Origin of the sequence: Streptomyces sp. NPDC050264 (assembly GCF_040655895.1) — a bacterium.
In the GTDB taxonomy this organism is placed as follows: Bacteria; Actinomycetota; Actinomycetes; order Streptomycetales; family Streptomycetaceae; genus Streptomyces.
Map to the genome: position 1 here is coordinate 292,683 of NZ_JBFAKV010000005.1, position 57,671 is coordinate 350,353.

The 57,671-nt window shown below is 71.1% G+C and carries 45 protein-coding genes, 1 tRNA gene, 1 other RNA gene and 1 pseudogene (1 of these 48 only partly in view); 9 read left to right on the forward strand and 39 right to left on the reverse strand.

Annotation, left to right across the window (positions count from 1 at the left end; all coding sequences use genetic code 11):
• Positions 1-325: 325 nt before the first annotated feature.
• Complete coding sequence (locus AB0J02_RS11125) at positions 326-1,765, reverse strand: MFS transporter (RefSeq protein ID WP_363193441.1); 1,440 nt, start codon at positions 1,763-1,765, stop codon at positions 326-328.
• 245 nt (positions 1,766-2,010) lie between these two features.
• Here AB0J02_RS11125 and AB0J02_RS11130 point away from each other — a divergent pair.
• A tRNA-Cys gene (locus AB0J02_RS11130) sits at positions 2,011-2,082 on the forward strand.
• Positions 2,083-2,159: 77 nt separating this feature from the next.
• On the opposite strand, the gene AB0J02_RS11135 is transcribed toward AB0J02_RS11130, so the two are convergent.
• Positions 2,160-2,321: a hypothetical protein gene (locus AB0J02_RS11135; protein WP_363193309.1), complete on the reverse strand. Its 162-nt coding sequence runs from the start codon at positions 2,319-2,321 to the stop codon at positions 2,160-2,162.
• Positions 2,322-2,478: 157 nt separating this feature from the next.
• Here AB0J02_RS11135 and AB0J02_RS11140 point away from each other — a divergent pair, with 157 nt between their 5' ends.
• Positions 2,479-2,970: a DinB family protein gene (locus AB0J02_RS11140; RefSeq protein WP_363193310.1), complete on the forward strand. Its 492-nt coding sequence runs from the start codon at positions 2,479-2,481 to the stop codon at positions 2,968-2,970.
• 14 nt (positions 2,971-2,984) lie between these two features.
• Here AB0J02_RS11140 and AB0J02_RS11145 read toward each other — a convergent pair whose 3' ends face one another.
• A complete protein-coding gene (locus AB0J02_RS11145; protein ID WP_363193311.1) occupies positions 2,985-3,530 on the reverse strand; it encodes an AAA family ATPase in 546 nt (181 codons plus the stop codon).
• A 153-nt stretch (positions 3,531-3,683) separates the two neighbouring features.
• On the opposite strand from AB0J02_RS11145, the pseudogene AB0J02_RS11150 reads away from it, so the two are divergent.
• Positions 3,684-3,928: pseudogene (locus AB0J02_RS11150) on the forward strand (IS5/IS1182 family transposase); the annotation flags it as partial.
• 7 nt (positions 3,929-3,935) lie between these two features.
• Here the strand turns inward: AB0J02_RS11150 and mycP are convergent.
• The 11 genes from mycP to AB0J02_RS11205 form a co-directional block, all read right to left on the reverse strand.
• A complete protein-coding gene (gene mycP, locus AB0J02_RS11155; RefSeq protein ID WP_363193312.1) occupies positions 3,936-5,303 on the reverse strand; it encodes a type VII secretion-associated serine protease mycosin in 1,368 nt (455 codons plus the stop codon).
• A 1,715-nt stretch (positions 5,304-7,018) separates the two neighbouring features.
• Positions 7,019-7,558 carry a hypothetical protein gene (locus AB0J02_RS11160; protein ID WP_363193313.1) on the reverse strand — a complete coding sequence of 180 codons (540 nt, stop codon included), beginning with the start codon at positions 7,556-7,558 and terminating at the stop codon, positions 7,019-7,021.
• A gap of 223 nt (positions 7,559-7,781) precedes the next feature.
• On the reverse strand, positions 7,782-10,118 hold the full coding sequence (locus AB0J02_RS11165; protein WP_363193314.1) for a molybdopterin cofactor-binding domain-containing protein: 2,337 nt from the start codon (positions 10,116-10,118) through the stop codon (positions 7,782-7,784).
• The gene (locus AB0J02_RS11170; RefSeq protein WP_363193315.1) at positions 10,115-11,665 is read right to left on the reverse strand and encodes a 2Fe-2S iron-sulfur cluster-binding protein; all 1,551 of its coding nucleotides are present in this window, start codon (positions 11,663-11,665) and stop codon (positions 10,115-10,117) included. The genes AB0J02_RS11165 and AB0J02_RS11170 overlap by 4 nt, the downstream gene beginning before the upstream one ends.
• Positions 11,662-12,558 (reverse strand): FAD binding domain-containing protein, encoded by an 897-nt coding sequence (locus AB0J02_RS11175; protein ID WP_363193316.1) that lies wholly within the window; start codon positions 12,556-12,558, stop codon positions 11,662-11,664. Before AB0J02_RS11175 ends, AB0J02_RS11170 begins: the two co-directional genes overlap by 4 nt.
• 446 nt (positions 12,559-13,004) lie before the next feature.
• Positions 13,005-14,630, reverse strand: a complete 1,626-nt coding sequence (locus tag AB0J02_RS11180; RefSeq protein ID WP_363193317.1) for a beta-N-acetylhexosaminidase — start codon at positions 14,628-14,630, stop codon at positions 13,005-13,007.
• A 1-nt stretch (position 14,631) separates the two neighbouring features.
• Positions 14,632-15,471 (reverse strand): carbohydrate ABC transporter permease, encoded by an 840-nt coding sequence (locus AB0J02_RS11185; protein WP_363193318.1) that lies wholly within the window; start codon positions 15,469-15,471, stop codon positions 14,632-14,634.
• Positions 15,468-16,361 carry a sugar ABC transporter permease gene (locus tag AB0J02_RS11190; RefSeq protein WP_363193319.1) on the reverse strand — a complete coding sequence of 298 codons (894 nt, stop codon included), beginning with the start codon at positions 16,359-16,361 and terminating at the stop codon, positions 15,468-15,470. Before AB0J02_RS11190 ends, AB0J02_RS11185 begins: the two co-directional genes overlap by 4 nt.
• Entirely contained in the window at positions 16,358-17,656 is a 1,299-nt protein-coding gene (locus tag AB0J02_RS11195; RefSeq protein WP_363193320.1) for an extracellular solute-binding protein, read from the reverse strand. Before AB0J02_RS11195 ends, AB0J02_RS11190 begins: the two co-directional genes overlap by 4 nt.
• Positions 17,657-17,881: 225 nt before the next feature.
• Positions 17,882-18,178 carry a DUF3039 domain-containing protein gene (locus AB0J02_RS11200; RefSeq protein WP_363193321.1) on the reverse strand — a complete coding sequence of 99 codons (297 nt, stop codon included), beginning with the start codon at positions 18,176-18,178 and terminating at the stop codon, positions 17,882-17,884.
• A 52-nt stretch (positions 18,179-18,230) separates the two neighbouring features.
• The gene (locus tag AB0J02_RS11205) at positions 18,231-18,791 is read right to left on the reverse strand and encodes a YqgE/AlgH family protein (protein ID WP_363193322.1); all 561 of its coding nucleotides are present in this window, start codon (positions 18,789-18,791) and stop codon (positions 18,231-18,233) included.
• Positions 18,792-19,043: 252 nt separating this feature from the next.
• Between AB0J02_RS11205 and murA the strand changes: the two genes are divergently transcribed.
• Positions 19,044-20,384: a UDP-N-acetylglucosamine 1-carboxyvinyltransferase gene (gene murA, locus AB0J02_RS11210; protein WP_363193323.1), complete on the forward strand. Its 1,341-nt coding sequence runs from the start codon at positions 19,044-19,046 to the stop codon at positions 20,382-20,384.
• A gap of 287 nt (positions 20,385-20,671) precedes the next feature.
• Here the strand turns inward: murA and AB0J02_RS11215 are convergent, their stop codons facing one another.
• The 14 genes from AB0J02_RS11215 to AB0J02_RS11280 all read right to left on the reverse strand — a co-directional run bounded on the left by AB0J02_RS11215 (position 20,672) and on the right by AB0J02_RS11280 (position 37,813).
• Complete coding sequence (locus AB0J02_RS11215; RefSeq protein WP_016645140.1) at positions 20,672-20,953, reverse strand: HU family DNA-binding protein; 282 nt, start codon at positions 20,951-20,953, stop codon at positions 20,672-20,674.
• Between the two features lie 297 nt (positions 20,954-21,250).
• The gene (locus tag AB0J02_RS11220) at positions 21,251-22,684 is read right to left on the reverse strand and encodes an NAD-dependent malic enzyme (protein WP_363193324.1); all 1,434 of its coding nucleotides are present in this window, start codon (positions 22,682-22,684) and stop codon (positions 21,251-21,253) included.
• A 383-nt stretch (positions 22,685-23,067) separates the two neighbouring features.
• Entirely contained in the window at positions 23,068-25,407 is a 2,340-nt protein-coding gene (locus AB0J02_RS11225; protein WP_363193325.1) for a UvrD-helicase domain-containing protein, read from the reverse strand.
• A gap of 139 nt (positions 25,408-25,546) precedes the next feature.
• On the reverse strand, positions 25,547-26,359 hold the full coding sequence (locus tag AB0J02_RS11230; RefSeq protein WP_363193326.1) for a zf-HC2 domain-containing protein: 813 nt from the start codon (positions 26,357-26,359) through the stop codon (positions 25,547-25,549).
• Positions 26,356-26,931, reverse strand: coding sequence for a sigma-70 family RNA polymerase sigma factor (locus AB0J02_RS11235; protein WP_363193327.1), 576 nt, complete (start codon positions 26,929-26,931; stop codon positions 26,356-26,358). Before AB0J02_RS11235 ends, AB0J02_RS11230 begins: the two co-directional genes overlap by 4 nt.
• A 115-nt stretch (positions 26,932-27,046) precedes the next feature.
• Positions 27,047-27,649: a CGNR zinc finger domain-containing protein gene (locus tag AB0J02_RS11240; RefSeq protein ID WP_363193328.1), complete on the reverse strand. Its 603-nt coding sequence runs from the start codon at positions 27,647-27,649 to the stop codon at positions 27,047-27,049.
• A gap of 53 nt (positions 27,650-27,702) precedes the next feature.
• Positions 27,703-28,245 (reverse strand): GNAT family protein, encoded by a 543-nt coding sequence (locus AB0J02_RS11245; RefSeq protein WP_363193329.1) that lies wholly within the window; start codon positions 28,243-28,245, stop codon positions 27,703-27,705.
• 85 nt (positions 28,246-28,330) lie between these two features.
• On the reverse strand, positions 28,331-29,494 hold the full coding sequence (locus AB0J02_RS11250; protein WP_363193330.1) for a uroporphyrinogen-III synthase: 1,164 nt from the start codon (positions 29,492-29,494) through the stop codon (positions 28,331-28,333).
• Between the two features lie 140 nt (positions 29,495-29,634).
• On the reverse strand, positions 29,635-30,996 hold the full coding sequence (locus AB0J02_RS11255) for a nitrate/nitrite transporter (RefSeq protein WP_363193331.1): 1,362 nt from the start codon (positions 30,994-30,996) through the stop codon (positions 29,635-29,637).
• A 159-nt stretch (positions 30,997-31,155) separates the two neighbouring features.
• Complete coding sequence (locus AB0J02_RS11260) at positions 31,156-32,070, reverse strand: hypothetical protein (RefSeq protein WP_363193332.1); 915 nt, start codon at positions 32,068-32,070, stop codon at positions 31,156-31,158.
• A 130-nt stretch (positions 32,071-32,200) separates the two neighbouring features.
• Positions 32,201-33,649: an acyltransferase family protein gene (locus AB0J02_RS11265; RefSeq protein ID WP_363193333.1), complete on the reverse strand. Its 1,449-nt coding sequence runs from the start codon at positions 33,647-33,649 to the stop codon at positions 32,201-32,203.
• The gene (locus AB0J02_RS11270) at positions 33,646-35,832 is read right to left on the reverse strand and encodes a glycosyltransferase (RefSeq protein ID WP_363193334.1); all 2,187 of its coding nucleotides are present in this window, start codon (positions 35,830-35,832) and stop codon (positions 33,646-33,648) included. Before AB0J02_RS11270 ends, AB0J02_RS11265 begins: the two co-directional genes overlap by 4 nt.
• Positions 35,833-36,627 carry a hypothetical protein gene (locus tag AB0J02_RS11275; protein WP_363193335.1) on the reverse strand — a complete coding sequence of 265 codons (795 nt, stop codon included), beginning with the start codon at positions 36,625-36,627 and terminating at the stop codon, positions 35,833-35,835.
• A gap of 184 nt (positions 36,628-36,811) precedes the next feature.
• Positions 36,812-37,813, reverse strand: a complete 1,002-nt coding sequence (locus AB0J02_RS11280; protein WP_363193336.1) for a LysR family transcriptional regulator — start codon at positions 37,811-37,813, stop codon at positions 36,812-36,814.
• 83 nt (positions 37,814-37,896) lie between these two features.
• Here AB0J02_RS11280 and AB0J02_RS11285 point away from each other — a divergent pair, with 83 nt between their 5' ends.
• Positions 37,897-39,153, forward strand: a complete 1,257-nt coding sequence (locus AB0J02_RS11285; RefSeq protein WP_363193337.1) for an MFS transporter — start codon at positions 37,897-37,899, stop codon at positions 39,151-39,153.
• Positions 39,154-39,157: 4 nt separating this feature from the next.
• Here the strand turns inward: AB0J02_RS11285 and dacB are convergent, their stop codons facing one another.
• From dacB to ftsE, 7 genes are all read right to left on the reverse strand, one after another.
• A complete protein-coding gene (dacB, locus tag AB0J02_RS11290; protein WP_363193338.1) occupies positions 39,158-40,777 on the reverse strand; it encodes a D-alanyl-D-alanine carboxypeptidase/D-alanyl-D-alanine-endopeptidase in 1,620 nt (539 codons plus the stop codon).
• Positions 40,778-40,806: 29 nt separating this feature from the next.
• Entirely contained in the window at positions 40,807-41,784 is a 978-nt protein-coding gene (locus tag AB0J02_RS11295) for a PHB depolymerase family esterase (RefSeq protein ID WP_363193339.1), read from the reverse strand.
• 104 nt (positions 41,785-41,888) lie between these two features.
• Positions 41,889-42,277, reverse strand: a transfer-messenger RNA (tmRNA) gene (gene ssrA / locus AB0J02_RS11300).
• A gap of 121 nt (positions 42,278-42,398) precedes the next feature.
• Positions 42,399-42,938 carry an SsrA-binding protein SmpB gene (smpB, locus tag AB0J02_RS11305; RefSeq protein WP_363193442.1) on the reverse strand — a complete coding sequence of 180 codons (540 nt, stop codon included), beginning with the start codon at positions 42,936-42,938 and terminating at the stop codon, positions 42,399-42,401.
• Between the two features lie 31 nt (positions 42,939-42,969).
• Positions 42,970-44,133: a S41 family peptidase gene (locus AB0J02_RS11310; protein ID WP_363193340.1), complete on the reverse strand. Its 1,164-nt coding sequence runs from the start codon at positions 44,131-44,133 to the stop codon at positions 42,970-42,972.
• 78 nt (positions 44,134-44,211) lie between these two features.
• Positions 44,212-45,129 carry a permease-like cell division protein FtsX gene (gene ftsX / locus AB0J02_RS11315; protein ID WP_363193341.1) on the reverse strand — a complete coding sequence of 306 codons (918 nt, stop codon included), beginning with the start codon at positions 45,127-45,129 and terminating at the stop codon, positions 44,212-44,214.
• Positions 45,130-45,208: 79 nt separating this feature from the next.
• Positions 45,209-45,898 carry a cell division ATP-binding protein FtsE gene (gene ftsE / locus AB0J02_RS11320; protein WP_363193342.1) on the reverse strand — a complete coding sequence of 230 codons (690 nt, stop codon included), beginning with the start codon at positions 45,896-45,898 and terminating at the stop codon, positions 45,209-45,211.
• Between the two features lie 325 nt (positions 45,899-46,223).
• Between ftsE and AB0J02_RS11325 the strand changes: the two genes are divergently transcribed.
• On the forward strand, positions 46,224-46,415 hold the full coding sequence (locus tag AB0J02_RS11325) for a hypothetical protein (RefSeq protein ID WP_363193343.1): 192 nt from the start codon (positions 46,224-46,226) through the stop codon (positions 46,413-46,415).
• Positions 46,416-46,489: 74 nt separating this feature from the next.
• Here AB0J02_RS11325 and AB0J02_RS11330 read toward each other — a convergent pair whose 3' ends face one another.
• From AB0J02_RS11330 to AB0J02_RS11345, 4 genes are all read right to left on the reverse strand, one after another.
• On the reverse strand, positions 46,490-47,314 hold the full coding sequence (locus AB0J02_RS11330; protein ID WP_363193344.1) for a hypothetical protein: 825 nt from the start codon (positions 47,312-47,314) through the stop codon (positions 46,490-46,492).
• Positions 47,315-47,638: 324 nt separating this feature from the next.
• Positions 47,639-48,745: a peptide chain release factor 2 gene (prfB, locus tag AB0J02_RS11335; protein WP_363193345.1), complete on the reverse strand. Its 1,107-nt coding sequence runs from the start codon at positions 48,743-48,745 to the stop codon at positions 47,639-47,641.
• Between the two features lie 68 nt (positions 48,746-48,813).
• Positions 48,814-50,052, reverse strand: coding sequence for a serine/threonine-protein kinase (locus tag AB0J02_RS11340; protein WP_363193346.1), 1,239 nt, complete (start codon positions 50,050-50,052; stop codon positions 48,814-48,816).
• 121 nt (positions 50,053-50,173) lie between these two features.
• Entirely contained in the window at positions 50,174-51,823 is a 1,650-nt protein-coding gene (locus AB0J02_RS11345) for a protein kinase (protein WP_363193347.1), read from the reverse strand.
• Positions 51,824-52,247: 424 nt separating this feature from the next.
• On the opposite strand from AB0J02_RS11345, the gene AB0J02_RS11350 reads away from it, so the two are divergent.
• The 3 genes from AB0J02_RS11350 to AB0J02_RS11360 form a co-directional block, all read left to right on the forward strand.
• Complete coding sequence (locus tag AB0J02_RS11350; protein ID WP_363193348.1) at positions 52,248-55,355, forward strand: FHA domain-containing protein; 3,108 nt, start codon at positions 52,248-52,250, stop codon at positions 55,353-55,355.
• Positions 55,356-55,561: 206 nt separating this feature from the next.
• On the forward strand, positions 55,562-56,932 hold the full coding sequence (locus tag AB0J02_RS11355; protein ID WP_363193349.1) for an extracellular solute-binding protein: 1,371 nt from the start codon (positions 55,562-55,564) through the stop codon (positions 56,930-56,932).
• Positions 56,933-57,083: 151 nt separating this feature from the next.
• On the forward strand, positions 57,084-57,671 hold the 5' portion of the coding sequence (locus AB0J02_RS11360) for a sugar ABC transporter permease (protein WP_363193443.1). It continues 741 nt past the right edge of the window; the window shows 588 of its 1,329 coding nt (coding positions 1-588); its start codon is at positions 57,084-57,086; its stop codon lies off the right edge, out of view.

The following is a 57,671-nucleotide window of genomic DNA, read 5'->3' on the forward strand; positions in this document are numbered from 1 at the left end:
GCCACAGGACATGCGGGCGCCGGGCACCGGACCCTCACCGGGCCACAGGACATGCGGGCGCCGGGCGCCGGACCCTCACCGGGCCACAGGGCGCGAGATCACTGGCCGCGAGCACGCACCAGTCCCCAGGGCATGCGGGCGCGGGACACCTCACCGGCTCGCGGGGCGCAAGCCCACCGGCCACGACTACCGCACCAGCCCCCAGGGCCCGCTTACAGGTCATCCCCGCGGCACGACCCCGCGGCCCCGAGGCGCAAGGCCACCGGCCGCAGGCACCGCACCAGAGGGCCCGGGCCCGCGCCCCGGCCCCTCTCACCGCTCCCGCTCACCGCTCGCGCAACCGCGTCCCCACCCACGCCCCGGCCAGCGCGACGCACGCCATCGGCAGGAACACGGCGACGAAGGCAGCGGGGTGCGAACCACCCGTGCCGTCCGTCACCCCGTGCCCGGCCGCCCCCACCGCTCCCCCGCCGAGCGCGGCGAAGGCGGCCCCGCCGGCGGCGAGCAGGACCACGTTGGAGAGGCCGTCGGAGATCTGGAGGGCGGCGGAGTTCGCCCCGGCCTCCCGCGGCGCGGACAGCTGGAGCAGCAGCACGCTGGTGGAGGAGATGACGAGCCCCATCCCCAGGCACCCGAAGCCCCAGGCCACCGCCACCACCCATACCGGCACGGCCGCGATCAGCACGCTCGGCGCGGCGGCGATGGCGGCGGCGACGAGCACCATCCCGCCGACGACGAGCCGCTCCCGGTACGGCTCGAACCGGGACCGGGACTGCATCCAGGACCCGAGGGCCCAGGTCGCCCCGCCCGCGGCCAGCGAGAACCCGGCGAGCGTGGGCGAGAGCCCCCGCTGAGTGACGAGCATCAGCGGCACGAACGACTCGGCCGCGATGAACGCCCCCGCCGCGACCCCGCGCAGCAGCACCACCGACGGCAGCCCGCGCACGGCCCGGTACGTGCCGCGCGGCAGCAGCCCGAGCACGGACGGCACGAGGAGCACGGCGCCGACGACACCGGGCAGCAGAGCAAGCGGCCGCAGGTCCTGGGCGGCGTACTGCAGCAGCCCGGCGCCGACCGAGATCCCGAACGCCAGCTTGATCCGGCGCCGGTCGAAGGCCGCGGGGACGGTTCCTTCGGGGGCCCCACCGGCCCGCCGCCGTATCTGCGGCAAGGCAAGGCCGAGCGGCAGCAGCACGAGCACCGGAATCCCGAGGAACACCCAGCGCCACCCGAGCTGCTCGGTCACGGCGCCGGCCGCCAGCGGCCCCACGATGGACGGCACGACCCACCCCGCCGCGAACGCCGCCATGATCGCGGGCCGCAACCGCTCCGGATAGGCCCGGCTGACGACGACGTACAGCGCCACGATGACGAGCCCGCCCCCGAGCCCCTGCACGGCCCGCCCGGCCACGAACAACCACATGCTCCCCGCGGTCCCGGCGATCAGCAGCCCCGCGGCGAACGCGCCGATCCCGACGGCCAGCGGCCCGAGCGGCCCGCGCCGGTCGGCCCACTGCCCGGCGGCCACCATCCCGAAGAGGCTGGTGGTGAAGTACCCGGAAAACGCGAAGGCGTACAGCCCGACCCCGTCCAACTCCCGCGCGGCGACAGGCATAGCGGTCCCGACAGCCGTCGCCTCGAACGCGATGAGCAGCACAACGGTGACGATGCCGATGCTCAGCGCGCGGTAGGTACGCCCGAGAACGCCTCCGATCTCCCCGAGCGCGGCGAGGTCCTGGGCGGCGACGTCCGTATCGGTTTCCATGTCGTCTTCGAGGGCGGCCATGCGGATCACAGTAAGGGCCGTACCGCTGGCTGACCCCTGTCGGGAGGCGGGGTTCAACTGGTCCCTTGGTCGTACATCCACAGGCCGCCCGCACCGCATCATGAACGGCGCATGGCAGTCGCGTTGCGGTGGCGCCGAAACCCTTGAGCGACGGCCGCCCGCCCCCCTACGGTCGTAACAACAAGCCAAGAACAAAAGCACAACCAAGAACAAGAAATAACCTTGGCCGTGTGCCCGAGTGGTTTAGGGATTCGCCTGCAAAGCGAAGCACACCGGTTCGATTCCGGTCACGGCCTCTCACGCAGCTCAACGGCGCTGAGCTGCGCGTACATGAAGGGGCGCCCCGTTTCGACGGGGCGCCCCTTCTGCGTGGTCACCCGCCGGCGGCAAGAATGACACCGCCGCCGACGACGATCACGGCAAAGACGACGAACGCGAGCACAAAGAGCAGCAGCTTCCCGCCCGAGGGCGCGGGTTCGTACTCGCGAGACGGTGCCACGGACTCCGACGCCTCCGCGGACTCAGATGAAGTCACTCCCGGGTTCCTCTCCACGCCGACGAATGCCTCATCACCGTACGACTCACACCGAACGCCGATCCGGCCACCCCTCGACCGATGACTCCGCCCCACTCGGGAAGTCCCCACTGCGCAGCGACGAGCCCTGGCCGACCGACCGCCCCGAAAGGCCCCCATGTCCGACGAATCATCAGCCCTACGCCACTTCCTCGAAGCCCAGCGAGCCGGTGTACCGGCGATCCTCCAGGGCCTGACGGAGGACCAACTGCGCACACCGGTCCTGCCGTCGGGCTGGACGCCGCTGGGCCTGGTCGAGCACCTCGGCCACGCCGAACGCCACTGGTTCCAGGAGGTGGCCCAGGGCACGGCGAAGCCCCTCCCCTGGACCGACGAACCAACCACCGCCGAAACGGCGTTCACGTCGAATCACCCGACCCCGGAGGTCATGGCCTTCTACCGGACGCAGTGCGAACTCTCCGACGCCGTTCTCGCCTCCACCCCCCTGGACGCACGCCCCCTGGGCCGCCACGACGAGGACATCGAAGACGAGATCACAGACCTCCGCTGGATCGTCCTGCACATGATCGAGGAAACAGCCCGCCACCTCGGCCACCTCGACACAGCCCGAGAACTCCTGGACGGCCGCACAGGCCTGTCCCCTCGCTGATCCGCCCACGCCGCTCAGCCGACCCGCGCCTCCGGCAGCCGGGACAGCAGGGCCCCGACGCTCTCCTCCACCGACAACTCGGACGTGTCGAGCCACAACCCGATCCGCGGAGTCCCCTCCCGCAACACCCGATCAAGTCCACCGACCCCCCACTCCCCATACCCACGCTTCCCCCTCCCCGCCTCCCGCTCGGCGACGACCTCGGCACGCGGCGCGAGCACCACGACGTACAGCGGCCGTACGCCGATCAGCCCGACATACCCCGCAAGCTCCTCGCCGATCACGACGTCCTGCACCACAGCGGTGAACCCCGCCCGCGCATACGCCTCGGCCACCGCGGCCGACTGCCGATACCGAAGCCGCAACTGCTCCTCAGCCTCCACCCCGGCCCCCGGCGCATACTCCACCCGCCCCGACACGATCATCCGCCGGAACACGTCCCCCCGAACGTGCGCGGCCCGCGGCAACCGCTCGGCGAGCGCCTGAGCGACGGCGGACTTCCCGGAAGCCATGACGCCGGTGACAAGAACAACGGCGGAATCGAGCGACGGATCTGTCATCCCCACATCCTGAACGACAAGTCACGACGTGATGCGCCTGTCTCCGCTGACCCAGGTGGCGTCATCATCGGCGATGCGACAGGGGCCGCCGCTGATGAAATAGTCGGGAAGATCACTGAAGGCGCCATGAAGAATAGTTCCGGCGCGGTCATTGGATACCAAGGAGCCAAAGGGACCGCCCCCGTGCCCTGCCTCGGTCGCTGGGAAAGCTCTCCGCAGGTCAGCAGATGGTCAACCGCGCCCATGCCGAAATCCGGGCACTGGGTGAGCAGGCCATGGCCACGCTCTAGACCTGAAGACTACTGGGCAAGCTGCCGTGCAGCGCCACCCGCATCACCAGCCTTGTCCAAGCTGTCCTCACCCTCACCCTCAACCTGACCTGCTCAAACCAAGGTTGAAAACGGCTCACTGCGTCGGAGGCTGCCGCGGGCCCCCGTACGGTGCGTTGTAGTCATGACTGCCGTACTGGCCCTGGGGAGCGTCGGACACTTGGTATGGCTGCTGGGCCGGCGCAGTGGCGTATGCGGGAGGTTGTACGGCGCTGCGCCGCTTTCGGTTGCGGGTCACCGCGATCGCGACAGCTGCGACGGCCACCAATGCCGCGCCTACGCCAGAGCCGATCCAAAGCGGCGTATTGCTGCCATCGTCATTCGTGGCAGCAGCCGCGGCCGAACTCTCGTCGTCCCGAACTCCGCCGCCTGTGGCCTTCGAAGCTTCGGAGGAAGGCGATTTGGCCGCCACCGGGAAGTCCGACATCGGGAACTTGTCGGCCGGGCCGGGGTTGCCGGGGTTCTGCAGGGCGATACGCGGCCGGACAATCCCGTAACCGATGGAGTCGTTGCGCTTCGCGCCATCGGTAGGTGCGCCGATCGTGTTGAGCATGACCCGGAGGACCTGGTTGTTGGTCCAGCTCGGGTGCTGGGACCAGAGCAGGGCGGCGCTGGCGGAAGCGAGGGCTGCCGCGTCACTGGTGCCTTCTGTCTTGCAGAGTCCTGTCTTGCCTCCGCAGGCATGCACCATGTCAACCCCTGGTGCGGCCAGATCCACTTGAGGTCCGTGCGTCGAGAACGAGGCCCGGTGAAGGTCCTTGCCGACGGCGCCGACGGCGGCAACTCCCGGAGTGGCGCCAGGGAATCCGATCTTGTTTCCCTTGTCGCCATCGTTTCCTGCGGCAGCAAAGATCAACGCCCCATGCTGCAAGGCGTATTCGACAGCTTTCGTGAACTTCGGGAAGTCGCCTGCTTCTCCTGTAATGCCCTGGGACACGTTGATGATCTGCGCATCGTGGTCCGCTGCGTAGCGAATGGCCGACGAGACTGCGTCCTCGAACTTCGCGTCCGCCTCGAACCTGCTCCCCGACTTCTGTGTGTCAGGCAACCGGATCGGCATCACCTTCGCCTCCGGAGCGAGGCCGTAGGCGCCGTTCCCTCCGCCGTACGCGCCCGTACCGACGATCAAGCCGGCCATTCCCGTGCCGTGTCCGTCCCAGTCGGTCGTCTCATCGCCCGACTCGTCGGGAGCCAGGTCTTCCCCTGGGAGGATCCGACCCTTCAAGTCAGGGTTCGAAGCGTCGACACCAGTGTCGATGAGGGCAACCGTGATGCCCTTACCAGAACTGGTCTTCCACATGGTCTCGGCCTTCATGGCATCAAGGAACCACTGCTGGGATCGGGTCGTATCGGCATGAGCCGGGCCGACGGCCGTGCCCGTCAACAGCACACCGAGAATTGCCGTGGCTGCCGCGCCGCGGCGTCGTGCGCTGGTGGTGAGCATCGTCTACCTCTCGTTGTTCTTCGGCGCGTCGTCGACGACCGACGGTACGTTGCGGCCGGTGTCGGGTTGCCACGTCGCTTCGTCCTCGGTCAGGTAGTCAGGACGGTCTTCCCCCTGTTCGTCGCGACGCGACCCCGGACGCTTTCCACTCGGAGCGCCACCGGCACCGGTCGTGCGGCCCCCTGTTCCGTCCGAGGACGCCGCGGCGCTCTGGCCGCGTACCAGTCCGGACCCGCCGGAACTGAAGGAGCGGGCGTCGGGACGGCCCTGCTGCCCACGCCCTCCCACGATCCCGCCGTTCTCAGCGGAGGTTCCGGAGACGCGACGTCCCGAGCCTGCGTTCCGTGCTCCCGGCCCTGTGCCTCGCGCCCCGGCCCCTGGCCCGGTCGCGGGCCGACCACCAACCGCTCCCTGCCCTGTCCCTGCTCGACCGCCGGTCCCGGACTCGCTGCCCATCACCGACCCACGTGGGATGCTCGAAGCCGGCCTGCCCTTTGTGGGTTGCGGACGACCACCCGCGACTCCATTGGTCGTCGGCAGGCGCCCCGCCGCCCCCTTGCCGCCGGCTCGCGCCGTAGCCGAAGTGTTCTGTCCCGGCGCCATCTGACCGCCACGCACACCGGGCGCGGGCGAGCGTCCTGTGGCTCCCGATGCGGGCGGAGTTGCGGTCCGCCCGGTCCCGCCAGTAACCGGCGAAGAACCTCCGCGCCCTGCGGGCCCCGTTCCCCCTGGCGCACGACCCACAACGGGCTGTGTGGTGCCGCTCCTTCCGAATGCCGGAGGGATCGCCCCAGGGGACGTCACTGTGTTCGGGAAAGCACCTGCGTGCGGGGCGTCCGGCGACATGCCCTGCACCGGCGCAGGCGTCGGCCGCGACGTCTCAGGAAGCGTGCCGACAGAGTCGATACCCATCTGCGCAGGAGCTTCCGGAACCTCCGGCCGCAGTGGGACATCGGAGGATGAGGATGTTCTGCCTGTCGGTTCGGCGACCGCGTGCGAAGCTGCTGGAATCGACCCGGTCGTCACCGACCCTGATCCGCTTGCCCCTGCCGAGGGACCGGAACTTCCCCCGTGCGAGGTTCCCGGGCGGGCCAGGTCCGTGGATGACTCATCCCACTCACGATCCTGGATCGCATTGGGCGGCGGCGGGAACTTGGGCCTGTCCAACGCATCCATCTGTGAAGCGGAAACCGAATACGCCTGCCCCAGCTTCGTCATCTCCGCAGCCGCCTCGAGGCGGACCTTTTCCTGGTCGGCCTTGAGGGCAGCGAGTTCGCCCGAGGACTTCGAGGCGATCGCTTGGGCGTCCGGGTCGTTGTGCGCGCCCCGCGCCGCGTCCAGATTCGCCTCGGCACTCGGCTTGTCCCGGGGGATCGAGGCCTGGGCCGTGCCGATGGCCGTAGCGGCCTGCCCCATCCACTTTGCCGAGTCCTGGCTGAAGTCGCCGAGGCGGACCGTGGCGTTGGCCAGATCTGCTGCCCAGCCTCGAAAGGCGTCCGCGCCCTGGCCCTTCCAAGTGACCCACTGTGGACGGACCTTGAGGTCGTCAGCGATCTTGTGAATTTCCTTCGCGGCAGCCACGAGCCGGTCCGCTGCCGCCTGGACCTCACCGCTGTTGGCCTGGTCGAGCCACGCCAGCATCTGCTCGTGGGTCAAGCCCGTGAACTGGGTGCCTCCACGACCACTGCTGCCACCGTCAATCGGTGCTTCCGCCATCAGATCGCTCCGCCCGAATCGCCGCCTGAAGATCCACCCGAGGCCGTGTCCGTACCGCCCTCGTCGGACCCGTCATCGCTCTTCTTGTGGGTCGGCGGCTCGTACTCCCCGCCGTAGTGCTTCGTCGTCTCGGTACTGATCGCTTGCATCCGGCGCCGGACATCGTCGTCGATGTTTGCGTAGCCCTTGTGCGAGGCCATCACCGCGATGCCCATGCCCTCTATGGAGTCGGAGAGCAGTTTCGAGAGGCTCTCCAGCTCGGTGATCACCGTCGCGTACGACGAGTAGAGGCCGGATGCCTCCTTGAATCCGCCGTCGCCCCCACCGAACTGGTGCCGCGCCAGAACCTCTTCGCCCACCTTCTTGGAATCGGCCGGCGACCCCTTGAGGTCCTTGATCAGCTGATCCACCCGCTGCTGGAACTTCGTGAAGGATTCCAGCTCCGTGACGACATCCCCGACCGCGTCCTTCGCGGCCTCCACCACGTTGAACGCCCAGCCACCGAAGCCCCCCGAACCGCCACCTTTGTCGTCCGCCATCGCGTACGCCCCTCCCCGTTCCCCCGTGAACATGCCGTTACAACACGTAGGTCTGGTGACAACTTTAGCCACCCGCTCTGACAGTTCACAGGCGCCTCAGTGCAGAGGCTACTCACATCACGTCACAGAACGACACGACCGGTAACAGTTCGCAAGTCCGCGGGGGCGGGCAGGTGCTGAGCAGTGGAGTCAATGGGCTGTTCGCCTGAACTGGCCATCAGGATCAGGCAGTTGAGTCCGAGGTCACGGGACCGGAGACCATCGACGGCTCCGTCACCACCGCCGCCTGCGGCCGGATCGGCAACCTGTTCACCGGGCGGCCCGTCGCCGCCCGTACCGCCGAGGCGACCGCCGCCGGGGACGCGACCACCGGGACCGCGCTGGCCGCCTTGGCTCCGAAGGGGGCCACCACGTCGCGTTCCTCGACCAGCTTCACGATGCGGATGTCCGGGGCGTCCAGGGCCGTGGGCAGGGCGTAGCCGGTGAGGTCGGGGCGGCGGACGACGCCCTTCGGGGTGCGGAGGTTCTCCGTGAGGGCGGCGCCGACGCCCTGGGTGACGCCTGCCTCGATGCGGGCGGCGAGTTGGCCGGGGTTGAGGATCCGGCCGACGTCCTGTGCCACCGCGAGTTCCACCACGCGGACCGAGCCGATCTCGATGTCCACGTCCACGACCGCGCGGATCGCGCAGAAGGCCAGGCCTACGAAGGCGTCGCCCTGGCCCGCGGCGTCGAGGGGCTCTGTGGGGTGCGGGCGGCATTGCGCCGTGGCCCACAACTCCTTGCCGTCCATGGCCTCTTCGACTGTCGTGGAGAGGACGCCGTCGTACGAGGTGATCTTGCCGTCGGCGATCTGGAGGAGCTCCGTGGACATGCCGAACTTGTGGGCGAGGGGCTGGAGAAGCTGTGTGCGGACCATCTTCGCCGCTCGTTCGACCGCTCCGCCGGAGACCCAGGTGTGGCGGCCCCGGCAGCCCGGCCCGGCCGGTGGCTGGTCCGTGTCGACCGGGGCGACGTGGACCTCGTCGATGCCCAGCGTGTCCTGGACGATCTGGCGGGCGAGGGTGGTGAAGCCCTGGCCGGTCTCCACCGCGGCGCAGATGACCGTGGCCACGCCGTTCTGGACCTTGACCGTGGCCGTCGAGACCTCGTCGGCGCCCTCGGCGCCCAGCATGTGCACCATGCCGATGCCGTAGCCGACGCCGCGGCGGACCGCCCCGGGCTCGCCCGCGCCCTCGGGGCCGCCGGGCAGCAGCCAGTCCTCTTCCGGGGTGTCCTTGGGAAGGGCGGGGAGCGGGAAGTCCCGTACGGCTTCGAGGAGTTCGGCGAGCGGTGCCGGGCAGGTGACTGTCTGGCCGGTGGGGAGTACGTCGCCGGTCGCGAGGACGTTGCGCATCCGCAGGTCCGCCGGGTCGACGCCCAACTTCTTTGCCAGCTTGTCCATTTGGGCTTCGTAGGCCGCGCAGACCTGCAGCGCGCCCTCGCCTCGTACGTGGCCGGAGGGCGGGTTGTTCGTGCGCACCGCCCAGCCTTCGATCGAGGCGTGGGGGACGACGTAGGGGCCGCAGGCGAAGGCGACGGCTGCCGCGAGCGCGTCCGACGACGTGTCGGCGTAGGCGCCCGAGTCGAGGAGGATCTGGGCCTCCACCTTCACCAACTTGCCGTCCGCGTCCGCGTGGTGGCGGTAACGCAGGAGGGTGGGGTGGCGGTGCGGGTGGCCGAGGAAGGACTCCTCGCGGGTCGCCGTCAGCTTGACCGGGCAGCCGGTGTGCAGCGCCAGCAGGCCCAGGGGGAGGTGGAAGCTCTGGTCCTCGCGGTCCGCCGTCGCGCCCGGGACGCCGGTGACCACGACCTTCACCCGGTCCGGGTCCAGGCCGTAACGGGCCGCCGCCGCGTCGCGGTCGCCGTGCGGGTCCGTCGACGCGATGTACAGTTCCACGCCGCCGTCGGGGCGGGGCACCGCCAGGCCCGCTTCGGCGCCGATGGGGGCCGGGTCCTGGCGGCCGATGCGGTAGAGGCCCTCGACCACCACCTCGCCCGTCGCCTCGGGGTCGCCGTGCCGGAGCGGGATGTGACGGATCAAGTTGCCGTCGGGGTGCAGGGGTTCGGCCGCGAAGGCCTTCTCCGGGTCCGTGACCGGGTCGAGGATCTCGTACTCGACGATGATCGCCGCGGCCGCCATGCGCGCCGTGTCCGGGTGGTCGGCGGCGACCGCGGCGAGGGGCTCGCCGTGGTGGCGTACGACCTCGGAGGCGAACACCGGGCGGTCGGACGCGCGGTGGCCGGAGAGCGGGCCGCCGGGGACGTCCTCGTGCGTGACGACGGCGCGGACGCCGGGCATCTCGCGCGCGTGGGTGGTGTCGATGGAGACCACGCGTGCGTGCGCGTGCGGTGAGCGCAGGATCGCTGCCCACAGGAGACCTTCGGCCCACAGGTCGGAGGCGTAGGGGAAGGTGCCCTCGGCCTTGGCGCGCGCCTCCACGGCGGGGAGGGTCGTGCCGAGCCCGTGCGGGATCTCTTCCGTCTCGGGGGCCGCGGGAGCCTCCGTCGTCTCGTTGGTCACGCCCGGCCTCCGTCCCGAGTGTCCCGGATGTCGCGGATGTCGCGGATATCGTGGATGTCCTGCATGGCCTCGTTGGTGGCCGGGCCGCCCTGGTGCGGGATGCGGGGCCCGTCCCCGGCGGTCGCCTCCGCCGCCTCCACCGATGTCCGCCGTTCGTCGGCGACCTGGCGTACCGCGTCCAGTACGCCGCGATAACCGGAGCAGCGGCACAGGTTGCCGCACAGCGCCTGGCGGGCCTCGAGGTCGGTGGGGCTGGGGTTGCCTTCGAGGAGGTCGTGGACGGTCATCGCCATGCCGGGGACGCAGAAGCCGCACTGGACCGCGCCGCAGGCGGCCAGGGCCCGCTGCACGTCGGAGGCGCCGCCCTCGTCGGCGAGGCCCTCGACCGTACGGACCTCGCTGCCCGCGGTGGTCGCCGCGGGCACCAGGCAGGAGGCGACGAGGCGGCCGTCCACCTGGACGTTGCACGCGCCGCACTCGCCCTGCGAGCAGCCGTCCTTGGCGCCGGCGAGGCCGAGGCGCTCGCGCAGCACGTACAGGAGCGACTCGCCGATCCAGGCGTCCGTGACGGGGCGGTCCGTGCCGTTGACCCGTAGGACGTAGCTGACCACGGGGTGGTCGTCGTGGAGCGCGGACGTGGCGGGAGGGGCGGCTTCCGCTTCCTCGTCCGCGTCCTCCGGTGCCGGATCCGGCACCGGTTCCGGCACGGGTTCCCGCTCCGGCGGCGCCTCGGTTTCCGCGGCTCCCTCGGCCTCGGCCTCGGCCTCGGCCACCGCTTCAGCCACCGCGTCGGCTTCCGGCTCCGGCGAAAGCTCCGGCTCCGGCGAAGGTGAAGGCGAAAACTCAGGCTCAGCCGACTCCTCGGCCTCCTCCAAGAGGGGCTCGACCCCGGACTCCACCCCGGGCTCCGCCTCGGCCTGCGGCGGCGCCTCGTCCGGCTGCGCCCAAGGCTCCGACGCCCAGGGTGCCGCCGCGCCGCCCGGGAGCGTCGCGGGAGGCAACCGGTCGCCCCACTGCGCGGCCAGCGAAGAAGTGGTGAACTCCCCTGATTCGTCCGGGATTTCGCCGTTGGCGACGGGGATGGACCACTGCCCTGTCTCCCCCTGCGCGAGACCGTACGATTCCGGCGCCGGCGCGGCCTGCGCCTGCGGCCCGAGCTCCGAATACGGCTCCGGGTACGGCTCCGAATGCCGCTGCGGCTCCGCGACAGGCCCGGGATCCGCCGCGGGCCAGCTCACCTGGTGCTCCGGAGGCCGGCCGGAAGGCTGCTCCCCTCCGCCGTCGCCCGCCCCCGTCAGCTCCTGCGGCAGCACCCATACGCCGGTCGCGCCGGGGTCGGTCGCGGCGGCACCCGTGGCCGGGCTCACCGTTATCTGCGGCGGTACGTAACCGTGGCCGGGCGCGGCGAGCGGCGCGTCCGGGAAGCCGTCGGGGGGCAGTTGTACGAAGGCCGTGGCGTCGGAGTCGTACTCGCCCTGGGGCAGCGGCTGCCAGCCGTCCACATGCGGTGCGGCGCCCGAATCGGGTCCGTTGTACTCGTTCGTCACGACAGCGCCCTCCCAAGTGCACGTCGGGCCAGCGCGGCGACGGTGCGCCGCAGATGCAGTACGGCGGCCGGCAGCGTCTCCTGCGTGCCGTCCGGGGCCGGGGCCGGGTCGGGGATGCAGGCCGCGGCGACGTACTCGCCGAAGGCCTGCACGGCCTCGGGCACGAGCGCGCCGCGGTCGCCGTCCCAGTCGATGAGCGAGGCCACCCACTGCTCGGCCTCCAGGGGGCGCAGCGGCATCGGCGCGATGGCTCCGACGGCGCAGCGCACGGCGCGCCGGGCGGGTTCGAGGACGAGCGCGACGGAGGCCGTGGCCCGGCCGGGTCCGGTGCGGCCGGTCGCCTTCAGGAAGACCTGCGGCGCGTGCAGCAGCGGTACTCGTACGAAGCCGATGAGTTCGCCCGGGCGCAGCATCTCCATGCCGGCCAGCAGGTGCGAGACGGGGACCTCGCGGCGTGCTCCGTGCGGCCCCGCGATGATCAACGTGGCTTCCAGTGCGGCCAGTACGGGCAGCGTGTCGTTGGTCGGGGCGGCCGAGGCGATGTTGCCGCCGAGCGTGCCGGCGTTGCGGATCTGGGGCGGGCCCGCGGCGCGCGCGGCGGCGGCCATGGCGGGCATGAGCGCGGCGAAGTCGGGGCGGCCCATGCGGGCGTGGGTGAGGCCGGCGCCGAGCAGGGCGTGGCCGTCCTGGTACTGCCAGCCGCGGATCTCGCTGATCCGGCCGAGGCCGACGAGGGCCGCGGGGCGGAGTTGACCCGCGTTGACCTGGGCCATGAGGTCGGTGCCGCCGGCCACGGGCACGGCGGCGGGCATGGCCGCGAGCGCCGCGACGGCCTCGTCCAGCGAACTCGGAAGTACCGCGGCCTGTGTCGCCTGCGGTGCGTGAGTGGTCAAACCGGCTGCCCCTTCCCGATGTCCGGCCGTGCGCCCGGCGGCTTCGGTGGTCCCCGCGCGAAGTGGTGCGTGACCGCCGTACCCGCCGTTACGCCTGTTCCGCCGTACGGTACGTGCTGACAGGCCGGACGTGGCAACTCTGGCACATCTTCCCGGGCACCCGGAGAGGGGGTCCGGTAGGAGGCATTCGCCCCTTCCACCTGGGAGATGACCGATATGGCGGCTGATCACCGACGAGGGTGAATTGACACTCTTCGGTGACGTATGGGGCGACTCGATCGACTGAGGCCGCGTGAGGTCACTGTGGCGGCTGATGTGGATGTGGTGGCTGAAAGTCACGGACGCCCACCGGGCGCCACGCGCGGGCCGAACCGGCCGGATCCGTCCGGTGGGAGCGCGGCCGCGCGGACCGCGCCCCCTGAACACACAGCGCGTGCGGGCGAGCCTCACACGTTCGGAGGCGCCCCTTCGATCGGGCGTCCGAGCACGCCGGGGCGACGCTGCCACGGCAACGGGCCGCCCGGCCGCCGGTAGTCGACGCCCAGCGCGTCAAGTCGCCGGTAGTGAGCGGTCATTCGGCGCTCGAAGCCGGCGTAGTCGCGGTCGGCGGGCTCGGGCAGCTCGCTCCATGCCACTTCGCTGAACGCGGACAGGCGCGGGAACGCCTGGTAGTCGACGCGCTGCTGGTTCTCCATCACCTCGGTCCACAGGTTGGCCTGGGTGCCGAGCACGTGCCGCGCCTCGTCCTCGGTCAGCTGCGCCGGAACCGGTTCGAAGCGGTAGACGTCCTCCAGGGTGCGTACGAAGCCGATCGGGACCGGCTCGTCCTCACCGGGTGCCTGCCGGTGGTCCAGGTAGACCTGCTGCTCCGGGCACATGACGACGTCGTGGCCCGCCTTGGCGGCGGTGATGCCGCCGCGGTAGCCGCGCCAGGACGAGACCGCGGCGCCGGGCGCGAGGCCGCCTTCGAGGATCTCGTCCCAGCCGATGAGCCGCCGGCCGCGCTCGCTGAGCCAGGTGTCGAAGTGCCGGATGAACCAGGACTGCAGCTCGTCCTCGTCCTCGAGGCCCAGTTCCTTGATGCGGGCCTGCGCCGTCGCCGACTGCCTCCACTGGTCCTTGGGGCATTCGTCGCCGCCTACGTGGATGAACGTCGACGGGAAGAGGTCGAGCAGTTCCTCGAAGACGCCCTCGAAGAAGCGGACGGTGGTGTCGGTGGGGGCGAGTACGTTCGGGTTGACGCCCCAGGTGTCCCAGACGGGGAGGGAGGACGTGTCGACGACGTCGCTGTTGCCGAGTTCCGGATACGCGTGGATGGCGGCCTGCGAGTGGCCCGGCAGGTCTATCTCGGGGACGACCGCGATGTGCCGGGCGTCGGCGTAGGCGACGATCTCGCGGATGTCGTCCTGGGTGTAGAAGCCGCCGTGGGGCTTGTCCTCCCAGAGTTCGGAGGCGCGGTGGCCGTATTTCGTCCGCGTGCGCCAGGAACCGGCTTCCGTGAGCTTGGGGTAGCGCTTGATCTCTACGCGCCAGCCCTGGTCGTCGGTGAGGTGGAAGTGGAAGACGTTGAGTTTGTGGGCGGCCAGCAGGTCGAGGTGGCGCAGGACGCCGTCCTTCGGCATGAAGTGCCGGGCGACGTCGAGCATGTTGCCGCGCCAGGCGAAGCGGGGGCTGTCCTCGACGGTGACGTGCGGCACGGTCCACTGCCGGTCGCGGGCGATCGGGGCCCTGCGGAAGGCGTCGGGGCCGAGGAGTTGGCGCAGCGTCTGGGCGCCCCAGAAGACGCCGGCCGGGGCGCCGCCCTCGATGCCGACGCCCGTGTCCGTGACGCGCAGCCGGTAGCTCTCCGCTTCCAGGGTCGGGTCGACCGACAGGCGTATGGCGCCGCCCTCGTCCGCCGGGGGCAGGGCGAGTCCGGTGACCGCGCCGAGTGTGGCCCGCAGCCAGCGCGCGGTGTCCTCGGTGCCCTCTCCCGCCGCGATATCCGTACCGCTGTCGAACACGTAGGTGCCGTCGCCGTCCCGCGTCTGTCGGCGGGGCGCCGGAATGAGATCCAGGGAATCGTCAGACACTTCAGTCCTTAACCGCGCCGCCGAGCCCGGACACCAGGCGCCGCTGTACGAGTACGAAGAAAACCAGTACCGGAATGGTCATCACTGTCGAGGCTGCCATGATTCCGCCCCAGTCGTTCTCGTCGGGTTTGAAGAAGACGAGCAGGGCCATCGGCAGCGTCGACTGGGACGTGTCGCTGATGATGAACGACTTCGCGAACAGGAAGTCGTTCCAGGTGGAGATGAAGGAGAAGACGCTCGTCGCCACCAGGCCGGGGAAGACGAGAGGAAAGAGGATCTGCCACAGGAAGCGGGCGCGGCTCGCGCCGTCGAGGTACGCCGCTTCCTCCAGTGCTTCCGGAACGGCTTTGACGAAGCCGCGCAGCATCCAGATCGCGAACGGCAGCGAGAAGGCGAGGTGCGGCAGGATCAGCGAGCCGAGCGTGTTGAGCTGCCCGAAGTCCCGCATCAGGAAGAACAGCGGGATGGTGAGCGCCTCGACGGGCACCATCTGCGCGACGAGAAACATGATGAGCAGCGTCGTACGGAACCGGAAACGGAAGCGGGTCACGGCCGTCGCCGCGAGAAACGCGACCAGCGCCGAGACGATCACGACCGTACCCGCCACGATGACGCTGTTGATGAAGTACCGGCCGAATTCCTCTTGTTGGAACACGCGCCGGAAGGAGTCGAGCGACGGCGAAAGGGTCCACGGCCGCGGTTCGGTCGATTCGATCTCGCCCGCCGGTTTGAAGGCGCTGAGCACCATCCAATAGAGGGGAAAGGCGACCGCCAGGGCGATCAGCAGCGCGGACGCCTCGGCGGCGAGCCGCCAGGGCCGTCGGATGCGTATCGGGCTCACAACTCCCTCCCCTCTCTGCGCATCAGTCGCAGATAGACGAGCGTGACGGCGAGCAGGATGACGAGCATCACGACGCCGATCGCCGAGCCGAGGCTGTATTCACTGCCGGCGAAGGCTTTTTGATACGCGTACACGTTCAGTACGAGGTTCTGTCCGGCGATGCCGCCGCCGTTCGTCATGACGTAGATCTGCGTGAAGACCTTGAAGTCCCAGATGATCGACTGGATGGTGACGACGACGAGGATCGGCCGCAGCATCGGCGCCATGACCGAGCGCCAGGTCCGCCACTGCGAGGCCCCGTCGAGGGACGCCGCTTCGAGCACCTCGGCCGGGATCGCGCGGATGCCCGCGTACACGGTGACCATCACGAACGGGAAGGAGCACCACACCACTTCGAGCAGGACCAGCGCGAAGGCGCTGTACCTCCCGTACGTCCAGGAGAAGTCGCCGAGTCCGAGCGCCTTGTTCACCGGGCCGAAGTCCGGGTCGAAGAGGAACATCCAGACGGTGGACCCGGTGATCGCCGGGGTGGCCCAGGCGCCGAGCGCGGCCAGCATCAGCGCGAGACGGGGCACGGCCCGTACGCGCGTGAGCAGCACGGCGAGCGCGCAGCCCAGCAGCAGGGTGCTGAGGACGCAGGCGCCCGCGAACAGCACGGTGGCGAGCAGTACCTGCCAGAACTGGCTGTCGGCGAAGAGGTGCTGGTAGTTGCCGAATCCCTGGAAGGTGGCGGGTTCGCCGCCGCTTACCTGGGCCTGGGTGTACTCCAGGAAGGAGATCAGGCCGAGTTGGTAGATCGGGTAGACGAGCAGGCCGCCGAGGAGGACGAGGGCGGGGGCGAGGTAGAGCCAGGGTGCCCACCCCCCGCCCCGCGCCCGTACGGAGCTCACCCGGCGGCCCCGAACGCGTCGTTCATCTTCTTCACCGCGTCACCGGAGGCCGCCGCCACGTCCTTACGGCCGCTGACGACCTCCTGGAACATGGTCGGCAGGACGAGCGAGGCGTCGATCTTCGCCCAGGCGGGGGACGCGGGCACGAACTTGGCGCCGGCGCCGAGCGTCTTCACGAAGGGGGCGACGAACGGCTCCTCGCGGGCGACGTCCGCGCGCACGTCGGTGTAGGTCGGCAGGAAGCCCATCCCGGAGAAGAGGGCGCGCTGCGCGTCCTTTCCGGCGAGCTGCTCCATCAGGTCCACGGCGAGCGTCCGGTGCGAAGTGCTCTTGAGGACGCCGATGTTGTTGCCCCCGGCGAACGCGGGCGCGATCTCGCCTGCCTTGACGCCGGGCAGCGGTACGACGGCGTACTTCCCCTTCACCGTGCCGTCCTCCATGGCCTGGTGGCTGAAGTCGCCGCCGATCGCCATGGCGGCCTTGCCGGAGGCGAAGGCGGTGACGGTGTCGTTGCCGCCCATCCCGGCGCACTTGGCGGCGGGACAGTTGGCGGAGCCGAAGAGCGAGGTGTAGGCCTTGATGCCCTTCTGGGCGGCGGGGCTGTCGAGGGCGGAGACGTACGAATCGCCCTTCTTCTCGGCGAGTTCACCGCCGTTGGCCCAGAGGAACGGCATGGCGCCGTAGGTGTACGCGCCGCCGACGGCGAGGCCGTACAGCTCGGGACGTGCCTTGTGGATCTTCTTGGCGGTGGCGGCGAGTTCGTCCTGCGTCTTGGGTACGCCGAGCCCCAGGTCCTTGAACACGTCGGTCCGGTAGTAGAGGGCGCGTACGCCGACGAAGTACGGGGCGCCGTAGATCTTCCCGTCGACCGTCACGGACTCCTTGGCGGTCGGGTCGGTGTCCTTGGCGTCGGCCCACTTGCCGAACTCCCCGGTCACGTCGGCGAGTCCGCCGTCCTTCACGTATCCGGCGGTGTCGGTGTTGCCGTACTCGATGACGTCGGGCGCGCTCTTCGGGTCGTTGAACGCGGCCTTGATCTTCTCGGCGCGGGTCTCGACGGGGATGTACTCGACCTGCACCTTCGCGCCCTTGTGCGCCTTCTCGAAGGTGTCGACCGTGGCGTCGACGACCTTCTTCTTGGGCGCGTTGTTGACCTCTTGGAAGAGCCATACGCGCAGCGTGCCGCTCTTCTCGTCCTTGCCGGAGCCGCTGGTGTCGGAGGTGCCGGGGGCGCAGGCGGTGGCCGCGAGGACAAGTGCCGTGAGGGGGACGGCAGTTCGAACTGAGAGCTTCACAGGGAGCTTCATCGGAAACGCCTCCGAAGTGTCGTTGCAACATACGCAATGGTTGTTTCGCTGTGCACAACACGACGGAGGTTAAAAGGACTGGACCAGTGAGCGCAATGGTTTACGTGAGGCCAAAGACACGAACGCACAGAGGCCCCCGGTGCGCGTCACCGCACACCAGGGGCCTCACGGAAGTGAAAGAGGGCGCTACCGCCCGGGAAAGAGGAGGCGCGCCTACTTGCCGCCCTTACCGCCGTCCTTGCCCTTGTCGTTGTCGCCACCAGCGCCCATCGACTCGTAGATCTCCTTGCACATGGGACAGACGGGGTACTTCTTCGGGTCGCGGCCCGGCACCCAGACCTTGCCGCAGAGCGCGACGACCGGAGTGCCGTCGAGAGCGCTCGCCATGATCTTGTCCTTCTGGACATAGTGGGCGAAGCGCTCGTGATCGCCGTCGCCGTGCGACGTCTGCGGCGTCGGCTCTACGAGGGTCCCCGTACCTGTCCCGCGCTCGGGCTCAAGAGTGCTCATAAGGGCCAAGGGTACTGAAGGCCGCCCGCAGGGCGAAGGGCCGCCGGCGCCGTCAGTTGAGCGAGGGATCATCGGGATAGGTCGCCACCATCGCCAGCTCGCCGCGCTGCCGGCGCAGCACCGCGCGCCACAGCCCCTCGGGCCGCGTGGCGGACACGTCCCCGGGCTCCGACTCGACGACGTACCAGGCGCCGTCGCCCAGCTCGGTCTCCAGCTGGCCCGGGCCCCAGCCCGAGTATCCGGCGAAGATCCGCAGCGAGCCGAGCGCGGCGGCGAGCAGCTCCGGCGGCGCCTCCAGGTCGACGAGCCCGATCGCGCCGTGCACCCGGCGCCAGCCGAGCGGGCCGTCCTCGCCGGGGATGACGGCGACGCCGAGCGCCGAGTCGAGCGAGACCGGGCCGCCCTGGAAGACGACGCCCGGTTCACCGGCCAGGTCGCCCCAGCCCTCCAGGATGTCGCCGACGTCCACCGGGGTCGGCCGGTTGAGGACAACGCCGAGCGAGCCCCCCTTGTCGTGGTCGAGGAGCAGCACGACCGCCCGGTCGAAATTCGGGTCCGCGAGGGCGGGTGTGGCCACGAGCAGCCGCCCTGTGAGCGAGGACACCTCGGTCATGCCAGACATGATCCCGCACATTCCCCGCGCGGGGGGAGGCAAGCGCGGAACCGCATGCGCGCAGCTCAGCGCGGATCGAAGCGCGAGGGGCGCACGCAACACGCCCAGTGACCCCTTGTGTCCGGTTCGACACGGTTCGTGTTGTAGCGAAGTCATGACGGTCCGGGCCGTCCTCGGGCTTACAACTAAGGGGCTCCGCGCCCTTACCCTGGTCCCTTGGTCCCCTGCCCATCTCATCGGAACGCGAGATTCATGACCGTCACCGACGATGTACTGCTTGTCCACGGCGGAACCCCGCTGGAGGGCGAAATCCGTGTCCGCGGCGCGAAGAACCTGGTGCCCAAGGCCATGGTCGCCGCGCTGCTCGGCAGTGCTCCGAGCCGGCTGCGCAATGTCCCGGACATCCGCGACGTCCGGGTCGTACGCGGCCTGCTGCAGCTGCACGGCGTGACGGTCCGCCCCGGTGAGGAGCCGGGCGAGCTGGTGATGGATCCCTCGCACGTGGAGTCGGCGAATGTCGCGGACATCGACGCGCACGCGGGCTCCTCCCGTATCCCGATCCTGCTCTGCGGACCGCTCCTGCACCGCCTCGGCCACGCCTTCATCCCGGGTCTGGGCGGCTGCGACATCGGCGGCCGGCCGATCGACTTCCACTTCGAGGTGCTCCGCCAGTTCGGCGCGACGATCGAGAAGCGCGCGGACGGCCAGTACCTGGAGGCCCCGCAGCGACTGCGCGGCACCAAGATCCAGCTGCCCTACCCCTCGGTCGGCGCCACCGAGCAGGTGCTGCTGACCGCGGTGCTCGCCGAGGGCGTCACGGAGCTCTCGAACGCGGCCGTGGAGCCGGAGATCGAGGACCTGATCTGCGTCCTGCAGAAAATGGGCGCGATCATCGCGATGGACACCGACCGCACCATCCGCGTCACCGGTGTCGACAAGCTCGGCGGATACACCCACCGCGCCCTCTCCGACCGCCTGGAGGCGGCGTCCTGGGCGTCGGCCGCGCTGGCCACCGAGGGCGACATCTACGTGCGCGGCGCCCAGCAGCGCTCGATGATGACGTTCCTGAACACGTACCGGAAGGTCGGCGGCGCCTTCGAGATCGACGACGAAGGCATCCGTTTCTGGCACCCGGGCGGGCAGTTGAAGTCCATCGCCCTGGAGACGGACGTCCACCCCGGCTTCCAGACCGACTGGCAGCAGCCGCTGGTCGTCGCCCTGACGCAGGCCACCGGGCTGTCGATCGTGCACGAGACGGTGTACGAGTCGCGCCTCGGCTTCACGTCCGCGCTGAACCAGATGGGCGCGCACATCCAGCTCTACCGCGAGTGCCTGGGCAGTTCCGACTGCCGCTTCGGCCAGCGCAACTTCCTGCACTCGGCGGTCGTTTCGGGCCCGACCAAGCTGGAGGGCGCCGACCTGGTCATCCCCGACCTGCGCGGCGGCTTCTCGTACCTGATCGCGGCGCTCGCCGCGCAGGGCACGTCCCGGGTGCACGGCATCGACCTGATCAACCGGGGCTACGAGAACTTCATGGAGAAGCTCGTCGAACTCGGCGCGAAGGTCGAGCTGCCGGGCAAGGCACTGGGCTAGCGGCCGCACTCACCGCATCCGCCGATGGGGGCCGTCCGGGGATCCGGGCGGCCCCCATCGGCGTACCCGCAGCTCGGGGCCGTGGACGACGGCCGCTCAGACGCTCGGTACGGGCCTCGTGGCGCACCCGGCGATGCACGAGCCCCGGCGGGCGTCGCGGCGGCTCTCACGGCGAGCTGTCGCCTTTGCGCGGCGCTGTCGCCGGTCGGCGCACCGGACACGCCGAAGGGCGGTCACCCGGAACCCGGGTGACCGCCCTTCCGCTGCCTTGAAGCAGGGCTGAATGCTTACTTGCCCTTGGCGGCTTCCTTGAGCTTGGAGCCCGCGGAGACCTTCACGCTGTAACCGGCCGGGATGTTGATCGGCTCGCCGGTCTGCGGGTTACGAGCGGTGCGAGCGGCACGGTGGGTGCGCTCGAAGGTCAGGAAGCCGGGGATCGTGACCTTCTCGTCGCCCTTGGCAACGATCTCGCCGACCGTCTCGGCGAACGCGGCCAGCACGGCGTCGGCGTCCTTGCGGGTCACCTCGGCGCGGTCGGCCAGCGCGGCCACCAGCTCACTGCGGTTCATGTTTGTACTCCCGTGTTCTTCTTGCCGTTGAGGCGTGCCATACGGACCAGCCGCATGTTGGGCAACAGCGAAGCCGATGCTGCCAGGGTCTCGGTCAGGCCCAGGACCCGGGTCCGTTGTCCGGACCCTCGCGCCCGAAGACGCATCCTGCCCCCACCAGCGGCGGTAAAGCCAATCCGGCACCCCTGGGGGTCACACGAAAAGCCTCACCGCCCTGGGACTGGGCGGGTCGGGGGGCCTGCTTCCCGGCCACCCTAGAGGGCCCGACCAGCCCCGCATTCCACGACGCGCCGGGCCTCAAACGGTCGTGGTTCCCGTCACAACGACTCCGGCAGCCTTCGCGGCGGTGCGCACGGCGCCTGCGACGGCACCCGCGACCTTGTCGTTGAAGACGCTCGGAATGATGTAGTTCGGGTTGAGTTCGTCCTCGGTCACGACGTCGGCCAGGGCCGTCGCGGCCGCCAGCATCATCTCCGTGTTGACCGTGCGCGACTGGGCGTCGAGCAGGCCGCGGAAGACGCCGGGGAAGACCAGCACGTTGTTGATCTGGTTGGGGAAGTCGGAGCGGCCCGTGGCCACGACCGCGGCCGTCTCGCGGGCGATCGCCGGGTCGACCTCGGGGTCCGGGTTCGCGAGCGCGAACACGATGGCGCCGTCCGCCATGGCCGAGACGTCGTCGCCGTCGAGCACGTTCGGCGCGGAGACGCCGATGAAGACGTCGGCGCCGACGACCGCTTCCTTCAGCGTGCCGGTCAGGCTCTCGGGGTTGGTGTTGTCGGCGATCCAGCGCAGCGGCGAGTCGGCCTTGGCGTCCACCAGGTCCTCGCGGTCCGCGTGCACGACGCCGTGGATGTCGGCCACGACCGCGTTCTTGACGCCCGCCGCGAGGAGGAGCTTGAGGATGGCGGTGCCGGCCGCGCCCGCACCGGACATCACGACGCGGATGTCGCCGATCGCCTTGTTCGCCACGCGCAGCGCGTTGGTCAGGGCGGCGAGGACCACGATCGCGGTGCCGTGCTGGTCGTCGTGGAAGACGGGGATGTCGAGGGCCTCGCGCAGCCGGGCCTCGATCTCGAAGCAGCGGGGCGCGGAGATGTCCTCCAGGTTGATGCCCGCGAAGCCCGGGGCGATCGCCTTGACGATCTCGACGATGGCGTCGGTGTCCTGGGTGTCCAGGCAGATCGGCCAGGCGTCGATGTCGGCGAAGCGCTTGAAGAGGGCCGCCTTGCCCTCCATGACCGGCATGGCGGCCATCGGGCCGATGTTGCCGAGGCCGAGCACCGCGGAGCCGTCCGTCACGACCGCAACGGTGTTGCGCTTGATCGTGAGGCGGCGGGCGTCCTCGGGGTTCTCGGCGATCGCCATGCAGACGCGGGCCACACCCGGCGTGTAGATCATCGAGAGATCGTCACGGTTGCGGATGGGGTGCTTGGACTGCATCTCGATCTTGCCGCCGAGGTGCATGAGGAACGTACGGTCGGAGACCTTCCCGAGCGTCACGCCCTCGATGCGCCGCAGCTCCGTGACGATCTCGTCCGCGTGGGACGTCGAGCTGGCCGCGATCGTGACGTCGATCCGGAGCTTCTCGTGGCCGGAGGCGGTGACGTCGAGGCCGGTCACCGAGCCGCCGGAGGACTCCACGGCGGTGGTGAGCTGCGAGACAGCCGTACCGCTCGCGGGCACCTCCAACCGGACCGTCATCGAGTAGGAGACGCTGGGCGCCGTTGCCATGGCCGACTTCCTCTGCTTTCACCGTGTACTTGTTGCTGTCCGATGGTCGCACCTACCGCCGAGTACGTGGTAGTCGCATCGGATTGTGAACCTTACGTTCACCGCTCTTTCGGATGCGGTCCACGGGTCACATGGAGCGCATGTTTCGGAAAGTGGTTTCCACCATACGAGAAGTACCGGAAAACGAGAAGAGGCTCACGTCACTGGGTGACGTGAGCCTCTCTACGTTCATGACACCGGCCCGCCATGCTCGCCTCGCGGCAAGTGGTCCCTCTGAGGGACGAAGGTTGGGCCCGGGGGCTTGGATCGAACCGGTGCCGTCATCAACGGTACTGCATTCTCTGGGAACACCCCAGACCCCGAGGCGCCTGCGGGCACAAGGGTCAGTCCCGCAGCAGGTCCGGCACCCCGTTCCCGTCGGGTTCGTCGCGCTCGCCGGAGACCACCGTCAGCTGCTGGGTGGCGCGGGTCAGGGCCACGTACAGGACCCGCAGCCCCGCCGGTGACTCGTCGGCGATCTCGGCCGGGGAGACCACGACCGTGGCGTCGTACTCCAGCCCCTTCGCCTCCAGCGAGCCGAGCGCCACCACGCGCTCGCCGAGCCCGGCGAGCCAACGCGCCGCCTCCGCGCGACGGTTCATCGCCACGACGACGCCGACCGTGCCGTCGACCTGGTCGAGCAGGCGCGCGGCCTCCTCCCGCACGGTGCCGCTCAGCCGGTCCCGTACGGCACTGAACCGCGGCCGGACGCCGGTGGAGCGGACCGCGGACGGGGACTCGGAGCCGGGCATCGCGAGCGCCAGGACCTTGGCGGCCAGCTCCGCGATCTCGGACGGGTTGCGGTAGTTGACGGTGAGCGTGAAGCGGCGGCGCGGGCGCGAGCCCAGCGCCTCGTCACGGGCGGCCGCCGCCTCGTCCGGGTCGGACCAGGACGACTGGGCCGGGTCGCCGACCACCGTCCACGTGGCGTGCCGGCCGCGGCGGCCGACCATGCGCCACTGCATCGGCGTGAGGTCCTGCGCCTCGTCGACGATGACGTGCGCGTACTCGGTGCGCTCCTGCGCGAGCCGCTCCGCGCGCTCGCGCTGGGTCTCCTCGCGCTGCGGCATCAGCTCCTCAAGGCCGGTGAGCTGGTCGAGCGGGTCGTACTCGCGCCTCTTCCGCGGGCGCGCCGGGGTGCCGAGGACGGCGGTCAGCTCGTCGAGGAGCGCGACGTCGTGCACCGAGAGGGCCTCGCGCCGCAGGGACCGGGCGACCTTGCGGATCTCGCCCGGGTTCAGGATGCGGCGCGCCCAGCGGCCCAGGCGCCGCTCCTCGGACATCGCGGACAGGACGGCGCGGGGCGTCAGCTCCGGCCACCAGGCGTCCAGGAAGCGCAGGAAGTCGTCCTCGCCCGTGATGTCCTCGTCGAAGGAGGAGCGCAGCTCGGCCGCGAGCTCCGGGTCGCTGTGCCGGCTCCCCGCGCCGGACCGCTCCCACAGGGCGTCGAGCAGCAGCTTGCGGGCGCGCGGGCGCAGATGGTTGACGGGCGCCGTGCCGCCGAGGGCGGCCTGGCGGATCCGGTTCAGCTGGTCGGCCTCCAGCTCCAGGCGGCGGCCGAAGGCGACGACCCGCAGGCGCGTGGGCGTACCGGTGGCAGCCGGGGCCGCTTCCTCCTCGTCCTCACCGAAGGCGAGCTGCCCGCCCGGGGTCGGGGCGGGGCGGCCCGACTCCAGGGCTCCGCGCGCCGCCTTGCGCAGCACCCTCAGCATCCGCGAGGAACCCTTGACGCGGGCCACCGCCGGGCTGTCGTACTCGGTGGCCTCCGCGCCGTCGACCAGGGAGCCGACCGCACGGATCGCGACCTGGCCCTCCTCGCCGAGCGAGGGCAGCACGCCCTCGGTGTACGCCACCAGCAGGGGCGTGGGCGAGACGATCAGGATGCCGCCCGCGTACCGGCGGCGGTCCTGGTAGAGGAGGTAGGCGGCGCGGTGCAGGGCCACCGCCGTCTTGCCCGTTCCCGGACCGCCCTCGACGTAGGTGACAGAGGCGGCGGGCGCCCGGATCACCAGGTCCTGTTCGGCCTGGATGGAGGCCACGATGTCGCGCATCGAGTGGCTGCGGGCCTGGCCGAGCGCGGCCATCAGGGCGCCGTCGCCGACGGCCGGGAGCCGCTCGCCGTCCAGGTACGCGGTCAGCTCCGGGCGCATCAGGTCGTCCTCGACCCCGAGCACCCTGCGGCCCTTGGAGCGGATGACCCGGCGGCGCACGACGCGGCCCGGGTCGACCGGCGTGGAACGGTAGAACGGCGCCGCGGCCGGCGCGCGCCAGTCGATGACCAGCGGCGAGTAGTCCGCGTCCAGGACGCCGATGCGGCCGATGTGCAGGGTCTCGGCGATGTCGGCCGTGTTGTCGGCGCGGACCGCGCCCTCGGCCGGTTCGACGGCCGTGTAGGCCCCGTCCGGGCCCTTCTTGCCGTCCCTGCCCTGGAGCAGGTCGATACGGCCGAAGAGGAAGTCCTCGAACTCGTTGTTGAGGCGGCTGAGGTGCACGCCCGCGCGGAAGACCTGCGCGTCGCGCTCCGCGAGCGCGCCGGGCGTGCCGACCTGCCCGCGCTTGGCGGCGTCGTCCATCAGGAACTCCGCCTCGTGGATCTTCTCTTCCAGACGGTGGTAGACGGCGTCGAGATGTTCCTGTTCGACACCGATCTCGCGGTCACGAACGGAGTCCGTATCCGAGTCCACCGCCGGATCCTGGTCCACCGCTGGATCCTGCTGAGCCTGAGCGGCCACCGGGCCCCCTTCTGACGTGCTGGGCAGCCGTCAAAGGTACGCGAAAGGGGGCCCGGGAGGCTACGTCCGCGGCGGTCGGCTCACCGGGCGGTCACGCGTTCACCTCCACGAGCCGCTTCCCGTCGAGCGTCTCGACCTCGAACCGGGCGATCTGATTCCGGTCGAAGGCCGCGCCTCCGTGCACGTACAGCGGGTATTTCGCGCTCTCGTGCGGGCTGGAGGCGATCCCGTAGCCCCACTTCGGGACGGCCCAGGTGGTGACCGTCTCGCGCTCGCCGTTCTTGGCGACGGCGACGAGTGAGCACTTCAGCGGGCCCTTGACGTTCTTCAGCTGCAGGACGGTGTGGGTCCCCCAGGCCTTCTTCTCCATGCCGATCGTCGCGCTGACCTTCGTCGTCGCGTCGGTGGCCTGCACCTTCTCGTCCATGTGGTGGAAGAAGGCGTCCTCGGCGGGGCTCGTGGGATGCGGCTCCGCGACGCTCCCTGTGGTGCCGCCGCCGTCGGTGACCGCCATGACCGTCAGCGGGCCGCCGATGATCAGCGCCGCGGCGGCCGCCACCAGATAGAGGCCCCGGCGCCGCTTCTTCGCGCGCCTGCGGGCGACCTCGCCGAGCAGGGAGTCCGCGAGGCGGGAGCTGGGCGCGGCCGCCAGGGACTCCCCCACCTGCCGCACGGCGGGCGCGTCCCGGCGGGCCGGCAGATCGGCGAGGGCCGCGAGCATCGGCTCCATCCCGGCGAACTCCTCCAGCTGTGCCGCGCACCGCTCGCACGTCGCCAAGTGGGCCTCGAACGCGCTCGATTCGGCGTCGTCGAGGATGCCGAGCGCGTAGGCGCCGACCGCCTCGTGCACGTCGCCCGCCGGCTCGTGACCGGACGGACCGTACGATCCGTACGCCGATGTCATGCCGTCACCCCCCGCTCCTCCAGCGCCAGCTTCATGGAACGCAGGGCGTAGAACACGCGGGAGCGCACCGTGCCGCTGGGGATGCCGAGCGTCTCGGCCGCCTCATTGACGGTACGCCCCTTGAAGTACGTCTCCACGAGCACTTCCCGGTGGGCGGGGGTCAGGTCCTCCAGGGCATCGGAGAGGGTCATCAGCCAGAGCGCCTTGTCGATCTCGTCCTCCGCGGGGATGACCTCCAGCGGCGACGCGTCGACCTCCTGTGGCCGGGCCTGCCGGCTGCGGTGGCCGTCGATGACGATCCGTCGGGCGACCGTCACCAGCCAGGGGCGTACCGAGCCGGTCGCACGGTTGAGCTGACCGGCGTTCTTCCAGGCGCGGATGAGCGTCTCCTGCACGACATCCTCAGCGCGCTGCCGGTCCCCCGCCACGAGGCGGAGCACGTAGGCGAGCAGCGGCCGCGCGTGCTCGGCGTAGAGCGCGCGCATGAGCTCCTCGTCCGGCTCGGGGGGCCGGGACGCGCGATGTCGAGCCCGGGAAGGGCGTTCATCGGCCACGGCGGAATCCTTGCGCACGCCTACCTCCGGTGTCCCCGGTTCGACGATCCGGCCGTCTCGTTTCGGCTGGGCTCACGGGTGGGATACGTACGCGAACACACGGATGTTCAAAGGGAGTTCGGGCAATCGCGGGTCAGGCGCGAGCCAGGGCCGCCGCCCGGCGCCGGTGCCGGGCCACTCGTTCGCGGTTGCCGCACACCTCGCTGGAGCACCAGCGGCGTCTGCGGCCCCGGGACGTGTCGAGGTAGATGATCGGGCAGTTGTCGCCCTCGCACTGGCGCAGACAGCCCCGTACGGCGGGATCGGTGAGCAGGTCGACGACGTCCCTGGCGACGGCCGCGAGCAGGGCCGGGCAGCCCGGCTCGGCGTGCAGGGACCGGACGAGGGAGCCGTCGGCGGCGCGGACGGCGCGCGGGGCGGGCGGGGCGGCGCGTGCGAGCAGGTTGACGCGCTCAAGGGCGGCGGGCGCCGGGCGCCCGGCCAGTTCGCCGCGCACCAACTGGCCGATATGGCCCCGCAGTTCGAGGAAGGACGCGAGCCAGGCCGAGGTGCACGCGGGCCGCGCCGCGGGATCGGGGACGAGTCCGGCGCCGACGAGCCAGGCGCGCAGCCGGTCGGTGGAGGTGAGGCGTTCCTCGGGGTGTGCGGTGGCGACCAGATCCAGGCAGAGGCGTCCGGAGTCGAACCGCAACTCACAGGGAGGGGGGAGGGAGGGCTCTGTGGGTACTGCTGCCATGTCCTCTACAGTGCCCGCCGCGACGCCCCGCCGGAACCCCCGGTAACGCGGGGCTACTTGGGGATGTGCGCGGGCGGCCCGTCGTGCAGCAGCCGCTGGAAGAGGACGTGCTCGCGCCATTGCCCGTCGATGTGCAGGTAGTCGGGGGCCGTCCCGTACTCGACGAAGCCGCACTTGATGAGCACCCGCTGCGACGCCTTGTTGTCCGTGCGGGTGCCCGCCTCGACGCGGTGCAGGCCCAATTCGTCGCGGGCGGCACGGCAGAGCTCCTCGACGGCGGCGGAGATCAGGCCGCGGCCGCCGTACTCGGCCTCTATCCAGTAGCCGAGGCCGGCGCTGCACAGCGGGCCGAGCACGATGCCCTGGAGCGCGGCGCGGCCGACGACGCGGCCCCCGGCCGCCCTGTCGAACAGCAGCCACATCGCGCCGCCCGGCTCGGCGATCCGGGCGGCCTGGGCCCGCGCCGTGTAGTAGTCCTCGCTGCGGTACGGCTCCCAGGGGCGCAGGTACTCCCGGTTGCGCACCGTGGCGTCGGCGAGAGCCTGGGCGTCGGCCGGGACGGCGGGGCGCAGTTCGATGTCGTCGGCGATCAGCATGCCCGCACGGTACGCGCGGGCGTGCACGCCTGCGTATGGGGGGATGAGCGCCTCTACCGCGAGGGACGTACCTCCCCCAGGTCCCTCACTCGTCCGCGTATTTGGCGTCCGACATCGGGTCGAGCGCCAGCCGGTACCCCCGCTTGACCACCGTCTGGATCAGTTTCGGCGCGCCGAGCGCCGATCTGAGCCGCGTCATCGCCGTCTCCACCGCGTGCTCGTCGCGGCCCGCGCCGGGCAGCGCGCGCAGCAGTTCCGCGCGGGCCACCACCCAGCCGGGCCGACGTGACAGCGAGCGCAGCAGCGACATCCCGGCCGGTGGCACCGGCCGCAGCTCGCCGTCGACCACGACGGCGTGGCCGCGGATCTCCATGCGGTGTCCCGCCACCGGCAACGTCCGTGCGCGCGCCGGGAGTTCGCGGCAGAGCAGCTGGACCAGCGGGCCGAGCCGGAAGCGCTCCGGCTGCACCGTGTCCACGCCGTGCGCCTGCAGCGGCAGCGCCGTCACCGGGCCCACGCACGCGGGGACCACGTCGTGGTGCAGCGCGGCGATGAGGTCGGGCAGCAGTCCGCGCGCCTCGGCCCGGTTCAGCAGTGACGCCGCCGCCGGCGCCGAGGTGAACGTCAGCGCGTCCACGCCCCGCGCCACGGTCGCGTCGAGCAGCCGGTCCACGGGTCCGATGTCCTCCGGCGGCATCCAGCGGTACACCGGCACGCCCACCACCTCGCCGCCCGCCTCGCGCAGCGCCTCGACGAAACCGGGCAGGGGTTCGCCGTGCAGCTGGACCGCCACCCGCCGGCCCTGGACGCCCTCGGCGAGGAGCCGCTCCAGCACCTCCGCCATCGACTCCGACGACGGCGACCACTCCTCGGTCAGCCCCGCCGCGCGGATCGCGCCCTTCACCTTGGGACCGCGGGCGAGGAGTTCCACCCCGCGCAGCCGGGTGATCAGCGCCTCCCCCAGGCCCCAGCCGTCGGCGGCCTCGACCCAGCCGCGGAAGCCGATGGCGGTCGTCGCCACCACCACGTCGGGGCCGTGGTCGATCAGTTCCTTGGTCGCGGAGAGGAGTTCGCTGTCGTCGGCGAGCGGCACGATGCGCAGCGCGGGCGCGTGCAGCACCGTGGCACCGCGGCGCTGGAGCAGCGCGCCCAGTTCGTCGGCCCGGCGCGCCGCGGTCACCCCCACGGTGAAGCCCGCGAGCGGGCCGTGCGGCTGCGCGGTCCCGGAAGCCTGCTGTTCGTCGTACATGCTGGTTCTCGTCCCGCTCGACGGTCGTCCCGTGCACTGCTGTGCTGTCGCGTCCGCTGTCCTGCCGTGGTCCGAGCCTGTCAACCCACCGTGACGGGCCCGGATCGGCATGATTGCGTGCGTGTTACGCCCCCTGATCCTTACACCTCGGCGTAGCTGAGCTGCGGCTCGGCCCCGGCGGTAGGGGCGGGGGCGGACCGCGCGGCCGAGCGGCGAAGGTATACGGCCCAGGTCACGGCGAAGCACACCGCGTAGAAGACGAGGAAGGAGACGAAGGCCCCGGTGCCGGTGCCCGCCGTCTGGAAGGACTGGCGGAACGCGAGGTTGATGCCGAGCCCGCCGAGCGCCCCGACCGCGCCGATCAGCCCCATGGAGGCGCCCGAGAGGCGTCGCCCGTACGCGGCCGCCTCCTCGCCCGTGAGGCCCATGCCCAGCGCCTTGGCCTGGAAGATGCCCGGGATCATCTTGTACGTGGACCCGTTGCCGAGGCCGCTCAGTACGAACACGACGATGAACGCGGTCGTGAACAGGGCCAGGGACTTCTCGACGGACGCCAGCGTCACCACGGCCGTCGCCGCGGCCATCGCCACGAAGTTCCACAGCGTGATGCGGGCCCCGCCGAACCGGTCCGCGAGCCGGCCGCCGACCGGCCTGATGAGCGAGCCGAGCAGCGGTCCGATGAAGGTGACGCCGGCCGCCTGCAGCGGCGTACGGCCGAACTGGGTCTGCAGGACGAGCCCGAACGCGAACGAGTAGCCGATGAACGAGCCGAACGTGCCGACGTAGAGGAACGCCATGATCCACGTGTGGGCGTCCCTGACCGCTTCGCGCGCGGCGCCGGTGTCGTTCTTCACCGTCGCCAGGTTGTCCATGAAGAGGGCCGCGCAGAGCGCCGAGACGAAGACCAGCGGGATGTAGATGCCCAGCAGGACGCGCGGGCCGCCGCTCAGGCCGATGACGGCGAGTGCGACGAGCTGGATGACGGGGACGCCGATGTTGCCGCCGCCCGCGTTCAGGCCGAGCGCCCAGCCCTTCTTGCGCATCGGGAAGAAGGAGTTGATGTTCGTCATGGAGGAGGCGAAGTTGCCGCCGCCGACACCGGTGAGCGCCGCGCACACCATGAAGGTGCTGTACGAGGTTCCCGGTTCCATCACGGCGAACGCGGCGATCGTCGGCACCAGCAGCATGCCCGCCGCGACGATCGTCCAGTTCCGGCCGCCGAAGAGGGCGACCGCGAACGTGTAGGGCACGCGCGCGAAGGCGCCGACGAGGGTGGCCATCGAGACGAGGAAGAACTTCCCCGCCGGGTCGATGCCGTACTCGGGCCCCATGAACAGGACCATGACCGACCACAGGGTCCAGACGGAGAACCCGATGTGTTCGGAGAGGATGGAGAAGGCGAGGTTGCGCCGGGCGACCTTCGCGCCCGTCTCCTCCCAGAACGTCGCGTCCTCGGGGTCCCACCGCTCGACCCACTTGTGGGTCCGGCTCCGGCCTGTCATCTGAACGCCTCCAGGGTCGCGGTTCCTGCCTGCCGCGACCGACGGTAGGGAGGCCGGATTTCCGGGCTGTGGCGTGCGATGACCGGTGGGGAACGTTGCTCTCACCCGGGGCGGCGGCGAGCGGTGAGGCCCGGCGCCCGGGTTGCCGGTCCCGTCGGATCAGGTGGAGCCCTCGCCGGACCAGGGCAGCTTCACCGAACCGCCCTTGTCCCAGGTGAGGGTGACGACGTCGGAGGCCTGTGTGAGGTTCGCGGCGAACACCTCGTCGCCGGTGTCCTGGCCCACGCAGGACACGGCGATCCGGAAGCCCGTTCCGTTCCGCGTCTGGCCGATGCCGCTGCAGATGCCCTTACCGGCCGAGTCGATGTAGGAGACGCTGTACTTGCCCTTGGCGCTGCCCGAGGCGATCTTGGCGCCGACGGTGAGGGTCTGCGCCTTCTCGTTCTGCCACTGCCCCTGGTAGCCGGTGGAACCCGCCGGGCGCTCGGCCGGCTCGTCGTCGGCGTACGGGTCGTCGGTCGGCTCGTCGCTGTACGGGTCGTCGGACGCGGACGCGTCCACGCTCGGCTCGGCCGTCTCGCTCGGGGGCTGGCTCACGCTGCCCGTCGCGACGATGCTGCTCTGCTCGGCGACCGGCTTGTCGTTGCCGTTGTCCCCGCTGGTGGCCAGCAGGATGCCGCCGCCGGCGAGCGCGGCGACGACCACGACCGCGACGGCGATCAGCACGGCCCGCTTCTTGCCGCCCCCGCCGGGACCCTGCCCCGGCTGGGGCGGGAACGGGCCATGCGGCGGCGGGAATTGGCCGTACGGCGACTGCTGCTGCGGCTGCCCGTAGCCGGGTTGCGGCGACTGGCCGTAGCCGGGTTGCGGCGACTGGCCGTACCCCGGCTGCTGTCCGTAGCCCGGCTGTGGTGCGGTGGGCTCGCTCGCGTACGGGTTGTCGGCGCCGTACGGGCCCGGGGACCGCGGCGGAGCGCCATAGGGGCCCGGCGCCCCGTAGGGACCGGCGGGCGGCTGCTGCGGAGGCGGGCCGCCGTAGCCGTACCCCTGACCGTCCTGCGGCGGCTGCGTCATGGTCGTCCCCGTCCCCGTGGTCCCCGTGGTTCCTCGTACGCACCATGCGGCCCACGCCGCACAGTTCGCACAAGTCAACCCGGAGGGGGCCTCCGGGCACAACCCCCACCGGCGCCCGGGGCCCCGCGCCTCAGTGGCGCTTGCGCTTCTTCTTTCCGCCGTCCGGCCACAGCCGGGGCGAGCGCTTGGCGGCGAGGTCCTCGATCCAGCCCACACCCACGATCGCGACCGCTATCAACGGCCACACGAGGACGAACGTCCAGAACATGTACGTCGTGTCGAGGGCGGAGCTCAGCCGGTCGTTCATGAACGGGAGCGAATAGAGCAGGTCGATCAGCGGGAACGTCGCCATGATCAGGAAGTTGTGCCAGAGGTAGATCGTGACGGCCCGGTTGTTGGCCAGCGTGATCGGCTTGTCCCAGCGGGCGAGGCGCCCCGGCAGCTGCTGCCAGGAAGGCGAGTACTGGAGCAGGATGACGACGAACCCGAGGGACCACGCGGCCTGGGCCAGCGGGATCTCGTTCAGGTCCCAGCCCTCCTCGGTCAGGTGCCCCGAGGCCCACCACAGGCCGAAGGCCATGACGAGCGCGGCACCGGAGACCGCCAGATACCGCGGCACCTTCGCGAGGACGCCGTCGTGGTGGGCGAAGCCCAGCACCCAGCAACTGCCGTAGACGGCGAAGTCGGTGACCGTGTCACCGGTCCGGCCGGGGATGGTGACCAGGCCCGTGCCCACGACGGCGGTGAGGGCCAGCGGCGCAAGCAGCGTCGCCCACGGCACCTTGCGGAACGCCCACAGGAGCAGCGGCGAGGCGATGACGAACCAGAGGTAGGCGCGCAGGTACCAGAGGGGGCCGATGCCCTGCTCGGCCCAGCTGCTCTCCAGGAAGCCCGGCGGGTGCGCCACCTCGAAGGGGTAGGCCGGCCCGCTGATCGGGATGATGTAGTCGACGATGCCGAGCCAGCCCCACAGGCCCCCGCTGTCCGGGTCCTTGCCGGGGTTCCAGCCGCCGATGTACAGCAGGGACAGGGCGACCGCGCTGAACGCCCACAGGGGCGGCAGCAGCCGCCGGATGCGCCCGCGGATCACGCCGAGCGCGGGGCGGCCCAGCGAGCGCGCCATCAGCGAACCGGCGAGCGCGAACATCACGCCCATGGACGGGAACAGCACGCTCAGCCACGCCCACCCGAAGAGGTGGTAGACGACGACGCGGACGAGCGCGATGGAACGCAGCAGGTCGAGATAGCGGTCCCGGCCCGGCTTCTTGGGCGTGGCCGGGGCCGGGTCCGGGACCGGAGCCTTTTCCGTCGTCACCTTCGTCGGCGCGTACGGAAGAGGGTGTGCGGGATGGGCCTGCGGGGGCACCTCGGCGAGCCGGGCGGCCGGCGCGGGTTGCTGCCAGGCCGGTGCCGGCTCGGGCTGTGGCCAGGACGACGTGCGGGGCCCGCCCGCCGCCGCCGACGGCCAGTCCGACCCGGCGTCGGCGGTGCCCGCCGGATCACCGGGTCCGTCGAACCAACCGCCGTGGTCCGCCTGCCCCTTGGCTTCGGAGCCGTCCTCGTGGAAGGGATGCGTCATGCCACCGGCCTCCTGTCGTCACTGGAGACCGAGGCGGAGCGCTGACTCGGCATGCCGCTCAGCCCGGCGCCCAGCGCGCCCGTGCGGCGCAGCTTCTGCCAGCGCAGCCGGCCGCCGGTGAGGGCGGTGATCCAGGACTGGAGCAGCACGACGTACATCAGCTGCCGGTAGAGAAGTTGCTGGAGCGGGAGCGAGATGAGGTGCGTCATGCGTTCCTTGTCCAGCCGGAAGGCGTACGCCGCGCAGACCGCCTGGACGGCGAGCACGCCGAGCCAGGCAACGACCGTCTTCTCGGTGGGGCCGAACACCACCCCGTACAGCAGGAAGACGTCGATCAGCGGGGCCAGGAGCGGTGCCAGCACCATGAACAGGGAGACCAGGGGCAGACCGACACGGCCGAAGCGGCCGGACGGGCCGCGCTCGATCAGGGCGCGGCGGTGCTTCCAGATGGCCTGCATGGTGCCGTACGACCAGCGGTAGCGCTGCGACCACAGCTGCTGCACGGACTCGGGGGCCTCGGTCCAGGCGCGCGCCTTCTCGGCGTAGACCACGTGCCAGCCGTCGCGGTGCAGCGCCATGGTGACGTCGGTGTCCTCGGCGAGCGTGTCGTCGCTCATGCCGCCGATGGGCTCCAGTGCCGACCGGCGGAAAGCACCTACGGCCCCCGGGATCGTCGGCATGCAGCGCAGCAGGTCGTACATGCGGCGGTCGAGGTTGAAGCCCATCACGTACTCGATGTGCTGCCAGGCGCCGATCAGCGAGTCCCGGTTGCCCACCTTCGCGTTGCCCGCGACGGCGCCCACGCGCGGGTCGCCGAACGGCTGGACCAGTTCGCGCACGGTGGCCGGTTCGAAGATGGTGTCGCCGTCCATCATCACGACGAGGTCGTACCGGGCGTTCGCCAGGCCTCTGTTGAGGGCGGCGGGCTTGCCCGCGTTGTGCTGGCGCACGACCCGGACGCCCGGCAGCCGCAGGTCCTCCACCATGCGGGCGGTGCCGTCGGTGGAGCCGTCGTCGATGACGATGACCTCGACGGGGTGCTCGCTCGCCATCAGGGAACGGACGGTGTTCTCGATGCACTTGGCCTCGTTGTACGCCGGTACGAGCACCGAGACCGGTTCCGTGACGGGCGGGCCCCAGGCGAAGCCGCGTTTGCGTACGCGCCGGGCGTGCAGCGCGGACAGCAGCAGCATGAGGCCGAAGCGGCCCATGACGAGGACGCCGATGACGGCGAGCCCGACGACCAGGACCCCCGTGATGTTCTCCGAGGCCTGGACGGCGTAGATCCACGCCCGGCCCTTCCACAGCTCGACGCCGGTCACGGGCGTGTGCGCGCTGGCGATGTCGAGGGCTTCGGAGAGGTTCTGGAACTTGTACCCCTCGTCCTGCAGTTGCGGCAGGAAACGGTCGAGCGCGGCGACGGTCTGCGCGCGGTTGCCACCGGAGTCGTGCATCAGGACGATGGCGCCCTTGCCGCCGTGCGGCGTGGCACGGCGGATGATCTCGGAGACGCCGGGGCGCTTCCAGTCCTCGCTGTCGGTGTTGTTGACGACGGTGATGTAGCCGCGCGAGCCGATGTACTTGGTCACCGGCCACGACTTGTCGTCCATCGCGTCCGCGAACGAGGAGTACGGCGGACGGAACAGGGAGGTGCGCACGCCCGCCGCGCCTTCGAGCGCCAGCTGGCTCTGCGACAGCTCCCAGTCGATGCGGTCCTTCGACTGGTACGAGAGGTCGGGGTGGTTGAAGGTGTGCAGGCCCACCTCGTGGCCCTCCGCGACCATGCGGTCCACCAGCCCCGGGTAGCGCGAGGCCATGGTGCCGGTGACGAAGAAGACGGCGTGCGCGTGGTGCTTCTTCAGGACGTCGAGGACCTTGGGAGTCCACTCCGGGTCGGGTCCGTCGTCGAAGGTGAGGACCAGCTTGTGCCGGTCGATGGAGCGGCTGTTCTCCTGGCCGCCGCGGGTGTCGATGACGGGTCCGCCGTCGAGGATCTTCTCGGGGACGCGGTCGGTGGCCGCCTCGGGCTGGATGCGGTGGTCGGCGAGGATCTCGCTGTGCACGTAGCCGCGCAGCATGAGCATCGCGATCATCGCCACGAGGAGCAGCGACGGCAGGAGGTAGCGCAGCGGAAGCCTGCGCTTACGGGCACGGGCCCGCCGGGGACGTGAGCGGTCTGACATCTACAGGACGCTGCTTTCCGGGGAAGCGACGGACGATGCCGACGGGGAGCCGCCGGGCAGTTGCTCGACGGGCGCGCTCGACGTGGCGCCGCCGGCGACGTTGCCGGTGCCGTCGCCGTTGCCGGTCTCGCCCGCGGGCTCGGAGGCCGGACCGGACGGGTCGGCCGGCGGCGTGGACGGATCCGCCGGTGGCGTGGACGGGGCCGCGGGCGGTGTCGTGTTCTCCCCCGGTTTGGTCGGGACGGCGGGCGGTGTCGTCCTGCCGTCGGCGGGCTTGCCGGACGCGGTGCCGCCGGTGCCCTTGCCCGGCTTGGCGTCGCCGGTGCTGGTGCCCGGGGCCGGGGCACCGCTCGCGCCCGGGGTGGCGCCGGTGCCGGGCACGGTGCCAGAGGCGCTCGGGCCGGGGACGACACCCGGTGACGTGGACGGTGTCGCGGAGTCGGCGGGGACGACCGGCTTGGTGTCGACCTTCTCCGTGGGCCCCTCCGGCATGGGCAGCCAGGGCGCGCTCGAGTTCCCCGACAGCAGGGTGATCACGATGACGACGGCGTACACCGCGCAGGCGATGCCCACGAGCACGCCGACCCGTCGGAACGTACGGCTGCGCCGTCCCGAGTCGTCGACGAAGACGGGTACTTCCTTGCCGTCGCCCGGCGGCCTGGCGGGCTCTCCCGGTATCCCCGCTTGCCTCGGGTTCCCCGGCTTTCTTCCCGCGTCGAGAAGACCGCCCAACTGACGGCCTGCGCCGTCGAGTTGGACCGTCACTTCGTTCGGGTCATGAGTCTGTCCAGGCAAGGCGTTTTCTCGCCAGTTTTCCACCGTACGCACATCCCCCCAAGGAATGTTCACATGGGTGCGCGCACGACTCGCCGGGCATTCGTCGGCCGGACCGGGCCCCCACCCGATCCGAGCGCCCCCCTTATCACACTGCACCCGGACCACGAATGTAGCGCACCGGAGTGACGGTCGTGTCCGCCCATCAAACGTGACTCATCATAATGAGTGCATCTGTGGCCGGTATCCACCCATTCTCGGGGCGGCGGAGCCACCCGTTCTCCTCGGCGAGACCTGAGGCGGCAGCCCTCAATGCCTGAATTCCTGGATGTTTGCGCCCCTTTCGCCACACCAACGACACCGGTGACAGCGGGACGGGGTCGACGATCGGCCGGAGCACCGAACCCGGCATGGCCGGAAAGTCGACGCCCGTGAGGACCGGATTCCGATACTTTGCCATGATCCGCCGGAACTCCTCCTCGCCGACGGCGAGCGGCGCCGGCGGCGCGATCCCGATGCCGCGCCCGGCGAACAACCGCCGGGCCAGATCGGTCCATTCGGGCGTCCGGGGGTTGCCTGCACCGGCGTAGATCGTCTCCCCCGCGAGCCGGTCGAGGGGCACGGCGTCGAGGCCGGCCAGCGGATGGTCCACGGGGAGTACGACCGCCATCGGCTCGTAGCGCATGGGCTGTTGGGCGAGGCGCTCGCGCACGGCCGGGTCGAGTCCGGCGAACCGGCCGAAGGAGACGTCGATCCGTCCGGCGAGGAGTTCGGCGGCGGCGCCGGTCAGGCCGCTCTCGTAGCGGGCCATCAGCTCGCAGTCGGGGGCGAGTTCGCGGGCCCGCGCGAGGACGCGTTCGTTCACGAGGCCGGGGCTGTTGACGTCGACGAGCAGCGGCCGGGCCTCGGGCGCGGGCCGGGTGAAGGCGGCGAGCAGCTCGTCCTGCGCCTCGATCGCGCGCCGCGCGTACGGCAGCAGCCGCGCGCCGTCCGCGGTCAGCGTGACCTGCCGGGTGGTCCGGCCGAACAGTTCGGCGCCCAGCTCGCGTTCCAGGCGGCGGATGTCCCGGCTGAGCGCCTGCTGCGCGACGTAGAGACGGGCGGCCGCGCGCGTGAAGTGCAGTTCGTCGGCGACGGCGAGGAAGGCGCGCAGCAGACGCGGCTCGACGCTGCGGAGGCCGCGAGGGCCGGATGAGGAGGTCGCCATCGGGGGAACTTACAACACCGGTGCGTGAATCGGCACCGAGTAGGTGTTGGACCGCGTACGCGACCCGCGGCGACGCTCTTCGCATGCCTGACGCGACCCCGAGCACCACCACGAGCACGATCATCGCCGCACCTTCGCCCCCCGCCCCGAAGACGACGTACGCCCGGCTGTTCACCCTCCCCGGCGCCCGCGCCTTCACCCTCGGCAACCTGATAGCCCGCTTCCCGCAGGGCATGTTCAGCATCAGCGCGGTCATCATGATCTCCGGGACGCGGGGGTCGTACGCGCTCGCCGGTGCCGTCACCGCGACGGGCCTGGTGGCCAACGCGGTCGTCGGCCCGTGGACGGCCCGGCTCGTCGACCGGTACGGGCAGGCGCGCATCGCCGTCCCGGCCACGGCGGTCTCCGCGTGCGGCTCTCTCGCCCTTCTCCTGTGCGTGCGCTTCGAGGCGCCGGACTGGACCCTGTTCGCCGCGTACCTGGCGTCGGCGGCCACCCCCAACACGGGCGGCATGTCCCGGGCCCGCTGGGCGCATCTCCTGAAGGGCGACGCGGACGCGCTGCACACCGCGAACTCCTTCGAGCAGGCGGCGGACGAGCTCTGCTACATGCTCGGCCCGGTGGTGGCCGCCTTCTTGTGCGGATCCCTGCTCCCGGAGGCGGGCACGCTGGTCAGCGCCGTGCTCATGGTGACGGGCGTGCTGATCTTCGCCGCGCAGCGCGCCACGGAGCCCCCGCCGCACGCGCGTACAGAGGCGACGAAAACGCCGCTACGCGCGCGTGGCATGCCACCGCTGCTGATCGCGTTCCTCGCCATGGGCGCGATCTTCGGCTCGCTGGAGGTCGTCACGGTCGCTTTCGCGGACGCGCAGGGACACAAGGTGTGGGCGGGCGGCATCCTGGCACTGCAGGCGGCGGGCTCGTGCGCGGCGGGTCTTGTCTTCGGGGCGACGAAGCCGACGGGCCCGGCCGGCCGGCGCCACCCGATGTGCGTCGCGGCGATGTCGGTCCTGATGACGCTGCCGCTGCTCGCGGCCGCGCTCACCGGTTCGCTCCTCGCGCTCGGCGGGGCGCTCCTGATCGCCGGGATGGCGACGGCGCCGACCATGGTGACGGGCATGACCCTGGTCCAGCAGCGCACGCCCGCGAGCCAGTTGAACGAGGGCATGACGCTCGCGGTCACCGGTCTGCTCGGCGGCATCGCGTGCGGCTCGGCGGCCGGTGGCGCCGCGGTGGAGCACTGGGGCCCCACCGCGGCGTACACCGTGCCGGTCGCGGCGGCGGTGACGGCACTGCTCCTTTCGCTCTACGGATATGTACGGCGCCCGGACCGGCAGTGAGCGTTCAGCACGTGGCGGGCTTGCGCCACGAACACTCCAGGTCCCCGTTCCGCACCGTGGCGGGCAGGGACCTGGCGGACTTCGGCGTCACGGCGGTCGCCTTCTTCGACGTCGACTCGGCGAGGGTCACGACGATCGCGTCCTCCAGCGGCTTCACGGAGTCGACCAGGTAGTTGTTCTGGACGACGCTGTAGACCAGCTCGCGCCCGTCGGCGTCCTTCACATAGCCGGACAGCGCGCTGGCGCCCGTCAACGACCCCGTCTTGCCGCGGGCGTTGAGTTCCGCCGGGGTGCCGCACATCCGCGACCGCAGCGTCCCGCCGACGAACCGGTCCTGGGCGCAGGCCACCGGCAGCGACGCGTACCAGTCGGCGTACCAGGGCTCGTGCCGTACGGAGAGCAGCAGGTCGGCGAGTTGCCGGGCGGCGAAGTTGTCCTTGCGCGAGAGCCCCGAGCCGTCGACCTGCCGCACCTTCCCGGCGTCCACCCCGGCGCTCTTCAGATAGGAGGCGATGGCGGCGGTCCCGTCGCCCCAACTCCCCTGCCGTCCGGTCGACTTGTACCCCATGGCTTTGGTGAGGGCCTCGGCGTGCATGTTGTTGGACAGCTTCATGAACGGGACGAGCAGGTCCTTCAGCGCCATGGAGTCGTGCGAGGCGAGCGGCTTCGCGCCGGACGGGGTGGCGCGCCCGAGCCTGGTGGCGCCGCTCACCCGTACCCCGTGCGCGGCGAGCGCGTCACGGAAGACGGCGGCCGCGTACCCGGTGGGCTCCCACACGGTGACCCATTCCTTGGTGGTGTCGCCGCCCACCGGCACGGTCCCGCTGACGGTGATCGTGTTGGTGCCGTGCCGCCGCTCGACGGCGACGCTGTCCGTACCCCCGGCGGCCACGGTGCTCGCCCGCACGTCGAAGCGCACGTAGTCCGTCTTCGGCGTGACGTGCACGACGGGCTTGTCCCCCGCCTTCTTGCCGGGTGCGACCTCGACGATGACGGTCCCGGCGTCGTAGTCGGTGTCGGGGGCGACGCTCAGCGCGGAGATCTGGGCGGCGTAGTAGGAGGACTCGTCGTCGGCGCCCCAGGTGTCGCCCTGCCGGTGGTCGTCGAACCGCGTGTCGTCGGCGACCAGCCGCCCGCTCACCTTCTTCACGCCGGCGGCCGCGACCTGCGCGGCGAGCTTGTCGTAGTCGGCGGCGAGCGTGGTCGGGTCGCCGGTGCCGCGCAGATACAGATCCCCGTCGAGCACCCCGCCGCGCACCCGGCCGCCGGCCAGCACGTCGGTGGTGAACGTGTATCCGGGGCCGAGGAGTTCCATCGCCGCGCTCGACGTGGCGAGCTTGGTGTTGGAAGCGGGCATGAGCCGCCCGGTCGGGTTGTGCTGGTACAGGGTCTCGCCGGTGGTGGCATCAGCGACGACGACACTCGCCGCGCCGCCCTCCGTCCTCGGATCGCCGAGGATGGTGTCGATGGCCTCGGGCAGCCCGCTGGGGCTGGAGTCGGCCCCGGCGGGCGCGCCCCACGAGAAAGTGGCGGCGGCCACGCCGAGGACGGCGGGCCAGACCCATTTTCTGAACCCCGTACGGGAGTTGACGCGTCGTGCGGCGGATCCGTCAGGTCTACTCATGCGACAGGAGCATCCCGGACGCCCGTCGTTCAGCCAAGACCCCACGAGTGGCCGAGGACCTGGGCGGCGCACAGATTCACATCGAGGACGTACGCCCCCGCGGTCCCGCACTGCGCGGCTCCGCTCCCCGGATCGACGGGCTGTCCGTGTCCCATCCCCGTGATGCTGTACGTCTCCACGGCCGCGGCCCCGGACGCGTCGCGGAAGACCTGGTGCGGGTAGCCGGCGACGGTGTCACTCGTATCGGCGACCTGGTCGGCGCCCCGCACGTCGGTCCACTGCTTCATCAGGTCGCTCATGTTGACGGGCTTCACGGTGTAGTCGGCGCTGCCCTGGAACACGGTCAGCCGCGGCCAGGGCCCCGCGTATCCGGGCCGCGCGGCCCGCACCCGGTCGCCCCACTGTTTAGGGGTCTGGGTGGCTCCCACATACATGCACACGTACGGCGACGCGGCGGCCTGTGCGCATCCGTAGGGCAGCCCCGCGACGACGCCGCCGGCGGCGAACTTCTCCGGGTACGCGGCCATCATCACGGACGTCATACCGCCCCCGGCGCTGAGCCCGGTCACGTACACCCGGGACGCGTCCCCGCCCGCGTCGGCGAGCTGCTTGTCGACCATCTGCGCGATCGACGCGGCCTCGCCCTGCCCGCGCTCGATGTCACCGCTCTGGAACCAGTCGAAGCAGGCGTTCAGGTTGTTGCCCGCGGACTGCTGCGGCAGGACGACCGAGAACCCCCACCGGTCGGCCAGCTCGGTCCAGCCGCTGCCGGTGCCATACCCGGCGGCGTTCTGCGTACAGCCGTGCAGGGCGACGACGACCGGCCGCCCGCTCGGCAGCCCGGCGGGGACGTACCGGAACATCTTCAGGGCGCCGGGGTTGGCCCCGAACCCGGTGACTTCCTGCACGCTCGCGGCGGCGGAGGCGTGGGTCACCGCGGGCAGGAAGAAGGCCAGCAGGGCCAGGAGGACGGTGGCGGCTCTGGTTCTGATGTGGGAGGAGGTCATGAGCAGGGACCGTAGAACCGTCCCGCGACCGCAGACATGTAGCGGGCCCACACAACGACAAAGGCCCGACTGTGGTGAACAGCCGGGCCCAGGTCTACATGGGGTGGTGGAGATGGCGGGAATCGAACCCGCGTCCAACGGTGCAGCAGCAGGGCTTCTCCGTGTGCAGTTCGCTGCGATTTTCTCGGCCCCGGTGATCACGCGAACAAGTCGCCGACGGGCCCAGTCACTGTTTGATTTCCCATCGAACCCCGTGACCGGGCTCGATGGTTTAGTTCCCTAGATTATGCCAGGATCCGGGTCGGGAACACTCCCGGGCTGACACCCTTTTAGGGTCCCTCACTCACTGCTTATTAGGCAGCGAGGGCGAAGGACTGGGAATCGCTCTTGGAATTGGCGATTATTGGTTGCGACATATGGTTAACGAGATCATTGCCGCTTCCTCGACACGCTTCACCTGCTTCAACATCCGCTGTCGAAACCGATCATCCCCATGTTGTTTTTTCAAAGTGGGTCCGACGACCCGGTGTCCCTGCGGTGAGGAACAGTCCCATCGTACGTGACCAACGCACGTCGGTGCCAGCGTATTCCCCGGCGCCCGCCGCGACGGCCGGTCAGCGCTCCTGCGCGCGCTGCCGCCGCTTGGCCGCCGCGATGGCGCGGTCCGAGTCCCGCCGGTCCTGCTGCTCGCGCAGCGTCTGCCGCTTGTCGTACTCCTTCTTGCCCTTGGCGAGCGCGATCTCGGCCTTGGCGCGGCCGTCCTTGAAGTAGATCGCGAGGGTCACGATGGTGTGCCCCGCCTCCTGCGACTTCGACTCCAGCTTGTCGATCTCGTCGCGGTGCAGGAGCAGCTTGCGCTTGCGGCGCACGGCGTGGTTGGTCCACGTGCCCTGGCTGTACTCCGGGATGTGGGCATTGTGCAGCCATGCCTCGTTCCCGTCGATCTGGACGAAGGCGTCGGCCAGGGAGGTGCGGCCCTGGCGCAGCGACTTGACCTCCGTGCCGCTCAGCACGATGCCGGCCTCGTAGGTGTCGATGATCGCGTAGTCGTGCCGCGCCTTCTTGTTCTGCGCGACGATCTTGCGCTTGCCGTCCTTCTTGCTGGACGCGTCCCCCTTGCCCTGCTTGGGCTGGGACTCCTTCGGTACGTACATTCCCTTGGCCATAGTGCTGGCCATTTTCGCACTACGAGGGGGACCCGAGGCCACTCAATACTGTCTCGCCCCGTCGCAGGGCCTCGTCGTCGGCCTCCAGGTCGGGGGTGATGCCGCGGCCGTCGACGCTGCGGCCCGAGGGAGTGCGGTAGTGGCCGACGGTCAGCTCCGCCACCGATCCGCCGGGCAGCCGGCTCGGCATCTGGACCGAGCCCTTGCCGAACGTTCTGCTGCCCACGACGACCGCGCGGCCGCGGTCCTGGAGGGCACCGGTGAGCAGCTCGGCCGCGCTCATCGTCCCGCTGTCGACGAGCACGACCACCGGTCTGCCGGTGTCGCCGCCGCGCTCGGCGTGCAGGGCGCGCTGCGCGCCGCGCACGTCGTACGTCGCCACGAGGCCGCCGTCGAGGAACGCCGAGGCCGCGCTGACCGCCTCGGTGACCAGGCCGCCGGAGTTGCCCCGCAGATCGAGGACGATGCCCGCGCGCGCGGGTGCCTCGCGCACCGCGGTGCGTACCTTCGCGCCGGATCCCTTGGTGAAGGCGCCCACCTTCACGAGCACGGTCCCGGAGGAGAGGCGCGTGGTGGTGACGGGGTCGGTCGACAGGTTGGCGCGGCGCAGCGTCTCGCTCCACGCGCGCGTGCCGCGCTGCAGGCCGACGCGGACGGCCGTACCGGCGTGCTCGCCGCGCAGCAGGCCGAGGACCTCGGTGACGGGTCGGCCGGTGACCGTCCTGCCGTCGACGGCCGCGATGCGGTCGCCCTCGCGGATACCGGCGGCCTGCGCGGGCGAACCGGAACGGACCCTGGTCACCTGGACGTCGCCGTCGGAGGCTCGCCGTGCCCACAGTCCGACGCCGGTGTACTCGCCGTCCAGTGCCTGCTCGAACTCCTCGTACTCGCCCTGCGAGTAGACCGCGCCCCAGCGGTCGCCGCTGCGGCTGACGGCCTCTTCGGCGGCCTGTACAGGGGACTTGCCGTCCTCCACCGCCTCGGCGGCCGCCTCGGTCGGGTCCACGTACGGGGCTTCGTGCGCGGCGGCGACCGACCCGCCCGGCTCGGCGGGGGATTTCTGGCCGTCGTCGGGCAGGGAACCGGTCGCCGCGCCGGCCGCGAGCACGCTCGCGAAGACCAATGTCAGGGCCGCCCCGCGGCCGATGCGGCGGGGCCGGGAGAACAGATCCGGGCCTGACATGTCGGTGAGTCTAGGACAACGCGGGGCGCCGTACGGGAGGTTGACCCGCTCGGCGCCCCGCGTTGCTGGGGACTCTCGTCACACCTTCAGGTACTTGCGCAACGCGACGAAAGCGGCCAGCGCGGGCATCACGACGCTCACCGCGAGGATGAGCGGCAGCTTTGTGAGGACCGCGTCCCAGCCGATGAAGTTGATGAGCTGGAGCTTGTCGGAGAGCGCCACGCCGTTGTCGATGACGAAGTACTGACCGGCCGCGAGGAACACACAGGCGATGCCGCCGCCGATGAGTCCGGCGACCGCGGCCTCCATGATGAACGGCGCCTGGATGTAGAACCCGGACGCGCCGACCAGCCGCATGATGCCGGTCTCGCGGCGGCGGCTGAACGCGGAGACCCGCACGGTGTTCACGATCAGCAGCAGCGCGACCACGAGCATCACCGCCATCACCGCGCCCGCCGCGTAGTTCAGGTAGCTGAGCAGCCGGAAGAGGTTGTCGAGCACGCCCTTCTGGTCCTGCACGGACTGCACGCCGGGACGCCCGTTGAACGCGGTCGCGATGACCTCGTACTTCTCCGGGTCCTTCAGCTTGATCCGGTACGACTCCTGCAGCTGGTCCGGGGTGAGGGAGCTGGCCAGCGGGGAGTCGCCGAACTGCTCCTTGTAGTGCTTGTACGCCTGGTCCTGGGACTCGTACGCGACCTTCTGGACGACGTCCATCTTGCTGAGGTCGTCCTGGATCTGCTTCTTCTGCTCTGCGGTGACCGGGCCCTTGGCACAGTTCGGGTCGGACTCGGAGTCTCCCTTGTTGCACAGGAAGATCGAGACGTTGACCTTGTCGTACCAGAAACCCTTCATCTGGTTGACCTGGTCGCTCATGAGCAGCGAGCCGCCGAACAGGGCGAGCGAGAGGGCCACCGAGATGATGACGGCGAAGGTCATCGTGAGATTGCGGCGGAGGCCGACACCGATCTCCGACAGAACGAATTGGGCACGCATAACGCTTACTGAGCCTTTCGCAGCTTCTCTCTCGGTACTTCCGGTACTTCGCGGTCCGAACCTCTCGGTTCGGGATTGTTCAGTGCTGGTAGCCGTAGACGCCGCGCGCCTGGTCGCGGACGAGACGGCCCTTCTCCAGCTCGATGACGCGCTTGCGCATCTGGTCCACGATGTTCTGGTCGTGGGTGGCCATCACCACGGTGGTGCCCGTGCGGTTGATGCGGTCGAGCAGCTTCATGATGCCGACCGACGTCTGCGGGTCGAGGTTGCCCGTGGGCTCGTCCGCGATCAGCAGCTTGGGCCGGTTCACGAACGCCCGCGCGATGGCCACACGCTGCTGCTCACCACCGGACAGCTCGCCCGGCATCCGCTCTTCCTTGCCACCGAGGCCGACGAGGTCGAGGACCTGTGGCACCGCCTTGCGGATCTCGCCGCGGGACTTTCCGATGACCTCCTGCGCGAACGCGACGTTCTCGCCGACGGTCTTGTTGGGCAGCAGGCGGAAGTCCTGGAAGACCGTGCCGAGCTGGCGGCGGATCTGCGGGACCTTCCAGTTGGAGACGCGTGCGAGGTCCTTGCCCAGCACGTGCACCTGGCCGTGGCTGCACCGCTCCTCGCGCAGGATCAGCCGCAGGAACGTCGACTTGCCGGAGCCGGACGAGCCGACCAGGAAGACGAACTCACCGCGCTCGACCTCCAGGGATACATCCCTGAGGGCGGGCCGGGTCTGCTTGGGATAGAGCTTGGAGACGTTGTCGAATCGGATCACGGGGGCGCCTCGGAGCGTCGGGGGCGTCGGGGCGGGGGTGGGACACCCCCTCGGTGAGCGTGACCATACGCGAACCGGCGCGCGGAGCGCAGGCGCCGTCCCCGGTTGCGCGTTTTGTCCCGGTGCGATGTCCGTTGCATTGCCGGTTTTGTCCTTCCCGTGGCTGGTCAGAGACGGTCCTGGGAGCGGGCCGCGCCGAAAATCGGGGAAGCTGGCACAGTGGTAGGGGGAACGGTTGCGTTTCCCGGAGCGTTGAGCGGAGAGAACCAGTGGGAATCTGGCAGACGTTTCCGTCGGCTCCGCCGCGCGGGAGGAGGACGAGCGCATGACCTATGACCGGTTGGTGTGCGCGAACTGCGCGGCGCCCGTGAGCGAGGGCCGCTGCCCGGTGTGCCGGGCGAACCGCGAGCGGCTCCAGCAGCAGAGCCCGTTCGCCGGGCTGAATCCGATGGCGCTGATCGCGCTCGTGGCCGTGCTGATCGCGGCCGTGGCACTGCTCGCCCATCAGACCGTTTAGCCCGCCAGGACATGCGTAAGGGCCCGGAGCCGATCGGCTCCGGGCCCTTACGTGTGCGCTGAGTCGCTCAGGCGTTACGCGGCAGCGCCGCGGTTGCCCGCGAGACGCGGCAGCAGCCGGAAGCCGACACCGCCCGCGATCATGGTCGCGGCGCCGATCAGCAGGACCGTGGTGCCGTCGGCACCGGTCTCGGCCAGCTCGCCGCCCTTGCCCTGGGCGCCGGTCTGCGCGGCCGGCGTGGAGCCGGTGTCCTGCAGGCTGTCCTTGCCCTGACCCTGCTCGACGGGGTTGTTGTTGCCGTCGGGGTTGGTGTTGTCGCCACCGGTGGAGGAGCCGCCGGTGGAGGAACCGCCAGTGTTGCCGCCGCCGTTGGTGTTGCCACCGTCGGTCGCGCCACCAGCCGTGGCACCACCGTCGGTCGCACCGCCGTCGGTCGCACCGCCGTCGGTCGCGCCGCCATCGGTCGCGCCACCGTCCGTGGCGCCACCGTCGGTCGCGCCACCGTCGGTCGCGCCACCATCCGTGGCACCACCATCGGTCGCACCGCCGTCGGTCGCGCCGCCATCCACGCCGCCGTCCACGCCGCCGTCAGTGGCACCGCCGTCGGTCGCACCGCCGTCCGTGGCGCCGCCGTCCGTGGCACCACCATCGGTCGCACCGCCGTCAGCGCCGCCGTCGACACCAGCGATCGCACCGCCATCGGCACCACCATCGGCGCCGCCATCGGTGCCACCGATCAGGTTGACACCCACGCCGTTCTGGTCGGCGCTCACGTTCGCCAGGCCCGGAACGTCGACCTCCAGGGCGGAAGCGGCACCCGCGGCGGTCAGCGACGCGCCGGCGGCGATCACCGCACCGGCGGCTATCCGCGCTACACGGATCCGCGTCTTCTTGGTCATATGTCTGCTACCCCCAGTAGCCAATCGTCATTGGAGCAGCGCCCGGGACGGGTTCAATCGGGGAGCAGCAGGTATCACGTTCGACCGGCCCCCGTTCACACGCGTCCCACTGATACGCATGCCGCGCGCCAGCCTTCCCAGTTTTCAGATCAACGTCAAGGTCGTTGCGTACGCGATGCCCCAAATAGGGTGAGTTGACCGTCGTACGGACATGTGACTGTGACGTAAAAGGCCGATAGACCTTCACAGTTGGCAGCCGGCCCCGAAAACAGCAAGGCAACTGCCGCTCCGCGAGCGGCAGTTGCCTTGTCGATAAATCGCGGGCTACTTCTCCTGCTGCTTGCGCCAGCGAATTCCGGCCTCGATGAAGCCGTCGATCTCGCCGTCGAGGACGGCCTGCGGGTTGCCGACCTCGAACTCCGTGCGCAGGTCCTTGACCATCTGGTACGGGTGCAGCACGTACGACCGCATCTGGTTGCCCCAGGAGCTGCCGCCGTCGCCCTTGAGGGCGTCCATCTTGGCGCGGTCCTCCTGGCGCTGCCGCTCCAGGAGCTTGGCCTGCAGCACGTTCATCGCCGTCGCCTTGTTCTGGATCTGCGAGCGCTCGTTCTGACAGGAGACGACGATGCCGGTGGGCAGGTGGGTCAGGCGGACCGCGGAGTCCGTCGTGTTGACGCCCTGGCCGCCGGGGCCCGAGGAGCGGTAGACGTCGATGCGGAGCTCGGACTCGTCGATCTCGACGTGGTCGGTCTGCTCGACGACGGGGAGCACCTCGACGCCGGCGAACGACGTCTGGCGGCGGCCCTGGTTGTCGAACGGGGAGATGCGCACCAGGCGGTGCGTGCCCTGCTCGACGGAGAGCGTGCCGTAGGCGTAGGGCACCTGGACGGCGAAGGTGGTCGACTTGATGCCGGCCTCTTCCGCGTACGACGTCTCGTAGACCTCGGTCTTGTAGCCGTGCCGCTCCGCCCAGCGCAGGTACATGCGCTGCAGCTGCTCGGCGAAGTCGGCGGCGTCGACGCCGCCGGCCTCCGCGCGGATGTTGACGAGGGCCTCGCGGGAGTCGTACTCGCCGGAGAGGAGGGTGCGCACCTCCATCTCGTCGAGGGCCTTCTTCACGGAGGTCAGCTCGGACTCGGCCTCGGCGCGGGTGTCCGGGTCATCCTCCTCCTCGGCCATCTCGAAGAGGACGGAGAGGTCGTCGATACGACCGCGCAGCGCCTCCGCCTTGCGGACCTCCGCCTGGAGGTGGCTCAGCTTGCTGGTGATCTTCTGCGCCGCCTCCGGGTCGTCCCACAGGGACGGCGCGGCCGCCTGCTCCTCGAGCACGGCGATATCTGCCCTCAGCTTGTCGAGGTCCAGGACGGCCTCGATCGACTCCATGGTGGAGGAGAGGGACTTCAGCTCTTCGGAAACATCGACGACTGCCACGAGACCAGCCTAACGGCTGGTGCAAGTGATCCGTTCCGTGCCGCCCGAAGGCCCCCGGCGAGGGGCCCTCAGGGGTTCGCCGGAGCCGAGTTGTTGTCGTTCGCGGGGGGCGCCTCGTCCGAGCCGGAGGTGGCGGCCCAGATGCCGCCGCCGACCACCACCGCGAGGACGAGCCCCGCCACGCCCAGCGTGATGCGGCGGCGGCGCGCGGGGTGCCGGTTGCGGGCCGAGCCGGGACGGCGGGCGCCGGCGGCCCGTGGGGCGCGGGCCGTGCCGCGGGCGCCGCCGGCCAGTTCGTCGGGGGCCGGGACCCGCATCGACGTGTGGGTGTCGCGGTTGGAGTCGGCGGGGGCGGCGCCGGGGACCAGGGAGACGGCGCCGCGCCGCGGCTTGGCGGGCTCGGCCGGTTCGGGCTCGGCGGGCTGCTGCGGCTCGTCGGGGACCGGGTCCGTGTCGGGTTCGTCGACGTCCAGGGGGGCCATGCCGACCAGGAGGGGTCCCAGTTCGCGCAGCCGGGCCGCCAGCTCGGACGCCCGCAGCCGGGACGCCGGGGCCTTGGCCAGGCACTGGATCAGCAGCTGCCAGAGCTCGTCGGGGATGCCGGGGAGCGGGACGACCGTCTCCGTGACGTGGCGGCGCAGGATGGCGCCGGGGTGGCCGCCGCCGAAGGGGGTGAAGCCCGCGAGGAGTTCGTAGAGGACGGTCGCGAGGGCGTAGATGTCGACCGCCGCGCGGGGCGGCAGGCCCTCGATGATCTCGGGGGCCAGGTAGTCGGGCGTACCGATGATCTTCGTCGCGCGGGTGCGGCGCGGGGTGTCGATCAGCTTGGCGATGCCGAAGTCGGTGAGCAGGGCCGGGTGCGAGCCGCCGGGGCCGAGCGGGCCCTGCATGTCGAGCAGCACGTTCTCCGGCTTCACGTCGCGGTGCACGATGCCGGCGGCGTGCGCGGCGGCCAGCGCGTCGGCGACGTCCGCGGCGATGGCGACCGCGGCCTCGGGGGCCATGCGCCGCTCACGCTCCAGGCGGGTGCGCAGGTCCGTGCCGCGGATCAGGTCCATGACCAGCGCCAGATCGTTCCCGTCGACCACGAGGTCGCGGACGCCGACCACGTGCGGGTGGTCGAGGCTGAGCAGGGCGGTGCGCTCCTGGACGAAGCGGCCGACCAGCTCCTGGTCGGAGGCGAGGTCCTCGCGCAGCAATTTGATGGCGACGGGACCTTCGGGTCCCTCGCCCAGCCACACCGTGCCCGCACTGCCGCGTCCCAGGATCTGGTGTGCGGTGTACCGGCTGCCGATCTTCCGTGCCAAGACTGCTCCTACAGACGCGTGTTGGCGCCCAAGCTACGCGGCTCGGACGCCAACCAACGCATCAGCGGGGGAAATCACCCGTCGGATGTCGACAAATCTCCAACGTCGCCTGTCCGTTGCCCTAATTGCTGCCGCTGAGGTCGCCGATCCAGCCGGTCACCGTCGAGAACCAGTCGGAGAGCTGGGCCCAGTACCCCTTGCCGGTGCCGATCCAGTCCTGGAGCGGTGTGAACTCCCAGACCAGCCAGCTCACCACGAAGAGGATGACGATCATGAACAGGCAGCCCTTGAGGCAGCCGAGACCGGGGATCTTCATCGGGTTGGCGCTGCGCCGGCGCGGCTCGCGCGGCTCCCGGGCGGGCGGGGCCTGCCGGGGCGGCGGCTCCGGCCGGGAGTACTGCTGCGGCTGCTGGCGCTGCGGCGCCGCGTACGGCTGCTGCGGCTGCGGCGTCGACCGACGCGGCTGCTGCGGCGCGTACTGCTGCGGCCTGGGCTGCTGCTCGGGGCGCGACACCTGGCGCTGGGGGCGGTGGCGCAGCGGGTCGTCGTTCGGGTCGAGGTAGGACTGGACCTGCGTCTGCTCGTTGCGGTCGCGGGCCGCCCGCATCTGGTTCTGCCAGGGGTGCTGGTCGTCCGGGGTGCCGTCCTGCGGGGAGCGGCCCGGCTGGTGCGGCGGGACCGGCGGCATGACGGCGGTCGGGTCGGCGGCGCCCCGGTTCGGCAGCACGGACGTGGGGTCCGCGTCGGAATACTGGTTCCCCTGCTGCTGCATGACGCTGGTCGCCGCGTTCGGGTCGTACGACGCCGCGTTGCTGGGCAGCACCTGGGTCGGGTCGGCGGCGCCCGGGACCTGAGCCGGGTCGGGGTCCGGCATCAGCAGGACGCCGACGCTCTCGGCGGCGGCGATCTGCGCGCTGTTGGCGTGCACGCCGATGCCCTCGGCGACGGTGCGCAGGCCGCGCGCCAGGTTCTCGGCGCTCGGCCGGTCGTCCGGGTTCTTGCGCAGGCAGCGCTCGATGACCGTCCACAGCGGGTCGGGGACCGTCGAGGGGCGGCGCGGTTCGGCGCTGAGGTGCTGGTGCAGGACTTCGAGGGCCGAGCCGCCGGCGAACGGCGGGCGCCCGGTGACCAGTTCGTAGAGCAGGATGCCCGCGCCGTAGATGTCGACGGCGCTGGTCTGCGGGCGGCCCTCGGCGGACTCCGGGGCCACGTAGGCGGGCGTGCCGACGAACTCGTGGGTGCGGGTCAGCCCCGGGGAGTCGGCGAGGCGCGCGATGCCGAAGTCGGTGAGCATCGGGTGCATGCCCGCCTCGTCCTGCTTGAGCAGCACGTTCGCCGGCTTCAGGTCGCGGTGCACGACGCCGTCGGCGTGGCTGGCGGCGAGCGCGTCGGCGATCTGGGCGGTCAGCAGCGCGGCGGCGACCGGCGAGAACGGGCCGTTCTCGCGCAGGTAGCGGTGCAGGTCCGGTCCGTCGACCAGGTCCATCACCAGGGCGAGCAGCTCGCCCTCGACGACCAGGTCGCGGGTGCGCACGATGTTCGGGTGGGTGAGGCGGAGCAGGACGGAGCGCTCGCGCAGGAAGCGCATCACCACGTCCGCGTCGTTCGCCAGCTCCTCCTTGAGGACCTTGATCGCCACGGTCTCGCCGGGCTGCCCGGCGACGGCCGCCTCGGCGCCCGCGGTCTCGCGCTGGCGGGCTCGCCAGACGGTGCCCGTGGCGCCGCGTCCGAGCGGCTCCTCGAGCAGGTACTTGCTCCCTACCGGCCGCACGTCATGCGCTCCCTGCATCGGTACTTGCTTGGTCTGCCCGGTCCCGGGTGTCGCGACCCACTGTAGTGGCGGGCCCCCGCGGTACCGGCTGTCGATCCTCTTTGACCTTTCCTGACCACATTCCGTGGCCACGGCCCCCGCCAAACCCGTGTTCGACGAGAAGACGCAGACGCCGCACTCTTGGTTGCCGTACGAAGACGTGACCGATCTCAAGCAGCTCGCAGGAGGCACGCAGCAGGCACTTTTGCGGGCAGAGCCGACCAATCAAGATCACTTACGGGTGGGTGCCGGGCGTGTTGTCGGTGGCAGGTGCGAGGATGCCTCCAGCACTGGCTGACGTGCCCGTAGCAATGGGGGAATCTGCGGTGGGGGACCGCGGGCTGTCCCGTGCCGGGCGCCCGCGCAGAAGGGACCGCAGACGGCGATGCAGATCCGCCTTACCGTCGTAGACCCCCTGGGCACGCGCCCCGACGCGTCCGCGCGCGAGGGAGCCGCGGGCAGCACGGTGGACGTGCTGGTCACCGCTCCGGGCGGCACCGCACTCGCCGCCGTCGCCTCGGGCCTCGCCACGGCGGTCGCGGGCGGCGACGCCCCTTCCTCCGTCCTGTACGCGGGCGCCGAGCGGCTCGACGCGCAGCGCTGCCTGCTCGGCGAACCGCCGTTGACCGACGGGGCGGTGCTCTCCCTCGGCGCCCCCACCGATCCCGGCCCCGAGCCGGACGGCGCGGCCGCGCAGCTGCACGTGGTGGCCGGTCCGGACGCGGGCGGCGTCCATCTGCTGCACGGCGGGCAGATCCGCGTCGGCCGCTCCGCCGACGCGGACGTGCCGCTGGACGACCCGGACGTGTCGCGGCTGCACTGCGCGGTGACGCTGGCCGCCGACGGCGAGGTCTCGGTGATGGACCTGGGTTCGACGAACGGGACGACGGTGGACGGCCGCCCCCTCGGCGAGCGCCCGGTGCGCCTCTCCCCCGCCGCCCTGCTGCGCCTCGGCGAGTCGGCGCTGCGGGTAGCGGTCGCGGGCGACGCCGCCCGCCCGGCCCCGGTGGCGACGGCGCCCGACGGCGAAGGGCACGTCCGCGTCGCCCTCGGAGGGGCGGCGCCCACGAACCCCGGCAACACCGACACCGACACCGCCGCCACCCCGGCCGAGACCCGGCACGCGTACGGGGACGCCTCCTGGGGCGCCGCCGGCGAGAGCCAGTCGCAGGGCGCCGAGCCCATGGTCCCCGAGCAGGGCGGGGCCCCAGGCCTGGAGCAGACGCGGGCCGGTACGCCGCCCCGCGGCACCACGCTGCCCCGCAGCGCCCCGCGCCGCCGCGGGGGCCTGGGGCGGCTGCTGCGGCGCGGCCGCGACGAGCAGGACCAGCAGCACGAGATCCACGAGCCGTACGTCCTGCGCACCCCGCACATCCCCGAACCGTTCGAGGACGGGCCGGATCCCGCCGCGCCGCTTCCCGGGCCGCCCGCCGCCGCCGAGACCTGGCCCGACGCCGCGGCCCTGCTGCTCACCGCGCTCGGCCCCGGGCCCCGGCTGTGGGAGCGCGGGCCCGGGCACCCGGAGGCGCTGGCCGTGCGGCTCGGCACGGTGGACCGCACGGGCCCCGACGGCACCGGGCTGCTGCCCGCGGTCCCGGTGACCGTGGGGCTCGCCGAGGCCGGTGCGCTGGGGCTGGCGGGGCCGCGGGCGCGTCTCGCGGGGCTCGCGCGCTGCGCCCTCGCCCAGCTCGCCGCGCTGCACGCGCCGGACGGCCTGGAGATCGTGCTGATCGCCACGGACCGGGCCAGGACCGCGGAGCAGCGCGTGGCCGACTGGTCCTGGCTCGGCTGGCTGCCGCACGTCCGCCCGGCCCACGGGCAGGACTGCCGGCTGCTGCTCGCGTACGACCGTGAGCAGGCCGCGGCCCGCACCGGCGAGCTGCTGCGGCGCATGGACGATCACGCGGCGGGGTTCCGTCCGGGCCGTGCCGAGTCGGCGGGCGCCGACGGCGGCGCCGTCTCGACCGTGGTCGTCGTCGACGGCGACCCCGGGTCGGCCACGTTGCGGGAGGCCACGGTGCGGCTGGCCGCCGAAGGGGCCCCGGCCGGGATCCATGTGCTGTGTCTGGCCGAGGCGCCCGCCACCTCGCCCGCGTCGCCCGTCACCGAGTCGTACGAGGCGGCCTGCGCGCAGAGCCCCGCGTTCCGGGCGTGCGGCGCGGTGGCCCTGCTCAGCGGGGACGTGGCGACGGCGCTGCGGCTGCACCGGGCGGCCCGCGGACAGCTCGTCGGGCACGGCACCGTCGCCACGGTGGACGCCGTCTCGCGTCCCTGGGCGGAGCGCTTCGCGCGGGCGCTCGCCCCGTTGCGCACGGACACGGCGGGCGGATCCGGCAGCCGGCAGGCCCGCGTCTCCGCTCCGCTGCCGCAAATGTCCCGTCTGCTGGACGAGTTGGGGCTCGCGCGGGCCACCCCGGCGTCGCTGATGGCCCGTTGGGCGGCCGCCGCGGACGATCCGGGTTCGCTGGGCGGCCGGGTGTGGGCGGTTCTCGGGGCGGGGCCGCGCGGTCCCGTCGCCGTCGATCTGGCCGCCGACGGACCGCATCTGCTGATCGAGGGGCCCGCGGGCAGTGGTCGTACGGAGCTGCTGCGCTCGGTGACCGCGTCCCTGGCCGCCGCCGAGCGGCCCGACCGGCTCGGGGTCGTACTCGTCGACGGGCAGGGCGGCGGCACGGGCGGTGAGCGCGGCGAGCGCGTGGGCGGGTTGCGGGTGTGCACCGATCTGCCGCACGTCACGACGCATCTCGCCGCCAACGACCCGGTGCGCATGCGGGAGTTCGCCCAGTCGCTGACGACAGAGCTGAAGCGGCGGGCCGAGCTCATAGGGCGTACGCACTTCACCGAGTGGCACACCCAGCGGGCCGTCTCGGGGCGGCTGATCGCCCAGCGCGTCGCGCCGTCGCCCACCGGCGGTGCCGGGGATCTGGAGGCGCCGCCGAGTTCCACGATCCGGCTGCGGCCGGGCGGGGCGCGGGAGAAGACGGAGGCAGCGCCTCCGCTGCCGCGGCTCGTGGTCGTGGTCGACGACCTGGACGCGCTGCTCGCGCCGCCGCTCGGTTCGCCGGGGCGGCCCGCCGCCGGGTCCGTGGTGCGAGCCCTGGAGGCGGTGGCGCGGGACGGCGAGCGGCTCGGGGTGCATCTCGTCGCGGCGTTCGCCTCCGGCGGGGCGCCTGGGTGGACGGCGGGGCCGCTGGTGGTGCTCGATCCGGTCGGGTCCGGCGCGGAGGATCCCGCGCCGGGGCGCGGGCTGCTGCACGGCGCCGACGGCCGGGACGTGGGGCTGCAGGCGGGGCGGGTGACCGGCAGGATTCCGCGGACGGCGACGCAGCGGCCCACCGTGGTCGCCCTCGACTGGGCGCGGATGGGGGACCCGCCGGACCGGCGCCCCGTACGGGAGTTGGGGAACGGGCCGACGGATCTGGCCCTGCTGGCCAGCGCGCTGGAGAGGGCGGCGCGGTCGGTGGCGGCCCAGGAGGTGCCGTCACTGTTGTGAGGTGCCGGCCGAGTCCAGGGCGTATCCGAGTACCCGGACTCAACTCCTGCCCCCCGTAATGACGTTGACGCATCACGACCCCGTCACGATCACCGTCCTGACACCCCGGGCACCCTTGCCGGTCATCCCTGGTCGGGCGTAGACCATGACGCACGGGACAGCGCTCAGTACGTGCGTTCAGCGTTCAGGACGAGAACGGGGCAGCGATGCGCAGCACTCTTCGTACACCCATATTCCGCCGAGCCCTCGTGGCCGTGGCCGTAGGGTCACTGGCCCTCGGGCTCACTTCCTGCGGGGACGACAAGAAGGACGACAAGTCCAGCGGGGACAACAGCAGCGAGTCGCCCTCCTCCGGTGTGCAACTGCCGAAGCTGGACGGTCAGTCGCTGGAGATCGCCGCGGTGTGGACCGGCGACGAGCAGAAGAACTTCAAGCAGGTCCTCGCGGAATTCGAGAAGCGGACGGGCGCGAAGGTCACGTTCGTACCGGCGCAGGACCCGATCATCAACTTCCTGGGGTCGAAGGTGGCCGGCGGGGCTCCGCCGGACATCGCGATGCTTCCGCAGCCCGGCGCGATCAAGCAGGCCGTCGACAAGAAGTGGGCCAAGCCGCTCGGCGCGGACGCCCGGGCCCAGCTCACCAAGAACTACAGCACGGGCTGGCAGGAGCTGGGGAAGGTCGACGGGAAGCAGTACGCGGCCTACTACAAGGCCGCGAACAAGTCGCTGGTCTGGTACAACACCAAGGCTTTCGACAACGCGGCGGCGAAGGTGCCGAAGACCTGGAAGGAGTTCCTGGCGACCGCGCAGACCGTCTACGACTCCGGGGTGACGCCCGTGTCGGTCGGCGGGGCCGACGGCTGGCCGCTGACCGACTGGTTCGAGAACATCTACCTCTCCCAGGCGGGCCCGGAGAAGTACGACCAGCTGGCCAAGCACGAGATCAAGTGGACGGACCCGTCCGTCAAGCAGGCGCTGACCACGCTGGCGCAGCTGTGGGGCAAGAGCGACTTCATCGCGGGCGGCAACAAGCAGGCCGTGCAGACCGAGTTCACGAAGTCGGTCGAGCAGACCTTCACCGGCGGCGACCAGCCCAAGGCCGCCATGGTCTACGAGGGCGACTTCGCGCAGGTCAACATCGAGCAGACCAAGGCGAAGATCGGCACGGACGCGAAGGTCTTCCCGTTCCCGGCGGTCGGCGACCAGGCGCCGGTGGTCAGCGGCGGTGACGCGGCGGTGATCCTGAAGGACTCCAAGGCGTCGCAGGCCCTGGTGACGTGGCTGGCCTCGCCCGAGGCGGCGACGATCCAGGCCAAGCTGGGCGGCTACCTCTCCCCGAACAAGAACGTCGATCTGTCGGCGTACCCGAACGAGGTGCAGCGCACGATCGCCAAGGCGCTGGTCGACTCGGGCGACGACTTCCGCTTCGACATGTCGGACCAGACCCCGCAGGCGTTCGGCGGCACGCCCGGCAAGGGCGAGTGGAAGGCGCTGCAGGACTTCCTGGTCGACCCGAAGGACATCGCGGGCACCCAGCGGACGCTGGAGGCCGATGCGGCCAAGGCGTACAAGGACTGACGCGGCGATGACACCGGCCGCCGACGGCGGCGGCCCGGACCACACCGCCAAGTCGCCCGAAAGTCCAGGCGACTTGGCGGCCGCGTCCGGGACCGCCCGCAACGCCCCGTCCGACAAGCCCTCCGGCAAGTCCCCACGTCGTCTCAAGAGCGTGACCGGGACCCGCAGAACGGTCGCGCTGCTGTTCCTGCTGCCCGCGTTGGTGCTGCTCGGCGCGCTGGTCGTGTATCCCATCGGGTACTCGCTCGTGCGCAGCTTCTTCGACACGACGGGCAGCTCGTTCATCGGGTTCGACAACTACGAGACGCTGTTCACCCGCGACGACACCAAAGCCGCGATCAACAACAACCTCTTCTGGGTGGTGCTCGCCCCGACGGTCGCCACGGCGCTCGGCCTGATCTTCGCCGTGCTGACGGAGCGCATCCGCTGGGGCACCGCGTTCAAGCTGGTCGTCTTCATGCCGATGGCGATCTCGATGCTGGCCGCGGGCATCATCTTCCGGCTCGTGTACGACCAGGATCCGGAGAAGGGGGCGGCGAACGCGGTCGTGGTCGGCATCCACGACACGTTCGCCCAGTCGTCCGCCTTCCCGAAGGCGCATCCACGGCCGAACGGGACGCTCGCCGGCAAGAGCGGCGGGCCGTTCCTCACCAAGGAGCCGGTGCGGGCCGGGCAGCCGGTGAAGCTCGCGCTCGTCGGGGTCGCCGCCGACCAGATGCCGAAGGACGCCAAACCGGCG

Excerpts from the sequence above, each read along its gene's own strand:
- AB0J02_RS11125 (WP_363193441.1), bottom strand. The coding sequence starts at position 1,765 with ATGGAAACCGATACGGACGTCGCCGCCCAGGACCTCGCCGCGCTCGGG.
- AB0J02_RS11140 (WP_363193310.1), top strand. The coding sequence starts at position 2,479 with ATGTCCGACGAATCATCAGCCCTACGCCACTTCCTCGAAGCCCAGCGA.
- AB0J02_RS11145 (WP_363193311.1), bottom strand. The coding sequence starts at position 3,530 with ATGACAGATCCGTCGCTCGATTCCGCCGTTGTTCTTGTCACCGGCGTC.
- mycP (WP_363193312.1), bottom strand. The coding sequence starts at position 5,303 with ATGCTCACCACCAGCGCACGACGCCGCGGCGCGGCAGCCACGGCAATT.
- AB0J02_RS11160 (WP_363193313.1), bottom strand. The coding sequence starts at position 7,558 with ATGGCGGACGACAAAGGTGGCGGTTCGGGGGGCTTCGGTGGCTGGGCG.
- AB0J02_RS11200 (WP_363193321.1), bottom strand. The coding sequence starts at position 18,178 with ATGAGCACTCTTGAGCCCGAGCGCGGGACAGGTACGGGGACCCTCGTA.
- AB0J02_RS11205 (WP_363193322.1), bottom strand. The coding sequence starts at position 18,791 with ATGACCGAGGTGTCCTCGCTCACAGGGCGGCTGCTCGTGGCCACACCC.
- murA (WP_363193323.1), top strand. The coding sequence starts at position 19,044 with ATGACCGTCACCGACGATGTACTGCTTGTCCACGGCGGAACCCCGCTG.
- AB0J02_RS11215 (WP_016645140.1), bottom strand. The coding sequence starts at position 20,953 with ATGAACCGCAGTGAGCTGGTGGCCGCGCTGGCCGACCGCGCCGAGGTG.
- AB0J02_RS11220 (WP_363193324.1), bottom strand. The coding sequence starts at position 22,684 with ATGGCAACGGCGCCCAGCGTCTCCTACTCGATGACGGTCCGGTTGGAG.
- AB0J02_RS11230 (WP_363193326.1), bottom strand. The coding sequence starts at position 26,359 with ATGACATCGGCGTACGGATCGTACGGTCCGTCCGGTCACGAGCCGGCG.
- AB0J02_RS11240 (WP_363193328.1), bottom strand. The coding sequence starts at position 27,649 with ATGGCAGCAGTACCCACAGAGCCCTCCCTCCCCCCTCCCTGTGAGTTG.
- AB0J02_RS11245 (WP_363193329.1), bottom strand. The coding sequence starts at position 28,245 with ATGCTGATCGCCGACGACATCGAACTGCGCCCCGCCGTCCCGGCCGAC.
- AB0J02_RS11250 (WP_363193330.1), bottom strand. The coding sequence starts at position 29,494 with ATGTACGACGAACAGCAGGCTTCCGGGACCGCGCAGCCGCACGGCCCG.
- AB0J02_RS11255 (WP_363193331.1), bottom strand. The coding sequence starts at position 30,996 with ATGACAGGCCGGAGCCGGACCCACAAGTGGGTCGAGCGGTGGGACCCC.
- AB0J02_RS11260 (WP_363193332.1), bottom strand. The coding sequence starts at position 32,070 with ATGACGCAGCCGCCGCAGGACGGTCAGGGGTACGGCTACGGCGGCCCG.
- AB0J02_RS11265 (WP_363193333.1), bottom strand. The coding sequence starts at position 33,649 with ATGACGCATCCCTTCCACGAGGACGGCTCCGAAGCCAAGGGGCAGGCG.
- AB0J02_RS11270 (WP_363193334.1), bottom strand. The coding sequence starts at position 35,832 with ATGTCAGACCGCTCACGTCCCCGGCGGGCCCGTGCCCGTAAGCGCAGG.
- AB0J02_RS11280 (WP_363193336.1), bottom strand. The coding sequence starts at position 37,813 with ATGGCGACCTCCTCATCCGGCCCTCGCGGCCTCCGCAGCGTCGAGCCG.
- AB0J02_RS11285 (WP_363193337.1), top strand. The coding sequence starts at position 37,897 with ATGCCTGACGCGACCCCGAGCACCACCACGAGCACGATCATCGCCGCA.
- dacB (WP_363193338.1), bottom strand. The coding sequence starts at position 40,777 with ATGAGTAGACCTGACGGATCCGCCGCACGACGCGTCAACTCCCGTACG.
- AB0J02_RS11295 (WP_363193339.1), bottom strand. The coding sequence starts at position 41,784 with ATGACCTCCTCCCACATCAGAACCAGAGCCGCCACCGTCCTCCTGGCC.
- smpB (WP_363193442.1), bottom strand. The coding sequence starts at position 42,938 with ATGTACGTACCGAAGGAGTCCCAGCCCAAGCAGGGCAAGGGGGACGCG.
- AB0J02_RS11310 (WP_363193340.1), bottom strand. The coding sequence starts at position 44,133 with ATGTCAGGCCCGGATCTGTTCTCCCGGCCCCGCCGCATCGGCCGCGGG.
- ftsX (WP_363193341.1), bottom strand. The coding sequence starts at position 45,129 with ATGCGTGCCCAATTCGTTCTGTCGGAGATCGGTGTCGGCCTCCGCCGC.
- AB0J02_RS11325 (WP_363193343.1), top strand. The coding sequence starts at position 46,224 with ATGACCTATGACCGGTTGGTGTGCGCGAACTGCGCGGCGCCCGTGAGC.
- AB0J02_RS11330 (WP_363193344.1), bottom strand. The coding sequence starts at position 47,314 with ATGACCAAGAAGACGCGGATCCGTGTAGCGCGGATAGCCGCCGGTGCG.
- AB0J02_RS11350 (WP_363193348.1), top strand. The coding sequence starts at position 52,248 with ATGCAGATCCGCCTTACCGTCGTAGACCCCCTGGGCACGCGCCCCGAC.
- AB0J02_RS11355 (WP_363193349.1), top strand. The coding sequence starts at position 55,562 with ATGCGCAGCACTCTTCGTACACCCATATTCCGCCGAGCCCTCGTGGCC.